Origin of the sequence: Streptomyces sp. WM6372 (genome assembly GCF_001279655.1) — a bacterium.
In the GTDB taxonomy this organism is placed as follows: domain Bacteria; phylum Actinomycetota; class Actinomycetes; order Streptomycetales; family Streptomycetaceae; genus Streptomyces.
The window spans coordinates 1-55,033 of the sequence record NZ_LGDB01000188.1 but is presented as its reverse complement, the minus strand read 5'-3'; the positions used below and the strand labels follow the sequence as shown (position 1 = coordinate 55,033).

The 55,033-nt window shown below is 67.3% G+C and carries 58 protein-coding genes and 5 pseudogenes (1 of these 63 cut by a window edge); 32 read left to right on the top strand and 31 right to left on the bottom strand.

The window, feature by feature from the left end; all coding sequences use genetic code 11:
* From ADK52_RS43815 to ADK52_RS42450, 3 genes are all read left to right on the top strand, one after another.
* Positions 1–246 carry the 3' portion of a hypothetical protein gene (locus ADK52_RS43815; protein WP_234344074.1) on the top strand. It extends 21 nt beyond the left edge of the window, so 246 of the gene's 267 nt are visible here — the last part of the coding sequence; its start codon lies beyond the left edge, outside the window; the stop codon is at positions 244–246.
* Positions 247–383: 137 nt separating this feature from the next.
* Positions 384–515 carry a hypothetical protein gene (locus ADK52_RS44545; protein ID WP_267887281.1) on the top strand — a complete coding sequence of 44 codons (132 nt, stop codon included), beginning with the start codon at positions 384–386 and terminating at the stop codon, positions 513–515.
* A gap of 602 nt (positions 516–1,117) precedes the next feature.
* Positions 1,118–1,384 (top strand): hypothetical protein, encoded by a 267-nt coding sequence (locus ADK52_RS42450; protein WP_159045991.1) that lies wholly within the window; start codon positions 1,118–1,120, stop codon positions 1,382–1,384.
* A gap of 19 nt (positions 1,385–1,403) precedes the next feature.
* On the opposite strand, the gene ADK52_RS20180 is transcribed toward ADK52_RS42450, so the two are convergent.
* The 4 genes from ADK52_RS20180 to ADK52_RS20170 all read right to left on the bottom strand — a co-directional run bounded on the left by ADK52_RS20180 (position 1,404) and on the right by ADK52_RS20170 (position 5,436).
* Positions 1,404–3,068, bottom strand: a complete 1,665-nt coding sequence (locus ADK52_RS20180; RefSeq protein ID WP_159045990.1) for a hypothetical protein — start codon at positions 3,066–3,068, stop codon at positions 1,404–1,406.
* 431 nt (positions 3,069–3,499) lie between these two features.
* Positions 3,500–4,006, bottom strand: coding sequence for an allene oxide cyclase barrel-like domain-containing protein (locus ADK52_RS20175; RefSeq protein WP_234344071.1), 507 nt, complete (start codon positions 4,004–4,006; stop codon positions 3,500–3,502).
* A gap of 225 nt (positions 4,007–4,231) precedes the next feature.
* Positions 4,232–4,624 carry a DUF4240 domain-containing protein gene (locus ADK52_RS45065; RefSeq protein WP_420714921.1) on the bottom strand — a complete coding sequence of 131 codons (393 nt, stop codon included), beginning with the start codon at positions 4,622–4,624 and terminating at the stop codon, positions 4,232–4,234.
* The gene (locus ADK52_RS20170) at positions 4,594–5,436 is read right to left on the bottom strand and encodes a nucleotide sugar dehydrogenase (RefSeq protein WP_234344069.1); all 843 of its coding nucleotides are present in this window, start codon (positions 5,434–5,436) and stop codon (positions 4,594–4,596) included. The genes ADK52_RS45065 and ADK52_RS20170 overlap by 31 nt, the downstream gene beginning before the upstream one ends.
* Positions 5,437–5,572: 136 nt before the next feature.
* Here ADK52_RS20170 and ADK52_RS20165 point away from each other — a divergent pair, with 136 nt between their 5' ends.
* From ADK52_RS20165 to ADK52_RS20145, 7 genes and pseudogenes are all read left to right on the top strand, one after another.
* Entirely contained in the window at positions 5,573–6,505 is a 933-nt protein-coding gene (locus tag ADK52_RS20165; RefSeq protein ID WP_053691229.1) for a tyrosine-type recombinase/integrase, read from the top strand.
* A 153-nt stretch (positions 6,506–6,658) separates the two neighbouring features.
* A complete protein-coding gene (locus ADK52_RS41650; RefSeq protein WP_234344067.1) occupies positions 6,659–6,814 on the top strand; it encodes a hypothetical protein in 156 nt (51 codons plus the stop codon).
* Between the two features lie 71 nt (positions 6,815–6,885).
* Positions 6,886–7,200: pseudogene (locus tag ADK52_RS40295) on the top strand (transposase); the annotation flags it as partial.
* A gap of 293 nt (positions 7,201–7,493) precedes the next feature.
* A complete protein-coding gene (locus ADK52_RS20160) occupies positions 7,494–8,486 on the top strand; it encodes an AraC family transcriptional regulator (RefSeq protein WP_053691251.1) in 993 nt (330 codons plus the stop codon).
* 878 nt (positions 8,487–9,364) lie between these two features.
* Positions 9,365–10,435 (top strand): RHS repeat-associated core domain-containing protein, encoded by a 1,071-nt coding sequence (locus ADK52_RS44820; protein ID WP_324615929.1) that lies wholly within the window; start codon positions 9,365–9,367, stop codon positions 10,433–10,435.
* Positions 10,429–11,124: a CPCC family cysteine-rich protein gene (locus ADK52_RS39305; RefSeq protein WP_063783895.1), complete on the top strand. Its 696-nt coding sequence runs from the start codon at positions 10,429–10,431 to the stop codon at positions 11,122–11,124. Before ADK52_RS44820 ends, ADK52_RS39305 begins: the two co-directional genes overlap by 7 nt.
* A gap of 314 nt (positions 11,125–11,438) precedes the next feature.
* Positions 11,439–11,921 (top strand): hypothetical protein, encoded by a 483-nt coding sequence (locus ADK52_RS20145; protein WP_053691227.1) that lies wholly within the window; start codon positions 11,439–11,441, stop codon positions 11,919–11,921.
* A 401-nt stretch (positions 11,922–12,322) separates the two neighbouring features.
* Here the strand turns inward: ADK52_RS20145 and ADK52_RS20140 are convergent.
* The 3 genes and pseudogenes from ADK52_RS20140 to ADK52_RS20130 form a co-directional block, all read right to left on the bottom strand.
* Positions 12,323–13,100, bottom strand: a pseudogene (locus ADK52_RS20140) (transposase); the annotation flags it as partial.
* 22 nt (positions 13,101–13,122) lie between these two features.
* Positions 13,123–14,109, bottom strand: coding sequence for an IS481 family transposase (locus ADK52_RS20135; RefSeq protein WP_053691226.1), 987 nt, complete (start codon positions 14,107–14,109; stop codon positions 13,123–13,125).
* Between the two features lie 425 nt (positions 14,110–14,534).
* Positions 14,535–15,407 carry a hypothetical protein gene (locus ADK52_RS20130; protein WP_053691225.1) on the bottom strand — a complete coding sequence of 291 codons (873 nt, stop codon included), beginning with the start codon at positions 15,405–15,407 and terminating at the stop codon, positions 14,535–14,537.
* A 101-nt stretch (positions 15,408–15,508) separates the two neighbouring features.
* Between ADK52_RS20130 and ADK52_RS20125 the strand changes: the two genes are divergently transcribed.
* Positions 15,509–15,826 carry a hypothetical protein gene (locus tag ADK52_RS20125; protein WP_053691224.1) on the top strand — a complete coding sequence of 106 codons (318 nt, stop codon included), beginning with the start codon at positions 15,509–15,511 and terminating at the stop codon, positions 15,824–15,826.
* Between the two features lie 148 nt (positions 15,827–15,974).
* On the opposite strand, the gene ADK52_RS20120 is transcribed toward ADK52_RS20125, so the two are convergent.
* Both ADK52_RS20120 and ADK52_RS20115 read right to left on the bottom strand, forming a co-directional pair.
* The gene (locus ADK52_RS20120; RefSeq protein ID WP_053691223.1) at positions 15,975–16,616 is read right to left on the bottom strand and encodes a nucleotidyltransferase domain-containing protein; all 642 of its coding nucleotides are present in this window, start codon (positions 16,614–16,616) and stop codon (positions 15,975–15,977) included.
* 423 nt (positions 16,617–17,039) lie between these two features.
* Positions 17,040–17,333, bottom strand: coding sequence for a hypothetical protein (locus ADK52_RS20115; RefSeq protein ID WP_053691222.1), 294 nt, complete (start codon positions 17,331–17,333; stop codon positions 17,040–17,042).
* An 80-nt stretch (positions 17,334–17,413) separates the two neighbouring features.
* On the opposite strand from ADK52_RS20115, the gene ADK52_RS20110 reads away from it, so the two are divergent.
* The 4 genes and pseudogenes from ADK52_RS20110 to ADK52_RS43805 form a co-directional block, all read left to right on the top strand.
* Complete coding sequence (locus ADK52_RS20110) at positions 17,414–17,947, top strand: hypothetical protein (RefSeq protein ID WP_159045989.1); 534 nt, start codon at positions 17,414–17,416, stop codon at positions 17,945–17,947.
* 838 nt (positions 17,948–18,785) lie between these two features.
* Positions 18,786–19,169: a hypothetical protein gene (locus ADK52_RS42445; protein WP_159045988.1), complete on the top strand. Its 384-nt coding sequence runs from the start codon at positions 18,786–18,788 to the stop codon at positions 19,167–19,169.
* A gap of 15 nt (positions 19,170–19,184) precedes the next feature.
* A complete protein-coding gene (locus ADK52_RS42440; protein ID WP_159045987.1) occupies positions 19,185–20,885 on the top strand; it encodes a hypothetical protein in 1,701 nt (566 codons plus the stop codon).
* A 46-nt stretch (positions 20,886–20,931) separates the two neighbouring features.
* A pseudogene (locus ADK52_RS43805) lies at positions 20,932–21,123 on the top strand (SAM-dependent methyltransferase); the annotation flags it as partial.
* A 111-nt stretch (positions 21,124–21,234) separates the two neighbouring features.
* Here ADK52_RS43805 and ADK52_RS42435 read toward each other — a convergent pair.
* The 4 genes from ADK52_RS42435 to ADK52_RS43795 form a co-directional block, all read right to left on the bottom strand.
* Complete coding sequence (locus ADK52_RS42435; RefSeq protein WP_234344064.1) at positions 21,235–21,606, bottom strand: hypothetical protein; 372 nt, start codon at positions 21,604–21,606, stop codon at positions 21,235–21,237.
* A 337-nt stretch (positions 21,607–21,943) separates the two neighbouring features.
* Positions 21,944–23,710: a site-specific integrase gene (locus ADK52_RS42430; protein WP_159045986.1), complete on the bottom strand. Its 1,767-nt coding sequence runs from the start codon at positions 23,708–23,710 to the stop codon at positions 21,944–21,946.
* Positions 23,707–24,015 carry a tyrosine-type recombinase/integrase gene (locus tag ADK52_RS43800; protein ID WP_234344061.1) on the bottom strand — a complete coding sequence of 103 codons (309 nt, stop codon included), beginning with the start codon at positions 24,013–24,015 and terminating at the stop codon, positions 23,707–23,709. The genes ADK52_RS42430 and ADK52_RS43800 overlap by 4 nt, the downstream gene beginning before the upstream one ends.
* A 474-nt stretch (positions 24,016–24,489) precedes the next feature.
* Positions 24,490–25,095 carry a helix-turn-helix transcriptional regulator gene (locus ADK52_RS43795; RefSeq protein WP_234344059.1) on the bottom strand — a complete coding sequence of 202 codons (606 nt, stop codon included), beginning with the start codon at positions 25,093–25,095 and terminating at the stop codon, positions 24,490–24,492.
* Between the two features lie 261 nt (positions 25,096–25,356).
* On the opposite strand from ADK52_RS43795, the gene ADK52_RS20080 reads away from it, so the two are divergent.
* On the top strand, positions 25,357–25,833 hold the full coding sequence (locus tag ADK52_RS20080) for a hypothetical protein (protein ID WP_053691219.1): 477 nt from the start codon (positions 25,357–25,359) through the stop codon (positions 25,831–25,833).
* A gap of 19 nt (positions 25,834–25,852) precedes the next feature.
* On the opposite strand, the gene ADK52_RS20075 is transcribed toward ADK52_RS20080, so the two are convergent.
* Together ADK52_RS20075 and ADK52_RS20070 are read right to left on the bottom strand one after the other, a co-directional pair.
* Positions 25,853–27,526: a serine/threonine-protein kinase gene (locus tag ADK52_RS20075; RefSeq protein ID WP_234344056.1), complete on the bottom strand. Its 1,674-nt coding sequence runs from the start codon at positions 27,524–27,526 to the stop codon at positions 25,853–25,855.
* A 302-nt stretch (positions 27,527–27,828) separates the two neighbouring features.
* Positions 27,829–28,284: an RpiB/LacA/LacB family sugar-phosphate isomerase gene (locus tag ADK52_RS20070; protein WP_053691218.1), complete on the bottom strand. Its 456-nt coding sequence runs from the start codon at positions 28,282–28,284 to the stop codon at positions 27,829–27,831.
* A 125-nt stretch (positions 28,285–28,409) separates the two neighbouring features.
* Here ADK52_RS20070 and ADK52_RS20065 point away from each other — a divergent pair, with 125 nt between their 5' ends.
* Together ADK52_RS20065 and ADK52_RS20055 are read left to right on the top strand one after the other, a co-directional pair.
* Complete coding sequence (locus tag ADK52_RS20065) at positions 28,410–28,784, top strand: LysE family translocator (protein ID WP_234344052.1); 375 nt, start codon at positions 28,410–28,412, stop codon at positions 28,782–28,784.
* Positions 28,785–29,635: 851 nt separating this feature from the next.
* Positions 29,636–30,064 carry a DUF3052 domain-containing protein gene (locus tag ADK52_RS20055; protein WP_053691216.1) on the top strand — a complete coding sequence of 143 codons (429 nt, stop codon included), beginning with the start codon at positions 29,636–29,638 and terminating at the stop codon, positions 30,062–30,064.
* Positions 30,065–30,183: 119 nt separating this feature from the next.
* Here the strand turns inward: ADK52_RS20055 and ADK52_RS41630 are convergent, their stop codons facing one another.
* The gene (locus ADK52_RS41630; protein ID WP_324615928.1) at positions 30,184–30,306 is read right to left on the bottom strand and encodes a hypothetical protein; all 123 of its coding nucleotides are present in this window, start codon (positions 30,304–30,306) and stop codon (positions 30,184–30,186) included.
* A gap of 420 nt (positions 30,307–30,726) precedes the next feature.
* Between ADK52_RS41630 and ADK52_RS20050 the strand changes: the two genes are divergently transcribed.
* Together ADK52_RS20050 and ADK52_RS20040 are read left to right on the top strand one after the other, a co-directional pair.
* Positions 30,727–31,476 carry a pentapeptide repeat-containing protein gene (locus tag ADK52_RS20050; protein ID WP_078988467.1) on the top strand — a complete coding sequence of 250 codons (750 nt, stop codon included), beginning with the start codon at positions 30,727–30,729 and terminating at the stop codon, positions 31,474–31,476.
* Between the two features lie 698 nt (positions 31,477–32,174).
* Positions 32,175–32,531, top strand: coding sequence for a hypothetical protein (locus ADK52_RS20040; RefSeq protein WP_053691247.1), 357 nt, complete (start codon positions 32,175–32,177; stop codon positions 32,529–32,531).
* On the opposite strand, the gene ADK52_RS40270 is transcribed toward ADK52_RS20040, so the two are convergent.
* Positions 32,521–33,341 (bottom strand): IS5 family transposase gene (locus ADK52_RS40270; protein WP_420714920.1). Its coding sequence is split into 2 segments (ribosomal slippage): positions 32,521–32,999 and positions 32,999–33,341, totalling 822 coding nucleotides; the frame shifts between segments, so codons are not numbered across the junction. The genes ADK52_RS20040 and ADK52_RS40270 overlap by 11 nt on opposite strands.
* Positions 33,342–33,433: 92 nt before the next feature.
* Between ADK52_RS40270 and ADK52_RS40265 the strand changes: the two genes are divergently transcribed.
* Positions 33,434–34,251, top strand: a protein-coding gene (locus tag ADK52_RS40265) for an IS5 family transposase (RefSeq protein ID WP_234344050.1) whose coding sequence is annotated in 2 segments (ribosomal slippage) — positions 33,434–33,794 and positions 33,794–34,251 — 819 coding nt in all. Because the reading frame shifts where the segments join, the coding sequence is not laid out codon by codon here.
* Here the strand turns inward: ADK52_RS40265 and ADK52_RS20015 are convergent.
* The gene (locus tag ADK52_RS20015; RefSeq protein ID WP_053691210.1) at positions 34,229–34,558 is read right to left on the bottom strand and encodes a hypothetical protein; all 330 of its coding nucleotides are present in this window, start codon (positions 34,556–34,558) and stop codon (positions 34,229–34,231) included. The two genes, ADK52_RS40265 and ADK52_RS20015, sit on opposite strands and share 23 nt — an antisense overlap.
* A gap of 619 nt (positions 34,559–35,177) precedes the next feature.
* Positions 35,178–37,181: a tetratricopeptide repeat protein gene (locus ADK52_RS20010; RefSeq protein ID WP_159045985.1), complete on the bottom strand. Its 2,004-nt coding sequence runs from the start codon at positions 37,179–37,181 to the stop codon at positions 35,178–35,180.
* Between the two features lie 295 nt (positions 37,182–37,476).
* Between ADK52_RS20010 and ADK52_RS42425 the strand changes: the two genes are divergently transcribed.
* From ADK52_RS42425 to ADK52_RS19990, 7 genes and pseudogenes are all read left to right on the top strand, one after another.
* Complete coding sequence (locus ADK52_RS42425) at positions 37,477–37,614, top strand: hypothetical protein (RefSeq protein ID WP_159045984.1); 138 nt, start codon at positions 37,477–37,479, stop codon at positions 37,612–37,614.
* A 489-nt stretch (positions 37,615–38,103) separates the two neighbouring features.
* Positions 38,104–38,571, top strand: a complete 468-nt coding sequence (locus ADK52_RS20005; RefSeq protein ID WP_053691208.1) for a hypothetical protein — start codon at positions 38,104–38,106, stop codon at positions 38,569–38,571.
* Positions 38,572–38,789: 218 nt separating this feature from the next.
* Positions 38,790–38,993, top strand: coding sequence for a GNAT family N-acetyltransferase (locus ADK52_RS44540; RefSeq protein WP_107090119.1), 204 nt, complete (start codon positions 38,790–38,792; stop codon positions 38,991–38,993).
* A gap of 799 nt (positions 38,994–39,792) precedes the next feature.
* Positions 39,793–39,951 (top strand): annotated as a pseudogene (locus tag ADK52_RS44535) (transposase); the annotation flags it as partial.
* On the top strand, positions 39,934–40,233 hold the full coding sequence (locus tag ADK52_RS43785) for an ATP-binding protein (RefSeq protein WP_324615930.1): 300 nt from the start codon (positions 39,934–39,936) through the stop codon (positions 40,231–40,233). The pseudogene ADK52_RS44535 and the gene ADK52_RS43785, both read left to right, overlap by 18 nt.
* Before the next feature lie 35 nt (positions 40,234–40,268).
* Positions 40,269–40,793: a DUF1877 family protein gene (locus ADK52_RS19995; protein ID WP_053691207.1), complete on the top strand. Its 525-nt coding sequence runs from the start codon at positions 40,269–40,271 to the stop codon at positions 40,791–40,793.
* A gap of 468 nt (positions 40,794–41,261) precedes the next feature.
* A complete protein-coding gene (locus ADK52_RS19990; protein WP_199828526.1) occupies positions 41,262–42,212 on the top strand; it encodes a hypothetical protein in 951 nt (316 codons plus the stop codon).
* A gap of 279 nt (positions 42,213–42,491) precedes the next feature.
* Here ADK52_RS19990 and ADK52_RS19985 read toward each other — a convergent pair whose 3' ends face one another.
* From ADK52_RS19985 to ADK52_RS19970, 4 genes are all read right to left on the bottom strand, one after another.
* Positions 42,492–43,364 (bottom strand): DUF3800 domain-containing protein, encoded by an 873-nt coding sequence (locus tag ADK52_RS19985; RefSeq protein WP_159045983.1) that lies wholly within the window; start codon positions 43,362–43,364, stop codon positions 42,492–42,494.
* A 75-nt stretch (positions 43,365–43,439) separates the two neighbouring features.
* Positions 43,440–44,705, bottom strand: a complete 1,266-nt coding sequence (locus ADK52_RS19980) for a multidrug effflux MFS transporter (RefSeq protein ID WP_063783894.1) — start codon at positions 44,703–44,705, stop codon at positions 43,440–43,442.
* Between the two features lie 3 nt (positions 44,706–44,708).
* Entirely contained in the window at positions 44,709–45,353 is a 645-nt protein-coding gene (locus ADK52_RS19975) for an NAD(P)-dependent oxidoreductase (protein WP_053691204.1), read from the bottom strand.
* 23 nt (positions 45,354–45,376) lie between these two features.
* On the bottom strand, positions 45,377–46,129 hold the full coding sequence (locus ADK52_RS19970; RefSeq protein WP_053691203.1) for an MBL fold metallo-hydrolase: 753 nt from the start codon (positions 46,127–46,129) through the stop codon (positions 45,377–45,379).
* A gap of 81 nt (positions 46,130–46,210) precedes the next feature.
* Between ADK52_RS19970 and ADK52_RS19965 the strand changes: the two genes are divergently transcribed.
* Positions 46,211–46,840 (top strand): winged helix-turn-helix transcriptional regulator, encoded by a 630-nt coding sequence (locus ADK52_RS19965; RefSeq protein ID WP_053691202.1) that lies wholly within the window; start codon positions 46,211–46,213, stop codon positions 46,838–46,840.
* 736 nt (positions 46,841–47,576) lie between these two features.
* Here ADK52_RS19965 and ADK52_RS43780 read toward each other — a convergent pair.
* Together ADK52_RS43780 and ADK52_RS44815 are read right to left on the bottom strand one after the other, a co-directional pair.
* Positions 47,577–47,772 (bottom strand): annotated as a pseudogene (locus ADK52_RS43780) (hypothetical protein); the annotation flags it as partial.
* A 23-nt stretch (positions 47,773–47,795) separates the two neighbouring features.
* The gene (locus tag ADK52_RS44815; RefSeq protein WP_053691200.1) at positions 47,796–48,128 is read right to left on the bottom strand and encodes a DUF6233 domain-containing protein; all 333 of its coding nucleotides are present in this window, start codon (positions 48,126–48,128) and stop codon (positions 47,796–47,798) included.
* Between the two features lie 401 nt (positions 48,129–48,529).
* Here ADK52_RS44815 and ADK52_RS19950 point away from each other — a divergent pair, with 401 nt between their 5' ends.
* A complete protein-coding gene (locus ADK52_RS19950) occupies positions 48,530–48,946 on the top strand; it encodes a hypothetical protein (protein ID WP_234344045.1) in 417 nt (138 codons plus the stop codon).
* A 494-nt stretch (positions 48,947–49,440) separates the two neighbouring features.
* Here the strand turns inward: ADK52_RS19950 and ADK52_RS19945 are convergent, their stop codons facing one another.
* Complete coding sequence (locus ADK52_RS19945; protein WP_234344043.1) at positions 49,441–50,178, bottom strand: S1 RNA-binding domain-containing protein; 738 nt, start codon at positions 50,176–50,178, stop codon at positions 49,441–49,443.
* Positions 50,179–50,237: 59 nt separating this feature from the next.
* Between ADK52_RS19945 and istB the strand changes: the two genes are divergently transcribed.
* Positions 50,238–50,864: an IS21-like element helper ATPase IstB gene (gene istB, locus ADK52_RS19940; protein WP_053691198.1), complete on the top strand. Its 627-nt coding sequence runs from the start codon at positions 50,238–50,240 to the stop codon at positions 50,862–50,864.
* A 34-nt stretch (positions 50,865–50,898) separates the two neighbouring features.
* A complete protein-coding gene (locus ADK52_RS19935) occupies positions 50,899–51,435 on the top strand; it encodes a GNAT family N-acetyltransferase (RefSeq protein WP_030239647.1) in 537 nt (178 codons plus the stop codon).
* 378 nt (positions 51,436–51,813) lie between these two features.
* On the opposite strand, the gene ADK52_RS19930 is transcribed toward ADK52_RS19935, so the two are convergent.
* The 5 genes from ADK52_RS19930 to ADK52_RS19920 form a co-directional block, all read right to left on the bottom strand.
* Complete coding sequence (locus tag ADK52_RS19930) at positions 51,814–52,641, bottom strand: enoyl-CoA hydratase/isomerase family protein (RefSeq protein WP_053691197.1); 828 nt, start codon at positions 52,639–52,641, stop codon at positions 51,814–51,816.
* A 355-nt stretch (positions 52,642–52,996) separates the two neighbouring features.
* Entirely contained in the window at positions 52,997–53,149 is a 153-nt protein-coding gene (locus tag ADK52_RS43035; RefSeq protein WP_199828525.1) for a hypothetical protein, read from the bottom strand.
* Positions 53,150–53,311: 162 nt separating this feature from the next.
* Positions 53,312–53,692, bottom strand: coding sequence for a nuclear transport factor 2 family protein (locus ADK52_RS19925; RefSeq protein ID WP_053691196.1), 381 nt, complete (start codon positions 53,690–53,692; stop codon positions 53,312–53,314).
* Positions 53,693–53,761: 69 nt separating this feature from the next.
* The gene (locus ADK52_RS40240; protein ID WP_199828524.1) at positions 53,762–53,935 is read right to left on the bottom strand and encodes a hypothetical protein; all 174 of its coding nucleotides are present in this window, start codon (positions 53,933–53,935) and stop codon (positions 53,762–53,764) included.
* Between the two features lie 270 nt (positions 53,936–54,205).
* Positions 54,206–54,424: a hypothetical protein gene (locus ADK52_RS19920; RefSeq protein ID WP_053691195.1), complete on the bottom strand. Its 219-nt coding sequence runs from the start codon at positions 54,422–54,424 to the stop codon at positions 54,206–54,208.
* Positions 54,425–55,033 lie beyond the last annotated feature (609 nt).

Below are 55,033 nucleotides of genomic sequence, written 5' to 3'. Positions count from 1 at the left end.
CCCCCGGGACCGGAAGCCGGCGGTCACCACCAGGTCCTCTTCGTCCTCGCGGAGTGCGTGCCCTGCGCGATCGCCCTGCTGGTGCTCCTGATCGAGCTCACGCCCGCGCACGTCGTCTATGCGGGGCCCCTGCTGGTCGCGACACCCGCCCTGGCTGCGGTGACGACGGGACCCAGGGGCACGCTCGTGGCGGCGGGCCCGGCCGTCGTGGTCAGCGCGATCACCGCCACCCACAATCACGCCTGACGCGGCCAACAGGTCTACGCCAACCTCTCGCCCTGTCCCTGGTCACGGCGGCGAGCTTCACGACGAGCCGCGCCGCCCGCACGCGCCGGGAGAGCCAGCTCAACCAGGTCCGCCGGATCGCTGCGGCCTCCCAGGAAGTGCTGCTGTGGCCGGTCCCGGACCGGCTGGGCCCCGTACGGGCGGTCGGCATCTACCTGGCGGCCGAGACGGGCGCGCAGATCGGCGGCTACCTGTACGACGCCGTCCAGACCCGGTATGGGTCCGGATGATCGTCGGGGACGTCCGGGACAAGGAACTGCCCGCCGTACGGGCGGCGGCGGTCGTCCTCGGAGCCTTCCGGGAGTCGGTGCACTACGAGGACGAGTTCGTCGGCGAGGGTGAGTAGCCGTGTGGACCGCAGGATGCGCGGCAGGAGGCCGACCGGGGCGAGGTTGTCACGGATGTGAGCCGCCCCGCCGGGCCGGTGGCAACTCTGATGAGCCGGTGACCAGTAGGTACGGATTCTGCGTGTGCAGGGCTCTTCGTTGGACGAGACAGCCACTTCCAGAGCCTGCCACCTGGCGCTGTCGGGGGCGAGGTCGACTGTGCGCCCAGGGAAGCGGACGGCAGCGCTTTTGCTCACGGCTGTCATGCAGTAACCAGCGGCTGCCAAACGCAATACCTGGAAGATCGGTGTGGTTGCACGGGCGTAACACCGGATGTCAAGCGGGCCTCGGTCCCCGTGGGCGGCACCCCAGACGGGGCCGCTTCCGCCGGATCCCGGAGGACAGTCGCCGCCCCTCCACGTGGCCCGGCCGGCCGGCCGTCCCGGCGTAGCGTGGAAGGGGATCGATCGCCACGTCTCATGCCCAGTACAAGGAGAGCCGCGCGTATGTCCAAACTTGCGTTGTTCGGTCGACGGCGTGACCTGGTCGCCCAGCAGAATCCGTTGCTGGAGCCGGACGAGCTGCTGCTCGACCCTTCCGGCGAACTGTTGGTGTTCCGCAGCGAGAACCAAGGCCGTGCCCGGTGGGGTGTGGCCTTGGCCGACCTTTCCCGTGAGGACCCGCCGGTCGCCCTGTTTGCTGATCGCTCACCGGCTCCAGCCGACTCCACTTCCTCGACCGCCTGTCGCTGGCTTGTGTGGAAACCGTCCTGAGCGAAGCCGCCATGGCCAGTCACGACAAGCTGAGCGGGCTCTGGTACATGGTGGTCTTCTGCTGGGCGGTGAGGAGGGGCGTGCCGGATCGGCTGTCGTCGGGGTACATGAGGTTGGTCTTGTCGTTGACGTGTTCTAGGCCGAGCACATGGGCTACCTCGTGTGCCCAGTCGAGCGGTCCCGCGTCGAGTGAGACGATGGCGGCCGGCTGGCCGGGGACGTAGTTGCCGCAGCCCACGGTGTGTGCCGGGGCGAGGAAGTCCACGACGTAGAGCACGATGTCAGTGGTCGGGACATTGGGCCTGTCCTGCAGGAGGTCCTTCTGGTCGGTGGTGAGGGGCCCGTTGTCGGTGGCCTCGTCGCGGTCGCAGGCGCCCACGTTGTACGTGGTCTTGGTATCGGAATGCGTCATGTGCTCGACGGTGACCCTGTCGACCCGCAGTTCGGCCTGGCGGAAGACCTGCGCCATGCGCTCGCCGTCGTAGGTGGCTTCGACGAGGTCCGCATGGGGCAGGTCCACTAGGCGGATGTGGACGTTGACGTGCTCCGGGCTCCACCAGTCGGTGCCCACGGTGTGGTTGGGCCGTACCCAGAACGCGTCGAGCCGATCGGGCCTGCGGGAGATCAGGTTCACCGCGCCGGGCAGCGCGCTTCCCGCGGCGGAGGCGGCTCGCCCGGACCATCCGCCCGGAATGCCCTCGTCGAACGACAGGGTCTGAAGCCGGTTCTGTGGCGATATCCAGGCCACCTCCAGCCGGGCTCCCGTGCGGGCCGTCGCTGACAGTGCTCCCGGGAGCGCCGCACCGGGCGGTGTGATGGGCCAGGGCGAGGGCCAGTTGAGCCGCGGATTCCATGTGGTGGTGCCGATACCTCCGTCGGGGCCGATCCAGAACACGTCGAGCTGGTCGGGACGGCGGGACACTGCGGTCAGGGCCGCTCGCCGGGGTGTGGTCCGGTCCCCGATCAGAACGTGCCCGGCCGGTGCGATCGAGCGGGAGGGCCAGTTGGCTTGGGCGTTCCACCACGCGGTCGAGACGCCGCCGTCGGGGCGGACCCAGAACAGGTCCAGCTGGTCACGCGTCCGGGACAGGACCGACAGCGCCCCTGCCGGATAGCGGGCAGCCGCGGGAGCGGTGAGCGGCCAAGGGCGAAGCCAGCCGTGCTGCGGGTTCCACGCGGTGGTGCCGATGGCACGGTCCGGGCCGATCCAGAACACGTCGAGCTGGTCGGGGTTGCGGGCCACGGCCGCCAGCGTCCCCGGCAGGGCGTCCCTGGCCGGGGCGATGGTGAACGGCGCCGCCCACCGCCGGGTGGCGGCGTCCCACCAACTGCTCGCGACGGCTCCGTCGGGACGGATCCAGAACACGTCGAGATGGCTGGGGTTGCGGGCCACGACGGCGAGCCCGCCGCTCAACGACCCCGTGGCGGCCGAGCCGGCAGGGGCCGCGAGTTGTGGGTCCCACACCCTGCGGCCGTCGCTCCAGTGGGCGGTGGCGACGGCTCCGTCGGCTCGGATCCAGACGACGTCCAATTGGTCGGCGGAGCGAGCCACGGACACGATCCCGCTGGATTCCACGGCCGTGGACGGCAGACCTATGCCGTCCCGGTCCCATGCGTGCGTCGGTGACGCGGGGAGTAACCACACCAGGAAGGTGAACAGCAGGACAGCGATGCGACGGCGCACGGGGCGTCTCCGTTCCAATCGAGGGCTCCTCGCCGCACCGTGCCGTGGGGCGAGCGATGAGTCTGTTCTGCACCGGCGAGCCCGACCTAACCCTGGGTCACCGACATCGATCGGAATCGGTCGAACATGACTGTTCGTGCACGCAGTGGGTGGAGCCCCTAGGAACCGGCGACGGGTGTGGGCCCCGGTAGCGGCCGGGGCCCTCACCGCGTCTGCGGGCGGTCTAGTTGCAGCTGTCGCATCCGGGCGGGCAGTTGCCGCACGCATCGGCCTTGGGGCCGGCGGAGGGGACCTCGGCGTTGGGCGGCGCGCAGCAGCCCTTGTCCTGCCAGGCGTCGCGGCCTTCCTTGAGTAGGCTCCATCGCCCGCCGGTCACTGCTGCAGGCCCGCCGGGAACGTCCGCTCGCGCTGCTGGGCGGGGGCGGGGGCGGTCAGTGCTTGAGGTGGATGGTGAAGAGTCTCTTGCCGTCCTTGATCGGGCTGGCGTGGACCCAGCCACGAGCCTGGTCGAATTCCCCTGTGCCGCCCGTGATCCCGTTGTCGAACTCTCCGGGCGGGCCGGGGACGATGTTGAAGAGCATCCCCTGGACGGAGAGCTGGCCGCCCGGGAGGTTGTAGGTCACGATGCACTCCTCGGCTCCGCCGTCGGTGACCCGCGTGGTGGTGCAGGTTCCACCGGTCTCGCCGACTTCGTTGTCGTCCTCGTCGAGGAGGACCGAGCGGAAGACGGTCCGGTCGCCCTGGGCGGCGGGGCCGTTGGGGTTGACGGGGAAGAACGACTGCTGCGCGAGCCGGCCAGTGAGCGTGATGACCCGCTCCTTGCCCTTGTCGTGGCCGGAATGGCTGTCCGTCCCGGCGGCCGCCGCAGCGGGGGTGCAGGCGAGAAGGGCGATCAGCGCAGTGGCCGTGCCGAGAAAGGCTTCTCTGATGGGGCGCATCGTGTGGCTCCTGAGGGTCATGCCGATGGATGATCGGGTGATGTATTCATAACCTCGGCTTCAGTGCCGCCCGGAGCGTCCCCTCGCGAACCACCGGTAGATCCGCCTCATCGGACCAACCCCGGACGAGCGACGGCCCGCCGGAGCGGACGAGCCGGGCCCTGCCATGACCCGAAAGACATGGCCTAGTCCAGCGTCCGGGCTTCCGCCCCGTGGCTGCGTAGGTCAGAAGCAGGTTCTGGCACACATTCCGTGAGGACGATCACCGACCCTGGAGTTCGTCACCGCCTGCAGGCCATGGTGTTCGATCACCCCAGCCCTCAGTGTTGGAGCAGGATTCGTAGGAGTAGCGGGTATCGCGGCCCCATTCCTCCCCTGTAATGCGCTTGTATGCCCGGTCCGGTGTGTAGAGGAGGGGCTCGGCCCAGATGAGGTCGATGGTGTAAGGAGTGAAGGCCGGTAGAGAGCCCATGACAGTTGTTCGGCAAAGCCGATGACCAGTGACAACGGTGACCGGGCAAGCCGCTCGGTGAGTGTGGCTGCAAGGAGTTCGGCGTCCGGGTCAGGTTCCGTGGGCCTGCAGTCCTCTATGAGCTGCCAGAAGGCGTCTTCGTCCATGCTGGCGAGCATGCCGCAGCGGTCTGAAAGTCCTGGCTCCGGGTCACCAGTTTGCTGCGGCTGTGAGAAGGACGCGTTTGCGGAGCAGGGGGAGCTCGGCTCGTCCGAACATCTGGCGTTCGACCATCTTGATGTGATTGACGGTTGATGTAACTGATCTTCAGGCCGAGGAAGGTGTTCGCGGCGCCCTTGGCGAGTTCGGCGGTCTGCGGGTCGGTGACGAAGATCGGGACACCCGCGTCCAGGATCGGCGCATACACGGCACAGATCGCTTCTTCTCCCTCGGCGGTGGTGACGCCGGCGATGAGACGGTCGGGGCGCAGGGTGTCCTGCACCACGTGGCCCTCGCGCAGGAACTCCGGGTTCCACACGACGTCGACGTCCTGGCCGGCCGGGGCCAGGCGCTGGGCGAGAGCCGTGACCTGAGCGGTGGTGCCGACGGTGACGGTGCTCTTGCCGACGATCGTGCACGGCCGCGTCAGGGGAGGGGCGAGCTGGCGGACAGCTCCGTAGACCTGTGCGGTGTCGTAGGAGCGGCCGTCGGCGTCGATGGGGGGGCCTACGCCGATGAAGTGCAGGTCGGCAAAGTCGGCGGCCTCACGGATGTCGGTGGTGAAACGCAGGCGTCCGCTCGCGGTGTGGACGGCGAGGAGCTCGGGGAGCCCGGTTTCATAGATGGGGCACTGACCGGCGTTGAGCCGGTCGACCTTGGCCTGGTCGACGTCCACGCCGATGACCTCGTGGCCGAGCTCGGCCATGGCCGCAGCGTGCGGGATGCCGAGGTGACCACAGCCGATCACGGAAACGCGCATTGCAGATCCTTGTCTCGTCGGGGGGGCACGCCGGGCACGGTGTGCCCCCCCGACGCTATCGGTGCCGAACTCTGCCTGAGAAAAGCCGAGTTCGCTCAGACGTTCGTGTTGATGTTGAGCAGACGCTCCAGGCGGCGTGACCGATCTTCGCCAGGCGGTTGATGACTACCTGCGGCTTCGCCGTTCGCTGGGGCACCAGATGGCAGAAGCGGCTTATCTGCTGCCGGACTTCGTGAGCTTCATGGACAACCTCGGCGAACAGACCGTGACCGTTGCCGCCGCGCTGGACTGGGTCAAGACCCGCGAGCCCGAGGTGGTCACGACGGTCAGCCCTCGACGGATCACCGCTGTCCGCGGGTTCGCCCGCTATCTGAGCGGGACCGACCCGGCGACCGAGGTGCCGCCGCTGAGGCTGGTGCCCTACAACCGGCGCCGGGGTCAGATCTTCCTCTACTCCGACGCCGACATCGCGGCGATCATGGCCGCGGCCAAGGAGATGATCCCTCAGCCGTTGCGGGCGGCGACCTATCACACGCTGATCAAGCTGCTGGCCGCGTCCGGCCTGCGCATCGGCGAGGCCATCAAGCTGGACCGCGACGACATCGACTGGACCGAGGGCGTGCTGCACATCCGCGAGTCCAAGTTCGGCAAGTCCCGGCTGGTCCCGTTGCAGGTCAGCGCCACGAACGCGCTGCGCGAGTACGACACCCTGCGCGAAAGGTTGATGCCCAGGCCCAAGGACCCCGCGCTCTTCATCTCCCTCACCGCCAAGCGGCTGATCTACGCCTGCATCCATCCGGTGTTCCGGGCTCTGGTCGACACCGCCGGCGTCGGCCTCGATGCCCCGCACAGACCGCGACTGCACGAACTGCGACATACCTTCGCTGTTCGCACCCTGCTGCACTGGTATCGCACAGAGGACAACATTCAGGCGAGGATCCCGTCGCTCTCGACTTACATGGGACACCGCGAACCGGCCTGCACCTACTGGTATCGGTCGGCGGCCCCGGAACTGCTCGCGCTGGCCGCCGCCCGCCGCGACGGCGTCCGGAAGGCGGCCCGCCCGTGACTCTGATCGCACCTACCCTGCAGGCGTTCTTCACCGACCGGCTCGCCCGCCAGCGCCAGGCCAGCCCCCGCACCATCGCCGCCTACCGCGACGCGCTCCGCCTCCTGCTCGTCTTCGTCCAGCAGCGGACCGGCACCAACCCAGCCCGCGGTCGTGCAGGGCATCACCACCCCATTCAACTCCGGCGTCAACGAAGGCCGCATCACCGACCTGAAGCTCCAGAAACGGATCATGGCCGGCCGCGCCAGAGTCCCACTGCTCCGCCACCGCGTCATCCACATGGCGATACTCCGACGCCGCTACCTGTGACAGAGCGCCACCGGCGCACGGTGGCACACCCCAGCCTCACGGAAATTTCGCCAGGGCCACTTTCAGAAGTACGCCGACACCCGGACGTGGTCTTGGCGCACAAGGCCTACTCGTCCCGAGCGATCCGCTGCCACCTTCGACGCCGCGGGATTCGGGCGGTGATTCCTCAGCCCGCCGACCAAGCCGCCCACCGCAAACGGCTCGGCCGACTCGGAGGCAGACCTCCGGCCTTCGACCGCGAGGCCTACAAACAGCGGAACACCGTCGAACGCTGCATCAACTAGCTCAAGCAATGGCGCGGCCTGGCCGCCAGATACGACAAGACCGCCACCATCTACCTCGCCGGACTCCACCTCGCTGCCATCTTCATCTGGTCAGCGAGGTGATCCGAAGGAAACCGCCTAGACGGCCTGGTCACGGCACTGAGCTGACGCCGCCCGAAACCCCCGTCCTCGGGCGGCGTCAGCTCAGTGCCGGGACCGCGAGGCCCCGGTCGTCGGCGGGGGCTCTGGTTTCCCGTCCCCTCACCGACCTTCCGGCGCCCACTCTGCCAAGCCCCGGAGTACCGCGCATTGGCCTGGCGTGCACAGTGTCTTGACGGAGAGTCGCCCCGCCGTCCGCGCCCCGGGGCCCCGGCTCTTGTTGCGCGGGCCGCCACGGCCGGTGTAAACCCGTGATCATGCTGCCCGAGATAGCGTTCCGCAGCGCGGAACTAGCGCCCGCCGACCGTTTCGAGAGCTGGCGGGCCCTGATGTCGGAGACGCATGCGCCCATGGAGATGCGCAGTGAGTACGCCGCCGACTTCTGGGTGAACCAGCGCGTCATCTCGCTCGGCGGGATCGCGGTCTATCCGATGGAATGCCGTCCCCTGACCTTCCAGCGCACACCGAAGCTGATAGCGAGGTCGGACCCCGAGGCGTTCCACCTCTCGCTGATCAAACGCGGGGCGGGAGCGGTGACGCTGGGCAAGGACACCGTGGTGCACGGTGTGTTCGACATCCACACCAGTGACACGTCACGGCCGTTCGAGATCAGTTCCGGCCCGCATTCCGTCGAGATCATCGGGGTCGAGGTACCCAAGGCGCTGCTGCCGCTGCCCCCGCAAACCGCTGGCCGGGTCATCGGCAAGCGCATCTCGGCCCGGGAGGGAATGGGGGCCCTGCTGGCCACCTTCCTCGACCAGGTGACCAAGGACAGCCGGTCCTACCGGCCGGCCGAGGGCCCGCGCCTGAGCGGCGTACTGGCCGATCTCGTCGCCTCGCTCTTCGCCGGCGTCCTCGAAGCGGACCGGTCCTTGACCCCGGAGACGCACCGGCGCGCCCTGGCACTCCGCGTGATGGCCTTCATCCGGGACAACGCCGACGATCCGCTGCTGGACGTCCCCGCGATCGCCGCCGCCCACCACATCTCCGTCAGCTATCTCCACCGGGTGTTCCAGCAGGAGGGGGACGGGGCGACGGTCGCGGCCTTCCTTCAAGGCCAGCGGCTCGCGCGGGCACGCCAGGACCTGGCGGACCCGCTGCACCAGGAGGTGCCCGTGCACGTCATCGGCGCCCGGCGGGGCTTCCGGCACGCGTCCGCGTTCAGCCGGGCGTTCCGCGAGGCCTACGGCCTGCCGCCCGGGGCCTTCCGCGGGCAGGCCCGGGAGGAAGACCCGGAAGAGACGGCCTAGCGGGCCCGACCCCCGCTCCGACAGGCCTTCGTCCGACAACTCACCCGTGCGGGCGGCCGGATCCACCACAGAAACGAGTCTGCACTCTCCGTCTCCTCAGGGTCGAGATAGCCGCCCTCACCCGCACCCCTGCTGACGTCCGCGTGGACGAGAGCCTTTACTTCGTCCTCTCCGGGCGTACGCCGCAGCCGACAGGGCCCGATGGACAGGAGCAGGGTGGAGAGCCGGTGCGCCGCTTCGAGCGCAGCTTTCTCGTGGCCCCGAATCTCGATGCTAATCATGCTCGCTTCAGCTCCCGACGGATCTGAGACCCTCAGGCTGCGGGACCGGCACGGGCGGCTGCTGTCGGAGACCGCGGACGGCCGGACCCTCACATACGCGTACGACGACCTCGGCAGACGCGCAGGACGAACGACCCCTTCGGGTGCGGAGAGCCGTCGGGCATTCGCTGCGGACGGCCGCCGCAGCAAGCTCACCACGGGCGGGCGGACCATCACCTTCGGGCGCGACGCGGCAGGACACGAGGTACACCGTGCGGTCGGTTCGGCCGTCACGTTGGACCAGGAGTTCGACGCGCTCGGTCGGCTCACCGGCCAACAAGTACGCAACTCGAATGGCGTGGCGCTCCAGCGACGTGGCTACGGCTACCGGACTGACGGCCTCCTGACAGGCATCGAGGACGTCCTGAACGGCGGCCGGCCGTACTCCCTCGATGCAGCCGGCCGGGTGACGGCGGTAGGGGCCAACAACTGGTCGGAGCGGTACGCCTACGACGAGATGGGCAACCAGCCTGGGCCTCGTGGCCGGACGACCACCCGGGGGCGGAGGCACGTGGGGAGCGCGCCTACACGGGCCCCGGGATCATGCGTGCGGGCGCTGTGCGCGACGAGCACGACGAACGGGGCCGCGTCATCCTGCGGCAGGAGACGCGGCTCTCGCGCAAGCCCGACACCTGGCGGTACGAGTGGGACGCAGAAGACCGGCTGGCGCTGGTCGTGACCCCGGACGGTACGTGCTGGCGCTGCCAGTACGACGCCCTGGGACGGCGTACCGCCAAGCAGCGCCTGGCGGCGGACGGCGGACCGGAGGCCGTGGAGGAGACGGTCTTCACCTGGGACGGCACGATGCTCTGCGAGCAGAGCACGGCGGGAGGCCCGGACACCCCGGTGGCGGTGACCCTCACCTGGGACCACGACGGCCACCAACCGCTGACTCAGACGGAGCGCATGAAGGGTGCTTCGCAGGCGGTGGTGGACGAGCGATTCTTCGCGATCGTCACCGATCTGATCGGCACGCCGCGAGAACGGGTGGGCGAGGACGGGCAGGTCGCGTGGCGTACCTGCCGCACCCTCTGGGGCACGACCACGTGGAACCCCGACGCGAGGGCATACACGCCTCTGCGCCTTCCCGGCCAGTACTTCGATGCGGAATCCGGCCTCCACCACAACTACTTCCGCACCTGCGATCCCGAAACCGCGCGCTACTTCTCCCCGGATCCCCTGGGGCTGCGGCCGGCTCCCAATCCCGTCGCGTACGTCCACAACCCGCTCACCAGGTTCGACCTGCTCGGATTGGCGCCGGACCCGGACTGCGACGACATCGACGCCCAGACACAACAGGCGAAGGCCACCTGGACCAGCCCGGCCAGTTTGAACGACCACTACGGCCGCCACGGCCGCGACATGAACATCTACGACGAGGAAGACTATGCTCTGGCGGCGCATGACTTCCTGGCCGGTCCGAAGACCCCAGGTGCCAGGGTGAAAGAGTCCATGATTGAGGGCCAAGTTTATCGCTGGAATCCCACGACCAACGAATTTGGAACCACGGATCTGAAGACCGGAAAAACCATTACGTATTTCGACAGTAGGATTCGCCGAGACGGAACCAAATCTGCTGCAAATGCGCAGCGTTATTGGGACGAACAGCCAGGAACGGAGGGATGGTGACGGTGCGCACCTCGCCTTGCATTGTCTGCGGGTACATGACGGTTCGAGTCAAGGGGTACCACGAAATCTGCCCTGTCTGTGGATGGCAGGACGATGGTGGGGACTATCGGGATCCGGACCGGTATGTTGGCGGCCCCAACCACGTAACACTCCGCGAGGCGCGGCAGAACTACGCAAAGTTCGGTGCCAGTGAGCTGCGCCTGATCGAGCGGGTCCGGGGGCCTCGTCCTGAGGAGATTCCATCTCCTCAGGACGAGGCCCCCGGAAGGCAGAGCTGGGTAGAATTCGTCGATAACCCCGAAATCCTCCTGGAGATCTATGGAGAGCAAGCTGTCCCGGAACTCGACGGGATTTTCGTGCACGAGGTCCGCTGGCACTGGGACGGGCCCTCATTCCTCATCCGATTCGATTTGCCAACCTACCCGGCCGACCCGCCCGACGAATGGCGCAAGAGTGGCTTCAACACCGTCCAGGTGGAACTCGCCCTCCTCGGTGCCGAGTCGGCTCTGGAGGCTCAACGCAACAGCAATCCAGCAGGCAGCATCACACTTTGCGTCGGACCCGCAACGCCGGTGCACCTCTCGTTGGAGGCTGGACGGTTCCGCGCCAGAGTAAACGCAGACCGCGCCGTCATCCACGAGCTGACCGCCTGCACGCGAAGCAGCCCGGACGAGATCCTGGCACCCTGATAACAGGGCCTGTACAGAGCAGTTGCGGGGCCTCCGGTTGGAGGCCCCGCATCCAGTGTGCGACGGTACGCGGTCGACCATGGCCGCCGGAGCAAAGCGGCCCACGAAACGTCGTCGGCCGAGCCCGGCGTGTCCTTGGATGAACTCGTCTCCGGCATGCTGGTCTTGTCGGGATGTTGTTGCGATAGCTGCAACGAGCCCGAGCACGGTGCATTGTCGCGCCCTTCTGGTGGTCTGTTGCTTGGTGCCGTCTTGGCGCCGGCGGGGATCGGTTAGCATCCGGCATGGCCACGCACTGGAGGAACAGTCCTCAGATGTTCGCGCTGATCCTTCGGCGTCATGGACTCGACCCGGATGCGGTCGGAGACGTTGCGCGGGCCTGGTCTGCGTTCCAGGAGTTCGTCCAGGGGGAGATCTATGGGATTGAGCCTGCAGAGGATGACGGCGACGGGTTCATCGTGCAGTGGGGTCGGTGGAGCTGGAATGATGACCGCCCTGCACTGGTCTTCACCAGGCAGTTTCGGGTGAGTGACGAGGGTGACCAGGATGACGAGTTCTGGCAGCCGCAGCACTGGAGCGTAGAGCTTGAGCTGTTCTTCGCTGATGCTCCGGCCTGGGTCGACCTGGGCGATATGGCCTGGACTAACAGCATGGGCTTTGACTTTGATCCCATCGGTCCTGAACGGGCCGCAGCGCTGGCCCAGATCGCCACGTTCATCGAGTCGCTTCCGCAGGTCAGCGCGATGTGGCGAGCGATCCCGGTGGGTAGCGCCCTTGGGCTGGAACGCGCGGACTGATCTGTCAGCAGGACCCCTGCTCCTGAGGTCTGGTCGTTCGCGACCGCGGCGGTCGAGTTCACGGCGGAGCTCGAGGTTGTCGCCGTGGGCTTGTTCGAGCGCGTCTCGCAGGGCCTGTACTTCCTCTCAGTGCTGCTTCTTCAGGCGGGTGATCTGGCTGGTCAGCGCGAGGACGAGGGTGCTCTGCTCGTCGGCCGGAGGCGTCGGTGCAGGAACGGGCCGGGCTTGAGCCCGGAGTCGTTCGATGTGTCCTCGCAGGTCAGGGTGGTTGTAGAGGAACGCGTGGGAGGGGTGAGCCTCGCGCTGGACGCCCGTACATGGAGCGGCGCGCGCTCCTGGAGCAGCTGTTCACCAACCACGCCCTGCCGCCGCCCTGGGCGCTGTGCTTCCCAATCTGGAAGTCAAGCGGCCTGAGGGACTGGGGGAGTGATGGTGTAGCACCGTCGGTCACGAATTAGCGCCCAGAAGACATTGACGCGACGGCGGGCGAGGGCGAGCACGGCCTGGATGTGACGCTTGCCTTCGGCTCGCTTTCTGTCGTAGAAGCGGCGCGAATTGGGGTCGGTGCGGATGCTGATCAGCGCGGAGGTGTAGAAGACACGTTGCACGCGCCGGTGGTACCCCTGTGGGCGGTGCAGGTTGCCGCTGACCTGGCCGGAATCGCGCGGCACAGGGGCTACCCCGGCGAAGGACGCGAGCCGGTCGGCGGTGGGGAAGGCGTCCATGCTGCCGCCGATGCCGGCCAGGAACTCGGCGCCCAGGGTCGGTCCGATGCCTGGGATGGACAGGATCACCTCGGCGAGTTCGTGCTCTCGAAAGCGGCCCTCGATTAGCTTGTCGGTCGCGTTGATCTTTTCGTTGAGGGCACTCACCTCTTGCGCGAGGGTGTGCACCATCCTGGTGATGGCCCGCTCGCCTGAGACTGCGGTGTGCTGGCGGTCGGCGGCCTCGACGGCTTTCGCCGCGAGGGCCTCCGGGTTGCGGACCTTCCGATTGGCGAGCCAAGTCGTCAGACGTCGGGTTCCTGCCCGACGGATTGCGGCGGGTGTCTGGTAGCCGCTCAACAAGGTCAGGGGGCCGGTGTTGCCCGCCGAGGTCGATAGCCCGTTCGAGGGCCGGGAGCATGCTGGTCAATAGGGACCTGAGCCGGTTGATAGTGCGGGTGCGGTCAGCGGCTAGGTGTGTGACTGCCGGAGCTTGATTACACCGGGGCCTCGGTTTTCTGCTTGAGGCGTTCGTAGGGTGTCTGGCCGCCGAGGGCGCCGTGGGGGCGGTGGTAGTTGTAGTAGTCCTCCCACTCTCGCAGCCTGTCGTTGAAGACGCCTGTGTCGTCGATGACGATGCCGTCGAGCATGCGGTAGAACTCTTCTGCGTCGATGCGGTGGGAGCGTTCGACTTTGCCGTTGAGGTGCGGTGATGCGGGTTTGATGTAGGTGTGGGCGATGCCCTTGTCGAGGACGTGCCAGTGGAAGGCGGACTGGAACTCCGCGCCGTTGTCGGTCTGAATGACTTCGATGCGGAACGGCAGGCGCTCGAGGACGTAGTCGAGGAACTGGACGGCGGTCTTTTGGTCGCACCGCGGGTAGATCCGCAGGACCCGCAGCCGGGTGCAGTCATCGATGGCGGTGAACTGGTAGTACTTCGCCCGGCGTCGCCGTTTGGGAAGTGGCCCGGTCACCGGCACTGTCGCGGGAGCCTGCTCGGGGAGACCGATTGGTTCGATGAACTTGACGTCGATCTGGACGCGGTTGCCGGGCAGCTGCTTCTCGTAGCGGGTGTAGCGCTTGTCGTGCCGCTGGTAGCGCTGGGAGGCCGGCAGCCGGTTCAGCCCGAGCTTCGTGAGGATGCGGTAGACGGCTGAACAGGCGATGTCGATGTCGTGGTACCGCTTGAGGTACATCTTGATCTTCATCGGACCGAAGTGGTAGCGCTGCCGGAGGTAGACGATCTTGTTCACCACGTCGTCCTCGGTGGCGTGAGGACAGTGATGCGGCTTGCTTGACCGGTCGCGCAGGCCGTCGAGGCCTTCGTCCTCGTATCGGCGCTGCCACTTGTAAAAGCAAGTCCGGCTGATGCCGTAGTACCGGCAGGTCAGCGCAACGTTCCCCGTGACTTCTTCGGCGTGTCGCAGGACCGCCAGGCGGTGCTGGGCCTGACGGTCTTGCCGCTGTTGCGGCGAAGGGGGCATGGCGGACCTCCGTCTACTCGGAGACCCATGTGTAACCAACGTCCGGCAGTTTTATAGGTAGGGCTGGCCTTCGGGCTGGAGGCGTTCAAGAACGGCGATGGCTCGGGCGACCGGGGCGGTGACGATCCAGGTGGCCGGTGCGCCGTGGGCGTCTTCGCCCTTGAAGGCGAGGCTGTGCAGGCGGTGGCGGTGGCGGTAGAACGGTGCCGTCGAGGGTGCGCTGGAGGGTAAGGCAGCCGCGCTGGAGGTGCTTGATCACTGGCGGGAGGGGGCTATTCCGACCGTGCACTATTCCCTGGATTGGTCTCGGGCTTGGTGCGGCAAGAACTCGGTGACTCTCCGGCTGCTACGAGCTAGGGTGCCCACGTTCCCTCTCTGTTGCTGAGCGCGTCGCCTTCGCCAGCAACTGAACGCTCTGACGGGTCTCAGGCCCGCGGGGGCGCCAACCACCGTTCTGCGCGGTCCTGCTTGTCGGAGTCTCCAGAGTGGCGGGCGTGCGCCAGCAATCGGGCGCGTAGCGGTTCGGGCAGGCCGGCAACGTCCCGCTTCTGGCGCGGGCGAGTCTTCCAGCCCACCAGATGCCGCACGGCCCCGGCGTCGTGCCGCTCCTCGGCCCGCGGGTCAGCCAGCCCGGCAAGCAGGTCGGCGATCGGCACCCTGCCGAGCAGTTCGCCAGGCACGCCCTCGTGGACGGGGTAGCCTGAGCAGCGCCCGTTGCCGGAGCCGTACCAGTCGAGCAGGGCCAGCACTCGCTCCACCGGGTCGGGGAACGTCAGTTGCAGTCGGTCCGTGAGTATCGCGAGCAATTCGGGGGAGGGACTGCCGCCGGTGCGGGAGAGGTCGAGGATCCGGTTGGCGAACCCCTCCAGTCCGGCGGGCATCGCGGCCAGCCAGTTGCGCTCCTCTTCGGCCCCTTCCGCTCGTTGCCGGTCGGCCTCGAACTGTTGCATGGGGCCGGGCATGCCGTGCCTGTCCAGCCAGGCCAGGAGCAGGCGGCCGTCGGCGAGGACGGCGTCGCCCTCCCACTGTCCCCACCTCAGTGTCGCCCCGTGGTGCAGGACGAGGACTGCAAGCCGCCCACCGTCCCGGTCGAACACCTCGAAGCGGACGTCCCCGAGGCACATGCAGTGGAACCCGGGCAGCGATTCCACCGTCATGGCCATCCTGAGCTGGGCTGACTCCGCCGGATCGGAGAGATCCACCCGGATCTCTCCGTCGCTCCCGAACCCGCTCACCGAGCTCACCTGGACCACGTGCGTCTGCTGCAGCACGCTGTCGAGCGCTGTCGTCGCGTCCATGAACCGATCCCTCTCCGTCTGGGCCGCAGCTGCACAGCCCGCCCGATTCCACCGCGGCTCGCGACCGCCTCGCAACCCAGTTCCCCCGTGTGCCCGGCCGGTTGCACACGGTCTATCTCGACACGCTGACCCACCGCCTCCTGGACGAGTGGCTCCAGGAACGGCATGACAGTGGCCCGCATCCCCCACCCGCACCTGCTGGTGACGACGTACTCGGCGCACCCCCCGCTCTCCCGCCCGTCAGCCACTGCGCACTGCGCCGCGCGTTCGACCACACCGGAATCACCCCGCGCCAGATGCGGAGCGACCGCGTGCTGGACGAGGCCCGACAAACCGCCGACCCGGTACACCTGGTGCACCTGTTCGGCATCCATCCCGGCACCGCCGTCCGCTACGTCCACACCGCGCACCCCGACTAGGCGCTGCCCCGGATCCGCTGAGCCGGGAGGCGCTGTTCAGCCCGTCCGCAGCCCACGCCCTGACCGGCTTTCACATGGCCGGGTGGGTGGGCGCAGACTGACTTCCTCGGGGAGCCATCGACTGTTGAGCGAGCGCACCAGTAGCCAGCTACAGATCCGCAATCCAGGGATGCCCCGGGTGTACGCGCTCGAGTAGCTCGGCCAGGGTCTCGCGCTGAGCCGGGGACATGTGTGGGACGGTCGTGTCGAAGTCTGCTTGATCTTTTCTGCGGGCGTGCTTGGCCTTGAACAGCAGTACCAGTTCGGGCGCCAGATACGGGATGCCGTCTTGGGTGTGGTGGATGATGTCGCGGTAGGGAAGCCGGATCCTCTCATCGCGTCGGCAGATCCAGGTGTCGCCGTCGTGCGGTTCGCGGAACACGTCGAGCAGGTAGTTGCCGGTGGCCGGATCGCGGAGCCATGTCTGATGTACGGCGGCCAGCACCTCCGGTGTGGCGTACTCCCAGATCCGGCCGCTGCCTGCCGCGTCGAAGACATATCCGGGGAAGCGGTGGCGGACCTCGGGAAAGCTCGCGGCCGGAATCGCGATCTCGATGTCTCCATGCGCGCGCGTCTGCCTGCCACGGAACAGGTCCAGCGCCCAGCCCGCGGCCACGTACCAGGGCGTGCCGATCCCGGCCAACTGCTGCGCGACCTCACTCGGGGTCCAGCAGGAAGACCACCTGGTGTGGAGGGATTCGCTCTCGTCGGGTGACAGTTCGATGCCGCCGCTGGGCAGTTGCTCGCTCATCGCAGGAATCTATCAGCGGTCTCGAAGGGAGCTCCAAGCCACGATCGATGAAGCAAGCCGACGGTACCTGGAGCCGTAGCCGGTGCATGCCCCTAACCCGTGCGCGATGCCGCCGAGAAATCCGACCAACACGCGAGTTCCCCTTTCCGCGGGACCGAGATTCTGCGAACCTGCGCGCTTCCGCCTTCGACGTCTTGCAGCTGGACGGCAAGGAGCTGCTGACACACCCGTATAGGGAGCGGCGCGCTCCTGGAGCAGCTGTTCACCGACCACGCCCTGACGGCCCCCTGGACGCCGTGTCCGATGACCACCGACCTGGCCAAGGCCCGGGAAGGGCTCCAGACCTGGACCGACGTCTCCGGTGTCGAGGGGATCGTGGTCAAGCCCCTGACCAGCCGCTACCTCCCGGCGTACAGGGGGTGGTCAGTTGACTGCACTAACTCGGGCCCCCGCCGGGGGCTGCGGGATGAACAGCCGCACCAGGGCGAGACGCGCGGCGAGGACCAGGTGGTACCGGCCGACGTGGGCCAGGCAGGCGGCCCCTCCCCGCGGCGGGCTCGCCCCAGCGGCCACGTCCTCGACCGTCGGCGCCCCCTTGTTTGCCGCCTGGTGGTCACTCTGGCCGAAGACGTGTTCCGCCATGTTGTGGCCGACCGCCAGCACGGCCCAGGTCGAGCCGAACGTCGCCAGCGTCGCGAGCTGCTCGACCGTCATCATCGGGCACCGCCAGCCATGGCAGCGGTGTGCGAGATCACGGGCCGCTTACTCGGCAATGAGTTCAGCCGTTGACTGCGATCATGAGCCACATGCTGTCGCTGACGATGAACGATGCTGCGGCCGAGATTCTCGTGTTTGCAGGTGGGGTCAACCTGACGCCACCCGGTGGCCTTGCCCTCGGCCTGCGTGGCCTGCTTACAGAAGGGATCACCCGCCGAGGAGATGTACTCACCTGGGCCAACTCGACAGGCGACGCCAACGGCGCTCCCTCGTTCTTCGGAGACCTCACGGGTTGGGAGTGCGCTGACAGCTCCTTCCACCTGGAGGACCACGTCCCCGTCGATGTTCAGATCAACGATGACACCCCGCAGATCTTGGAGGATGATCAGCGAATCCTTCTCCTTCACGGGATCGCATTCGCCATGGAGTTCTGCCGGCTCATCACCAAACTGGACCACCCAGGCCCGGTGCGCTGCATCGTCGGAGCGAACGAAACCAACGCGACGTTCAGGTTCCACCAGATCCGTGCAGGTGAGTCGTGGCACAACCCAGACCTGGACAGTTACCGGATGGACAAGATGGTCGTGCTCGACCTCAAGCCAGCTGCTGGCTGATCCCCCCAACATCGACACGCATGTCCACTTGGTGCAGAGAAGGACCAAGATCCGAAGACGGGACACCACCGCAGCGGTCATCGGCGCCATCCCCGGAACCCTGAACCGCCCGCAGCTCCTGATCCTCGGCCGCCACGACCAGACGGGCCGACTGCGCGCGGTCGGCCGCACCGTACCGCTTTGCCCGGAGGCCTCCCGGCAGGTCGGCGAGCACCTGGCCGCCGCCGGCCCCGGACAACCGTGGACCGGCGTACGGTTCGCGGCGTCCTGGGGATCCAAAGAGGCCCTGACGGTCTCTCACGGCCCCGCCAGCACCCGCCCGCACGCTCCTCCCGCTCCCGCCCTTCACCCCTCCCAGGCAGAGGCAGAAAGTCGGGCTAGTCACCGGCTGGAATTCGGGGGCTGAACAGGGGAGATGTGGGTGGAGCTGCGGAACCGGTTCCCTCCTTGTTTCCCCCCATAGTTCCACCCTGGTGTCCACGGGTGCCGCTGGGTGTCCTGACACCTTCTCCGAACTATCGATGGCGTCCCGTGATCGGGTGACGGGACGATCAGTCTCGAGGAGAGGGCCGGCTGAGGCCGGAGAACGGCTGCGAGCGGCGCGGGTGTTCCCTGTCAAGTCGGCGTGTTGACTCCTGGGTGAGTCTCCTGGTGTTTGGTCGTGCCGGTCCACGTGGATAGTGGCATATGCCAGGTCAAGCCTTCCGCTGGGCAGACACGCACGCGTAGGCGACCACGACCAAAGTTTCGAAGTGCTGCAGTCTTGCAAGTCGGTGACATGGGTCGGAGACTTAGCGAGGCCGGAATTGCCAGGTGCCGCAAGGTGTGGGGGGCTCGCATGGGTGAAGCAGGCGACCAGGTTCGACTGATTGGCCTTACCAGGCTTGAAGTGTATGAGCTTTCTGAGGCTTTCCCTTCGAAGGACATCGAGGCGGCACAAGAAGAGAGCTTGTCCGGTGGCCAGCATGGTGACTTGGGTACCTGGCAGGCGATCTTGACTCTCTATGCGGCTACTCTTCCAGTCCTAACTGCATGGATAGTAAAGAGGCGCCGCCATGCCGTTATGGAAATCGACGTTGAATCTGCTGATGGTAGCGGCTGGCATCGACAAGTGCTGAAGATTGATTTGCGCGACAGTGAGAATCCTCAGTCCGAGGCGGCGCAAATAATCTCCAGCCTGCTACAAAGCAATACCTCTGTGGAAGATAGCTCCTCCGAATGATTCAGGGAGAGCATCATGCGTAACGTTACTGACGCATTCTCCAATCACACGGTACTTTCTCCCGCTGAGACAGAGCGTTGGCTTCTTGAATTCGCAGGATCGACGGGCGCTCCACCCTATGAATTTCTGCCGGTGTTCCTGCACGAAGCCACGCACCATTGGTGCTTCACCTCTCCAGTTGGGACAGCCGTAGCTGTACTGCAAATGCGGGGCTGCGTGCAGGCACTGCGAGCAATCGAGGCGCCCTCCGCTGAGGAGCGGAGAGAACGCGAATTACTCGCGGTTGAAAGTATGGCTAGGGCGCAAGTAGCCTTAGAATTGATGCGCCCTTTGGCGGAGGGTATGGCGCTGTTTGCCGAGTTCGACCTGTACCCCACTTCGACCGCCAGGATGATGACAGCACCTCTCAGGTGGGGTGTGAAGTTCGCCAACCAAGGAAAGACCGAGGGCAGCCGGAACGACGATACCCGGCTTGCATGGGTCCACCTCGGGCATACGCGCCTGTCGGATAAAATGCGTCGGCGCAAAGAGGACTTGTTGGCTCAACCCTTGTCCTGTGATTCGAGTGAAGGATATCTGGCCGGCTACTTGACAGTGAAATCGCTGTGGCGTCGCTTCTTGCAGGAGGATGGCGAATTTTGGACTTCGGACCGATTCCTTCTGCAGGTATATCACTGGTTCTATGAAGATCCGGAATTTGTGACGATGCTGTTGGATTCGACGCCTGTGGCCCCCGGTTCGCTGACTGAAATGTCGCGCTATTTCCAAGCCCGCTTGGAATACATTTTCTCGGCTAGTGCAGCCTCTCAGCTTCGCGATGGCTATCTGGAAGCGGCATCCGCAGTTCCCTCAAATGGGCCATGGGCAGGGGCGGCAGTCCGTGTTTCGGAAAATCCGCGAGATGCCTTTCAGCAGATCTGGCAGGATGCCTTCAAAGGAATTTTGGTGGATACGGACTCTGAGGTTGTGTTCCGTACAAAGTCACAGCTCCTCACTGTTTTGTATCACTCGATGCAGCAGGGGAGAGACCTCATGTCGATTGGCAGCCTCCCGTGCAGTGTCGTGGCCGATGATGGGCTGACGGTTATGATAAACGGGCGTAAACTGTTGTCCTTCCCTACTTTCGGTAAAGCAGCACAAGCCCACGGAGCAACCGACGCTACGCTGTGCGTTTTTCTATCGCTTCGGGGTGGCAGGCAGGTAAATGCCGTTGAAGGTAACTCGGACCTTCTGGCTTGGTCGACTGTCCCACCATTGGAGAATCACGAAAACGCTAACCTGAAGCATGCCTTGATAGGAAGACGTGTCGGCAGTAATATTAATTCGATAATTCACGAAAACGCTGAAAAGATCAACGGCCTGCGTGCACTGAGTCACTTGTGGGGATACCTGGGGCAAACTCGTGACCGGCTCAACGCGATCTACCAACCCTACGCTCTACTCTATGTCCCGTCGGATCAATTGGAGACTCTATGGGGCTCGATGGAGCTGATGGGGTTCTACGGACTACTTGGCCGAAACCCGGATGCGGTAAGTGCGTTAGCGATTTTTGGGTTGGCCAGCTCAAGCCGCGTCCTTGGCCCCTCAGTAGAGAGGTCATTTCGGGATGCTGGTATATGTCGACCTGAAGCACTCGAATATCTGATGTCGATGGCGGATCGGTATAAGGTTATGCGGATCACGTCCCATTACTTCGGTACTCGTTGTAGCGTGTAATAAGAATTCGGCGATTTAGGGCGGCCTCAGAGCCGGGCCTTGGTACTCGCGCTATGGGACCGAGGGGCCGGAGCCGGTCCGCTTCGATCACAAGGTGGCGCCTGGCTATAGCTGGCCGGCGGAGCAGGTTGCCGAGTTGCTGACCGGGGCCGGGCTCGTCACGGTGGCTCGGTTGCTCCACGACCCGGCCTCTGAGCGGGGCTTCCTCGACACACACTTGCTGGCCCGCCGCCCGTAGAGCGTGGCCTGGGGTGGTGTAGGTCATCCGCGTGCTGAAGCGTCGTGTTGGCCGATCGGTTTCGATCGGTGCAGACCTTCCGAGCATCGCCGGAGACGGCAACCGTCCAGGTCACGAAGACTCCGGTGGTGCGGCCACCGCAGTGGTGCGAGCAACGATCTCCCGGAAGGAAGGAATGCCCAGGTCAACGGACTGCTGCTGCCGGGAGATCTGGGCATCGAGCTGGGCGAGCTTCTCCTCGGCGTGACCCAGGCTGCTCTGCAAGCCTTCGATCTCGCCAAGCCAACCCTCGCGTTCGGCTTCCAGGATGCGTGAGAGGAGGTTGTCGCGGATCTCGATGAGCCGCGGACGTTCTGTCGCGTGAATGATGAGTACGGGACAACGGACACAGGCGTGCTCATGAGCACAATCGGTTCCGTATGCGCGGCGCAGTCGCCCAGGGCGATCTTGCGGCGCTCGAAATGCCCAAGGAACTCGTCCCATTCCTCCGGGGTGACGGTGCGGTATTCCTCGACAGGCTGCAGGGTCCGGCGCCGGGCGATGAACGCTCGATGGGCCTCGATGGCGTCCGTCGGGTAGATAGCGGCGTATCCCATTGTGGTCCCGATGTGGTCGTGCCCAGCGATGACCTGCGCGATGTGGGGCGGTAGGCCAGCGAGGATGGAGTCTGTGATGAAGATTCGACGGAAGTCGTGGGGCTGGAAGATGAGGGGGTCGCCTGCGCTGTCCACCAAACCCGAAGCCAGCAGAGTCGCGTCGAGTCCCCTGCGGATCGTCGTCGCAGACAGCAGACGCGGCGATCCAGACACCCGATCTTGGATCAGCAACGGCATCGGCGGATTCCAGACCCGTTCGTAGTGGTCGTAGCTGCGAACCAGGGAACGCGACCGTTGGCGGCACGGAGTCGGGAGACGACTGTGCTCAGGACGTCGGCCAGTTCCGGTGTGACCAGGACGAGCCGCTCCTGGTCTGTCTTCGACGGGGCAATCTGTAAGAGCGGGACGACCTGGCCGGTGGTGGGCAGCTTGTAACTGATGATGCTGTGATGCCCCAACTCAAGGAGTTCCTCGATGCGGATGCCGGTGTGCCGCAAGACCTCGATAGCTGCCCATGCCCAGAATGCCCTCCGCTCCTCGCCCGCGAACGATCGCCGGCGGCCGCGGGCGTCCCAGGCATGGACTGGGCGCCCGTCCGCGCGCTTACTCGAACGAGGGACGGTGAACGTCTCGCCCAAGACGGTGAATGTCGAGTTGAGCGGCGCGGCATTGAGCGCATCAATCCGAGCTGTGGCCTCCCTCAGAAGACGGCCAGCTGTCTGCACCAGCGTGGGCAGTGCGGGAAGGCGCTCACGAGTGCGTTGGTCCATTCGGGCCTTGAGCTGGCGGTCAGCCTTTGCTGTCGAGCACTCGGCTTCACTGATCGGGCAGGGAGCGACCCAAGCAGCCCACTGGCCGGGATCTTCCACTGCCCACTCCGCCAGGTCCAAGTACAGGGCCCTGACCTGGGTCTTGATGGCAGTTGCGTTCCTGCGCGGTTCGGTGAACTCGCGGAAGGAGCCATCGGGCAGACGCTTGCGGGCGGTCTTCGTGGCCAGTCGGATCTTCCAGGCAGTGATCACCTCGGCGGGCAGCCGCAGAGAGTCGACGCCCGGATGATGCTGCTCCAGGTCGTCCCAGAACCGAAGCGCCAGCGAGTTCGTGAGCCCCATCAAAGACGTGAAGTCAAGACCTACGGACCGATGGGAAAGATAGGCGACCAACAGATCGCGGACCGGCCGGCACTGCAGTTGGTAACGGTCCACGAGATCTGCAGCAGTGAGTTGCCCAGTGCGGTGCGAGATCCGGAACAGCGTGTGCGGTGCGTCCGCGGGAAGGATGCCCAAATTGAGCAGCCAGGTGTAGGCGAGCTCGATCCGCCGATTGCTGTTGGTCCGGTTCGTGCGGTGCCATAGCAACAGGTCACCGACGACGATGTCCTCGATGGTCCCGCCCTGGCAAGCCGTGATCTCCGTGATGGTCTTCAGCCCGGACGAACCATCACCCGACGACAGCTCCGCCGGCAGTGACGCTCTCAGCCGTGCGAAGCCTTCAGGGTCACGCGCCTCCTCCATAGCCGGTCGGAGATGCCGCGACCTGGACCCGATGAGGAAGCCCGGGTCGGGTCTGACAGCATCTGCGCAGAGGAGTGCCAGGACCCCGACCAGGAGCGTCTCGCGCCGGGACACGCGTGATTCCGAGCGAGCCCACTTCGCGTAGGCATCCCTCCACCCCGGGGAGGCAATCTGCTGGCCGTGGGCAGGACTCGCCTGCCATCGCTCCTGCCAGGTCTCCCCGGGAAAGGTTGCCAGCCAGTCCAGCACGACGCGTGCGCCGAACATGCGATTTGCCTGAGCGCTGCTGTCCGCGACTCGCAGCGGCGGACGAGCCATCCGTTTCAGGACTTCTGCGCGCGAGGAGGCCGTCGCCGGCCACGTGCTCGGCCTTTGACGAGGTGGAAACCGGTTCATCAAGGCGAGCGCTTCGGCGCCCACCAGGCTCCTCTTCTTCGGCACAAAACTCGAGATGATGTGCGTCGCAGCGCTGGTCATGACACGTCCCGCCCGAAGAGAATCGACAAGGAGTCGGGGTTGTAGGACGGCTCGTCAACGGAGGCGGGCGGCTGCTTGCGGCGCTGCTCCTGACGGGCATGGTGGGCAAGCCCGGCGGCGATGACGTCGTCTCTAGTAGGACGGTTGTAGGTGTCCAAGGTCGACAGGCACTTGTGGCCGAGGATCTTCTGCACGTAGACCGGCGGCATGTTGGGGTCGTCGAGCATCAGGAACGTCGCCGTGTGCCGCAGGTCGTGAAGGGTCCAGTTGGCGCCCAGGAGCTCATTGGCACGGTTGAACATCATGCGGGGCCGCGTTGTACTCCAGCGGTCGCCAAGGGCGCCGTAGTGTCCACCACAGCGGGTGGTGGCGGCCGCGAGGGACGCCCTTCCTCCAGGCATCCTCCTGGTAGAGCCGCAGCCATACGAACGCATCAGGGTTGGCGGGCAGCTCCGGGTATTCGCGGCTGCCCTTGCGCGAGGGCTTGGTCCTGCGCGTCGGTCGCGGCGTGTTCTTCGCCGAGCCGGGCGAGGAGGAGGGAGCGGAGGACGTTGAGTCGCCACCAGGGGACGGCGTAGTCGGAGGTCTGTTCGTGGGAGCCGGCGGTGTCGAAGATGCGCCGGCCCTGGGCGTCCAGGTCGAGCGCGGTCGCCCGGTCGCCTCGCAGAGCGGCTACGTGGGCTTTGCCGTAGATCGCGTTCAGCAGGCCCAGGGACGGGCGGTCGGAGAGGGCCAGGGCCTGGTCCGCGAGGACGTCCGCGACGCCGAGCGAGGCCCCTTCATACCCCAGGGCGATCGCTGCCCTTCCCCCGTACCCACACTCGTGCGTCGGGGTCTTCCGATTGGTCGGCGGCGGTGGCTGCCATGCGGTACCAGCGGACGGCCGCGTTCCCGTCGGATCCGGGGAACGTCTTGGCGTACAGGGTCATGAAACGGGCGGCCGCTGACCACAGGCGGGGCTGGTCGAGCTGCTGCTGGATGACGACGAGTTCGCCTGCGACGCGGCGCTGGATGTCGGCGGCGCCCATGGACATGTAGTCGCTCCCGTACGAGGCCAGCTTCGCCTCCCACGCTTGCGCCGAGGGCCCGCCCGCGAGGCGGGCGGCGAACTCGCGCGCCAACAGGTCGGAGGCGATGACGGGAGCTATGGCCGTGCCGGCCATGTCGGTCAGGAACTCGCGGCGCATCATGGGGTCCTCCAGGACGGCTAACGGCACATCGAGCGCGCTCGACAGGGCGGCGTGGTAGAAGCCGCGCGGGGTGACCTTCCCGCGCTCCCACCGGGCGGTGTACCCCCTCGTGAGCGTCGTCCCGTGCACGGTGTTGATCTCGTCGGCCAGGCGGGCCTGGTACCAACCGTGCGCCGCGCGCAGTTTGCGGATCAACTCCCCGACTCCGTGACCCCCATCTTGCCCCCACCTTTGCCCCTGCCCGCCGCCTTTGGCCGGGTCGAAGGTATGGGTACCGGCTAGCACGCGAAGGGGCACCCATGGCAGAAACCACCGACTACAGCCGCGCCCGCCAAGAGGCCCTCAAGCTGTTCCGTCCGGTGGCGGTGTCGCGGCGGTCCGCGTAGGCCCGGCAGCGGGCGCAGGCCGGCGGGGGCTTCAGGAGGGCAGGGGGCGCTGCGCACGGGCCGACCACCCGTGAGAGCCCGCCGGTACGCGGTCGGCCGGTTGGTGTTCGACCGCGACCGCCAGGCCCGCGGCCACGTCGTCGGCCTCTACCCGTCACCGCTCGTGGCGCGCTTGGCGGATACGGCCGGATTCCAGTGGATCGCCCGCACCGTCGTCTGTGAGCCGGCCGCACCGCCACCAGCCGCACCGGCTGTCGGCGAGGCCCGGGACGGGGTGCGGGTCCCGGCGGGGCGGATGCCGGTGGATGTGCCGCCCACCGAACTGCGCGTCGGGGACCAGGTCCTGACCGGCGGCCGCCTGATCGCCATCACCGATCTCCGCTACCCCCATGGCGGCACCCGCACCATGATCCTGGCCAACGGGCGCCTGGCCGTCGCGGAGCGCACGGTGCGCGTCTACCGCCCCCGCGCAGGGCGACCCTGGCCCTGCGCGCGGTGGTGGAGTCGCCGGTCACGGAGGAAATCCGTACCCCCGACGGGGATCTGACTGGGCTGCGGCGGGCGGGTCAGCCGGCCGACGAGGGCGCGACCGCCCGGCGCCAGACGGTGGCGTCGAGGGTGACGTGGAAGGCGGGGTCGGTGTTGGCCGTCTGCCCCCGGAAGGTGATCAGGCCGATGTGACCCGCCTTGGTGAGGACGCAGAACTGGGCACCCGGGGACAGCTTGTCCAGGGGGATGTAGTCGGCGAAGCGCGTCTCGTCGCGGCAGGTCTCCAGGGATCCTGCCTGCCCCGGGTCGAGCAGCACGAGGTGGTTGCCCGCCTGGGTGCGCACGCGGTACGGGAGCGAGTGCCCGCCGAACTCCAGGTCGCCGGCGGAGCCGCCCGACTCCTGCGGCCGCAGCTCACCGTCGCCGAACCTCAGGGTGTAGTTTTCCGGCAGGTTGATGCCCGCGCGGGTGACCGGCTCCGCCGCCTTGGTCGCGCCGGCCGGCGACTGCGAGGCCTTCGGGGTGGACGAGGCCCCCTTCCCCTTCCCGGCGGCCTGTTCTTCCGTGCCGGAGTTGCGGCTCACGAGGTACAGGCCGCCGCCGGCGAGCAGCGCCAGGGCGAGCCCGACCGCCACGGCCACGCCCGGCCGCCGGGTCGGGCGGCCCGGCGCGGACGGCTGGGGCGGGTAGCCCGGTGGTATCGACGGCTGGGCATAGGGGTCCGGAGGGGGCGGCGTCGGCGGTCCGTACGCGCCTTGGACGGCGGGCGACGCGGCGGGCGCGGCGGTCACCGTCGGCGCGTGGCCGGGCGGCGCCGGTGCCGGGGCCGCCGGAACCCGGGTCACCTCGGGCGGTGCGGGCGCCGCCGCGCGCAGCGTGATGCTGGCGGCGACCGCGCCGGGCAGCCAGGCCTCGGGGCGGCGCAGTGGCGCGTCGCTGTTGGCGGCCCGGCACAGCGCGAGGACCTCGTCGACCGAGGGCCTGGCCGCCGGGTCCTTGGCGAGGCAGCGGGCCACCAACTCCTGTAGCTGGGACGGGAGTCGGGTGAGGTCGGGCTGCTCGTGGACGATGCGGTAGAGCACCCCGTGCGAAGTGCCCTCGCCGAACGCGGGCAGGCCGGTCGCCGCGTACGCTGCGACCTGGCCGAGCGTGAAGATGTCGGTGGCCGGGGTGACCGCACCGCCCGCAGCCTGTTCGGGTGCCATGAAGGTCGGGGTGCCGATGGTGACGCCGCTGCCGGTGAGGGCGGTAGCGTCGGCGGCCCGCGCGATGCCGAAGTCGATGACGCGGGGCCCGTCGCCCGCGAGCAGGACGTTGGACGGCTTGAGGTCGCGGTGGACGATGCCGGCCCCGTGGATGACCTGCAGGGCCTCGGCGACGCCCGCGACCAAGAGCAGCACGGTGGGCACGGGCAGCCCGCCGTGCCGCTGCACGGCGTCGGCCAGGGAGGGCCCGGGGACGTAGGCCGTGGCAAGCCAGGGGTGGCGGCCCTCGGTGTCGGAGTCGATCACCGGCGCGGTGTACAGCCCCTGCACGCGTTCGGCGGCCCGCACCTCCTGCTGGAAGCGGCGGCGGAACTCGGCATCTTCGCCGAACTCCGGCCGGATCACCTTGATCGCGACGGGCCGTCCGCCCGGAGTGTACGAGAGGTACACCCTGCCCATGCCGCCTGCGCCGAGCCTGGCCACGATGCGGTATCCGGCCACGGACCGCGGGTCGTCGCCCTCCAGCGGATGAAAGACGGTGTCCAACTCGATTCCCCTACAGTCGTTTTCGGCCCGCGCCGCGGCACCTGCCCGACGCACGCGGAATTTTACCGAACGCAAGATCCTCTGCCGGTCAGAGCCTGTGTCTGAATCCCGTTCAATCAGCGTGCGTGCCAGACGTCGTACGCCCGGGCGGGGTTCAGACACAGGCTCTCAAGACGTCTGGCTGGCGCGGGCTTTGCCGGATGGCTAGGCTCGCCGGCGGCGCTCCCGCGGCGGGCGGCGTGGGCGAATCGGATCGCGGCGCCGGAAGCGAACCGCCCACCCGCTGGCGTGACTGCCCTCATTCAGGGTGTGGTTCTGGTGTTGTCGAGCCGTTCGATTCGCGCCACGTTTTCCCGGTCCTCGGGGTCCGTGCTCACCTCGGCGGTGAACCAGGCGTCGAGGATTTCCTTGAGGAGCGGTTCGGAGGTCAGGCGCAGGCTCAGGGCGAGTACGTTGGCGTCGTTCCAGCGGCGCGCACCGTCCGCGGTGTAGGCGTCGGTGCACAGGGCCGCGCGTACGCCGGGCACTTTGTTCGCGGCGATCGAGGCGCCCGTACCGGTCCAGCAGCACACGACGGCCTGGTCGGCGTTCCCGGCGGCGACCTCGCGGGCCGCCGCCTGAGAGCAGGCGGCCCACTGCGGATCGTCGCCGGGGCTCAGCGCCCCGTACGTCACCACGTGGTGTCCGCGGTCGCGCAGTTGCCCGAGGAGGGCGCGCGCCACGGGTTCGTCCATGTCCGAGGAAACGCAGATCCGCATGCCCCGAGACTAACCGGCCGTGGAACGGACGGTCGCCGCGAGTCGCGTAATGAGTGCCTCGGCGTTGCCACGGTTGACCGCGTGCAGCTGGCCGGGACTCCAGCCCGAGGCGGGAGGATACCGCCGTGGGATTCGTGTGCTATCTGCTGGCCGCGGCTGCGGGCCTGTCGGCGTTGTTCGCTGCCGTGCCGGTGGCGTTCATGGCGGTCAGGCTTGCTGGAGCCGCCTGCCTGGCCTACCTCGCTTGGGGCAAGCTCAAGCCCGGTGGCCGCTCACCCTTCGCCCCGGCCCAGGACCTGACTCCGGTCTCTGACGCCCGCCTGTTCTCGATGGGGCTGCTGACGAACCTGCTCAACCCCAAGATCGCTCTGATGTACGCCGCCCTACTGCCCCAGTTCTTGGACCCTCAGGCAGGTTCGGCCTGGGGGCAACTGCTCCAGCTCGGTTGCTCCAGCTCGGTGGGGTGCAGATCATCGTGGGGATCTCGGCGAACGCTCTGATCATGTTGGGTGCAGCGCGGGTGTCGGAGTTTCTGACAGCCCGTCCTCGTGCCATGACTGCCCAGCGGTTCACGGCGGGTGGCCTGCTCGGTGCCTTCGCGCTGCGCACCGCGCTGTCCCGTACTCCCGTCTCGACCTGACCCCAGACGGAGAAGCCGTCTTCAGACGGATTCGCCGGGAGCCAGATACCGGCAGCCGTTATCAGCCCCGCCGAAGTCCTCCACTACACCGACCACGCCCTGCGCCACCACAGCGGCGCTTACCACCTCGTACGCAACCGACCGCGCGCACTACTTCGATGAAGTCTTCGCCAGCGCCGCTGCGAATGCTGCCTGACGGCTGGTACCGCTGCCCGGGGCTGGGCAACAGCGGCGGGGCCCACTACTTCCGGCAACCCGGCTGCGGTCCGGCCCGCCAGGCCGTCAGCTGGGCTAGTTCAGATAAGGCCGGCTCGGTGCGCTCGGCCTGTCCTCAACGCCATGGTGCTCTGGACGACGAAGTACATCGGCGCTGCCGTCATCCAGCTCCAGGCCGAGGGCCACGAGATCCCGGAGGAGGACATCGCACTGGCACGCTCAGTCACGTCAGAGGCGAGAGGCGGCCCGCCGCGCGCGGTCTGGGCCAGGTCGAGGAACCGGGCACTGTATCTGGCCCGGGTGAGGGTGGGTGGGTCTCGCATGGGTGATCTTGTGTCGGGCGGTGTCCGGGGACGTGTCTTGACCGGCCGTACGTAGTTGATCTTGCGTATGCCGGTTTCGGGGCGGCTGGCCTGGTGTGATGCCGGGCGGTGCGTTCCGCTTGGATACTTAGAGCGATCAACGGGGTCGTGGAGAGAAAGGGAGAGCGGTCACATGACGACGGCGGACCATGCGGAGACCAATCTGGCGGTCAGGCTCGGGTTCCAGCCTGGCCAGGTGGTCCAGGAGGTCGGGTATGACGACGACGTCGATCAGGAACTCCGCGGGGCGATCGAGCAGGCGACCGGTACCGAGCTGGTCGATGAGGAGTACGACGATGTAGCCGATGCGGTGGTGCTGTGGTTCCGCGCGGACGATGGCGATCTCACCGACGCTCTCGTCGACGCCATCGCCTACGTGGAGGAAGGCGGCTCCATCCTGCTGCTCACCCCGAAGAGCGGAAGGGACGGCCACGTCGAACCCGGCGAAATCGGCGAAGGGGTCACCACCGCCGGCCTTTCCCAGACCAAGTCCATCAACGCCGGCAAAGACTGGAACGGCAGCCGCCTCATCGCGCCGAAGGGCGCAGCCAAGAGGCGATAGCGCTCGGCCTGGCGCGTCGTTTCAGGCGTTCCGTTCGCGGAACGGTCACGGTGACCGTTCCGCGAACGTCGGCCCTCGTGTGCCGTCAGCGAGGCGGTGACCGTGACCTGCGGTCGTACTCAGGCCCCGATTTCGCTCAGGAGCATGCGCAGGGTCAGGCTGTGCTTCTCGGGTGGCAGGGCGTCCATCACAGCGGTGGCGAGCGCGACACCGCCCGCCCGGTCGCCGGAGCGGGCGAGCATCAGTCCGGGGTGGAGTTCGAGGTGCGTCGCGAAGCGGGGCGGGCTCGCGGGGAGTTCGGCGAGGGCCTGGTCGTGGGCGTCGGTTGCGGCTTTTTGGGTTCGGACCGGGAGCTCGTGTCGACGACCAGGCCCTCGGTGCCCTCGCCGAGATGGTACTGGCTGTGCAGGCTGCTGTTGTGTGACTGTAGACGGGCTCGCTGAAACGAATTTCTTGAAGCTCCGATTATTGGGCCACCGGTGGATGACGGGCCTACGCGGCCCGGTGCCCTCGGGCGGACCGATTACCTTATCTCCGTTGCCGAGAGCGAGCGGCGGAACGGCACCAGGCCCATTTGCGATCATGACCGGTCGGGCGTAGAGAGGAAGAGAGGCCAGTGTGTTGTAGGCCACCTTTTGTCTGAGTGTGTGGGGAGGATCCCCATGCCCCATGTAGGTCCATTGCAATGGGCTCTGGTCTTGCTGCTGCTTATCCTCGGCTGTCTCCTCGCAGTCCGCGCCTGGCGGATGGCTGTCAAGGAACCGGAGTCCGAGCCGAGGATCGAGGTGCTCTCCGGTATAGGCGGAGGTCTGGTGTGCGGAATCGCCGTGGGTTTGTCCGCCATTTTCATGGCTGAGTCGATTCGGGTTTCCGAGGAGTACGCGACGTGGCGTGCGAGCGTTGAGAGCGCCGCGAGTATTCCAGGCTTCACTGTCGCCGGCCGCGACATCAAAGGCATCAACTTCAGCGGCAAGTCTCTCCATAACGCGGACTTCACCAATGCAGACCTGCGTGGTGCCAAGTTTCAGGACACCGACCTGACCGGGGCTGACTTCACGGGCGCCGATTTGCGGGAAGCGAACCTCATCGGCGCTAATCTTCAGGACGCGAGCCTGATGAATGCCAACTTGGGCAATGCCTCCCTGCACAGCGCGAACCTCACCCACGCCGTCATCGCTGGCCCGCAGACCTCCTTCTTCGGGACGAAGGTGAACGCACGCACGTGCTGGCCCAAGGGGCCGACACCTGAGCAGCTGAATGTCCTGATCATTGGGGTAGTGGTGCAGAAATACACCGACGATGAGAGCGGACTTACCCTGACGCGGGAAGACGACAAGAAGGACCGTGTGATCGGTGGCCAGCAGGCGCCGGGCTGTGCTCTGTGGAAGCACGGCATGCGCGTTCACCCGTAGAGCTCGTCCAGCACGCCAAGTATGGGCCCCTCCTCGGCGCCGAGTTCCTCGCCGCCACGGCCGGCGGCCGCGCACGTCACGGCTGTGCTGGCGCCGATGTTCAGGATCCGCAATCGGGCCGCAGGCCGAGCTGTTCCATCAGGCTGGCTGTCATGGTCATGCCGCTGGACAGGGACGTGATCTCGCCCCCCGTCCGCCACGTCCCCGCCTCGCGGCCCAGGATCGGCTCCCCGTCGTGCTGGCTTCGGACACGTACCTGCAGTACCGGATGTTGAGGAGCTCCTCCCGGTCCGCGGGCCGCGTCCAGTCCAGCAGCGTTCACCGCGGAGGCGTCGGTCACGGTCTCCTCGCTGCGCCGTACGTAGCCCTGCGGCATGAGCACCTCCCGCGGGAGGGCCAGGAACGCTTCCCGGACGGGCCCCGGGCGCAGGGCACCTTCATCTGCGAGGCGGGCGACCGTCGTGGCTCGGTCGGCTGCAGGATCCGGCCCCGCACTCTTGCGGGGTACGGACTACAGAGGTCGACACTTCATGAATCCTCCCGGCGGCGGTACAGCAGCGCGTGACCGGACGTCAATGCCTGGCCGCTCCTATGGACGGAGCAGGAGCGCCAGGCTTTAGACGTCGTTTCCTTTGGTTGAGGCCCGTGCTGTTGACCGGCTCAGATGGGTGTCAGTGCGGTGTGAGAGCCTCCGTGGCATGAGCTACGACCTGGCTGTCTGGGAAGGCGAGAGGCCGGCGGATGACAAGACCGCCGGCCGGTTCTTCAACGACCTGTACGACCGCTACATCGACTCCGAGGTGGAGGAGCCTCCGTCCGAACGCATAGCGGCCTACGTCACCAAGCTTCTTGAGCGGTGGTGCGATATCACCGAGGATGAGGAGGACACCTCGCCCTGGTCGACTGGCCCGTTGATCGGCGAGGCCAGTGGTCCTCTGATCTACTTCCCGATGCGGTGGAGCATGGCCGAGGAGGCGTCGGTCTACGCGGCAGCCGTGGCGGAGTCCATGGGGCTGGTCTGTTTCGACGTGCAGCAGGATCGGATCAGACCTTGAGGAGGGCCGCCAATCGGCGGTGGCAGATGAGGGCTGAGGCTATGCCGGCGAAGGCGAGAAAGTGTTCTGCCTTGCGTTCGTAGCGGCGGTGCAGGCGGCGGCAGCCGGCGAGCCAGGAGACGGTTCTCTCGACGACCCATCGGTGGCGGCCGAGCCGTTGTGAGGACTCGATGCCCTTGCGGGCGATGCGGTGGCGGATGCCGCGTTCGCGGAGCCATCGGCGCAGGTGGTCGTAGTCGTATCCCTTGTCGGCGTGCAGTTTCGCCGGCCGTCGCCTGTGGGGGCCTCGGCGGGAACGGATGGGCGGGATCCCGCGCACGAGCGGCTCAAGGCCGAGGCTGTCGTGCATGTTGGCGCCGGAGATGCCCAGGGACAAAGGCAGTCCGTTCCGGTCGGTGAGCAGGTGGATTTTCGATCCCGGCTTGCCGCGGTCGGTCGGATTCGGTCCCGTCAGCGACCCCCTTTTGCGGCCCTCATGCTGACGGAGTCGATCGCGCACCGCGACCAGTCGAGCTCGCCGCGTGCGCCGAGTTCGTCGAGGATGACGCGGTGGAGCCGTGCCCAGACACGGGCCCGGCTCCACTGGGCGAAGCGCCGGTAGACCGTCTGCCGGCTCGGGCCGGACAGCGGCGGAAGCTGTCTCCATGTGCAGCCCGAGGTCGCCACGAAGACGATCGCGGCCAGGGCTTCTCGGTCACCGGCACGCCGTCGGCCCCCACCCTGCGCACGTATCACCTCTGTTGGCGGCACCACCCGCCGGAACAGCACCCACAACTCGTCCGGCACCAGCCGCTCAACCAAATCCGTCATGCACGGTTCAACGAACGATCACACCATAAGAAACGATGTCTTAGAACTCCTAACGAAATGATCTTCGAGGTGGTTGGATCACTCCGGGACTGATGATCCGGGGGTGCGGGGTGGCTCGGCCGAGGCCAGGGGATGTCGACGACGAGCTGTGGGCGGTGATCGAGCCGCTGCTGCCGAAGGTCGAGCGTCGTGCCCGTCATCCTGGGCGTAAGCGGCATCCTGACCGGCTGGTGTTCCAGGGCATTCTGTTCGTCCTGCATACCGGGATCGCCTGGGAACACCTGCCGCAGGAACTTGGCTTCGGCTCAGGCATGACCTGCTGGCGTCGCCTGGCCGAGTGGACGAAGGCCGGTGTGTGGCCCCGGCTGCACGAGGTCCTCCTGGCGAAGCTCCGCAGCGTGAACGTCCTGGACTTCTCCTGGGCAGCCGTCGACGGCTCTCACGTCCGGGCGTTAAAGGGAGCTCCAAGACCGGACGAAGCCCTGTCGACCGGGGTAGAACGGGCAGCAAGCACCACTTGATCACCGATGTCACCGGTATCCCGCTCGCTGTCACCTTGACTGGGGGCAACCGCAATGACGTGACCCAGCTCGTTCCGCTGCTCGAAGCCGTTCCGTCGGTGCGGGGTAAACGCGGCCGGCCCCGGCGTCGCCCGGACGTCGTGCTCGGTGACCGCGGGTACGACCACGACAAGTCCCGCCGTCTCGTGTGGGAGCTTGGGGTGAAACCGGTGATCGCCCACCGCTGGGTCGTAGAGCGCGCATTCGCCCATCTGCACTGGTTCCGCCGCCTGCGGATTCGGTGGGAGATCCGCGACGACATCCATGAAGCCTTCCTCAAGCTCGCCTGCTGCATCATCTGCTGGCGGCGCCTGACGAAGCCGTGCCTCAGTCGCCGCGGTCCGAGCTGAAGCCGCGGTCCTGAATCACCGGAAACGTCTTCTCCGCAGCGGCAAGCCACGCATCGATCTCATCGTGGCAGGACCGGATGGCGCTGATCAGCTCCATGAGGGCATCCAGCTTCTGCCTGCTGACGTTCAGGCGCAGCTCCTCAAGCGAAACTTCCTGGTACGGCATGCTCAGCTGCCACCAGAAGCGCATCAGGTAGCGACACTCCTGCGGCTGCCGGTCATCCGCGAGGCGACTGTGAACGACTGCTTGGACGCACTGCCGCTGGTCATCATCGCGAAAGCCATCCCGCAGGTCAGTCAAAGTCACGGTCGGACAGTACCAACCGCGCTCACCAACAGGGCCATGAGGTCATTTTGTTAGGAGTTCTAAGAGCGGCTCCCAGCCGACCGGCCGTCAAGGGTCCGCCGCTGCGGGGAGCGACACTCCACAGCACTTGAGCCAGAGCCACAACCCGTGAACAAAGCCAGCCCGTCGACGCGGACCCGACGCCCACCCTCGGCATCCGGGGGATAGACGATCACGTGCAGCGCTAGACCGATTCCTCCCTCCTGCCCCCGCCCGCGTACTCCGGCATGCCGCGAGCGTCAGACGCATGCCTTCCCCGGCTTGTCGCGGGGTGCACTGGTGAGGGGCCCGCAGCGTGTGGGCGTGCCCTATGTCCCTGTCCTCCGGGCAGCGGGCAATCTCTTCGATGGCCTGCGGACCGGGCGGCACGTTGCCATCGCCGCCCAAGCCGCGGGCCTTGGGGTAGGGGAAGTGTGCACGGCCGCTCGCGCCGATACCGCACTTGCACTGCTTCTGCTGGGGACCGATCCTGACGGGGTCGGTGCCGTGGGTATCCCCGAACGCGCCGAGTATCTGCGGCTACTCGCTCTGGGCTGCGTCCCCAGCCCTGCTGCGCAGATCCTGGTTGGGGGCGCGTCGGCTACCAGGGAGTCTCGGCTTCTTTCTGTGTCCAGTAGCGGAGAACGCGACGCGTGGTGAGGGTGTCGGGGTGGTCGGGGCCCAGTACGCGGGTGCGGTCGGTGACCAGGGCGGTGTAGAGGGCGCGAGCGGTGCCTGCTTCTCCTGCCTCACCGGTCCAGTGGGCGTGGTTGTGGAGGCTGGTGAGGGTGTCGGGGTGGTCGGGGCCCTGTAAGCGGGTTCGGTCAGCCGCGAGGGCGCTGGAGAGATGGCGTGCGCGCACGGGGTTTCCTGCCCAGCCTGTCCAATTGGCCCGTTGTAGGCGGGTGGTGAGGGTGTGGGGGTGGTCGGGACCCAGCATGCTTATGTGGTCGAAGACGAGGAGGGTGTAGAGGTCGCGTGCGGCGGCGGCGTCTCCGGCGTGGCCGGTCCAGTGGGCGTGACTGCGGCGGCTGGCCAGGGTGCTGCAGTGGTCGGGTCCCAGTGTGCGGGTGCGGTCGGCGACGAGGGTGTCGTAGAGGTCGCGTGCGGTGGTGGCGTCTCCGGCGTGGCCGGTCCAGCGGGCGTGGCCTGTGCGGGCTGCGAGGGTGTCTGGGTGGTCGGGTCCCTGTACGCGTGTGCGGTCGGCGACAAGCGTGCTGTAGAGGTCGCGTGCGGTGGTGGCGTCTCCGGCCTGGCCGGTCCAGCGGGCGTGCTCGTCGCGTGTGGCGAGAGTATCGAGGTCGTCGGGTCCCTCTATGCGTGTGCGGTCGGCGACAAGCGTGCTGTAGAGGTCGCGTGCGGTGGTGGCGTCTCCGGCCTGGCCGGTCCAGCGGGCGTGCTCGTCACGTGTGGCGAGAGTATCGAGGTGATCGGGTCGCTGTATGCGTGTGCGGTCGGCGACAAGCGTGCTGTAGAGGTCGCGTGCGGTGGTGGCGTCTCCGGCCTGGCCGGTCCAGCGGGCGTGCTCGTCGCGTGTAGCGAGAGTGTCGCGGTGATCGGGTCCCAGTACATGTACGTGGTCGGCGACGAGCGTGCTGTAGAGGTCGCGTGCGGCTCCTGTGTCTCCGGCCTGGCCGGTCCAGTGGGCGTGGGCTGCGCGCGCGATGAGGGTTCTTGGATGAGCCGGGCCGTACTCCCGAACGGAGAACTCGGCGCGTTGGGCGTAATGGCTGACTTCCCGGCTTGCGTACTCATCGTGGCCGTTCTGGGCATCGACGACGCGCTGCACCAGCCGGCCCTTGTCCTGTGCGTCCGCGCTGGTGGACGGGTTGTCCGGGACGCTGCCAGGGAGGTTGCCGAGTTCGGTGGTGATGCGGTCCACGATGTCGCTGTCGCTGTCGTTGACCGCTTCGACACGGGCCAGCGCACGGTCGATGTCGTCGCCCGCGATGTCCTCGGATTCCGGGGCAGGTTTGCGGGTCTGGCCGACGTCGGGTAGCTGGTCGTGAGGGGAACGCTCGTTGCCGCGGAGCCGGTCGAGCTCATCCGTCAGCTCTTCGATTCTTGTCGCCAATCGACTGGCGAGGTTCTCGGCCTGGTGCTGCTTCTCCTGCGCCCGCTTCAGCTCCTGCGTGGCCTTCTCCTTCTGCGAAACGGCGCGGGCGAGTTTACGCTGGGTATTTCCCAGCGCAGCACCTGCATCGTTCCGGGCAAGGCGGTCGCGCTCTTCGGTCAGGCCGGCGACACGGCCCTGGAGCTGGTTGATCATGCCGAGAAGCACCATGATCAGTTTTGCGGAGTTGTCGGCGGCCTGCCGCAGTTCCGCCTGCTGCTCCAGGGACCGCGTGAGACGTTCATACGTGTCAATCTGGAGGGCCTGCACCTGTGCCAGTTCCACCAGGTTCACTCCTGGTGTCCGCGCGGGCGCGGGTCCTGTGACGGGCTTGGGAGGGTGCAGAGCCTCGTGCAGCAGCCTGTTCGCTTCGCTGAGGCGGCGCTCACGTAACGTGGTCGGCACGGTTGCGTCGACCAGGGCCGTCACGAACCGCTGGGAGGGGACTTTCCCGCCGAGGTAGACGCTGATCTGGGAAGTGGAGAGGGACATGTCCGTGGCTAGACGTGCGAGAGTCTTGCCCGACTCGTCCACCCGCCGGCGAAGGAACTCCGCGAGTTGATGGGCGTGCGGATTCGCCGCCCGGATCGGCCCCCACGGCCGGCCACCCTTTGCTGCCCCCATCGGTGCCCCCACCCGTACCCGTGTCCGGTGTGTCCCGGACAGCCTTCCCCACATCCGGAACCTACCTGCGTTGTCCCGCCTGCAGGGTACGGAAAACCCAAATTCCCTTCACCGTACGACCGAGGCCGCAGGCTGCGGACCCAGCAGAGTGAAGGACATACCCATGAACGACGTTCTCTCCCTTGCCGCAGACCTCCTTACCATTGCGGGCAGTCTCCTCTCCGTCGTGCTGGAGGTCCGTCGCGAGCGCGAGCACAATCAGGAGAACGAGGACCGGGGCGGAGAGGAAACCAGCTCCTGACCAGTGGCAGATCACAGGCCCGGCACAGAGAAGTACAAGCCGGAGCGGCGCAGCACGGTTGGGCCGATGTTTGGGACTTCGGATTCGCAGCGGGCTGTGCGGCGGATCTCGGCGGGGTGGCCCTGGGCGGCCGTCCCGCGGACTTGTGTTGGGACGCCGGCCGGGCGTGTCGGCTCGCGCCGGATACCTCGCGGGGGGACGGCGCACGGCGGCAGAGGCCGAAGCACGGTCGTCCTTTGGCAGGGAAGGCGGTTCGGGTGGCCTGATGTCCTGCCGTGCGGGCTGCGGGGCTCTGCAAGCAGTTGGGCCTTCTGGACCGATGCGGGCGCGATGGTTTCTTTCGTGGACCCCGGATACCGGCGCGGAGCGAGCGCAGCCTTGGGCAATCTCGCAGAACCGAAGTGCTCGACTCTGGGCCGTGCCTTGCAGTGGACGGCGCCGTCGCCTTCCTTCGCGGGTGTGAGGCGCTGCGAACGGCACAATGGTCCCATGGGTGCTCCGATCAACATCTTCAGGCTCTTTAGCTACCAGCCTTGCGGGCACGAGCTGCTGGTGCGTGCTGTCCGGCCCGCTGCCTCGAACGCCGATCAAAGGGCGTTGAATGCCGCCGACGACATCGCCGACTCGGCGACGAAACATCTTTGCACCTGGTGGGAGCAGCGGTGCTTGCAGCCCGAATGTCCACACCAGCACACGTCGAGCCTGGTCGGCGAGATGCAGGAGGGACCGGTCGGGGAGGACCTGTTCAGCTCGGGTCGCCGTCGGCTCGGGGTATGGGCAGCAAGGACGAAGTACGGCGCGCCGTGGATGGTCCTCGGGACCGCATCAACTGAAGCGGAGTTCTGGCAACAGGTCCAAGAGGACTCCGACCTTCTCGATCTCGGCCCGCTGGCGCCCGCCGAACTGCGCCACGTCTACTTCCTCACCGACGAGGACCACCTATCAAGTCAGCCCTGACGGAAAGCCAGTCCTGTGGCCGGTACCCTGCGCGAAACCGGTCGAACCACGGCCGGGCGGTGCCGTAGAAGGGGTTTACCGGCACGGGGTGGAGCAGCTCACGGCGGGCCGACATCATCGCGGCCTGGCATCGAAAGCGTCCCAGGCTTCGCATAGAGGTCCTGCACAAAGGCGTTGAACGTGTCGATGGGTGATGAGGCAGGTGGCGGGGTCGGCAGCTGCTCGCGCATGGGTTCGACGAGCTAGGGCTTCATCGGATCTATGCCACATGTGGCCCGAGGAATTTCGGCTCCTCCCGAGTGCTGTCCAAGATCGGTATGACGCATAAGGGACGTCTACGCCACACGGCGCTGCTCTGCGACGGCTGGCGAGACTCCATGATCTTCAGCAGCCTCGAAGGGGAATGGTGCTCCCCTGCGTAAGCCCGCCAGCGGGGTTCTGTCGTTTCTCGGTTCTGGCACAGATCTTGGGGAGCGGTCGCGGAGCATCGCTTCAATGCATTCGAGCACTTGCTAAGCATGTTGCGGCCAGCTGACTGCCCCCCACGCAAATCGGCCACCCCGAACTCTGGGCTGACTCAGAAATCTCTCCAGGAGGTCCGCTTGTTTTGCTTCCGCCGCCGGCCCGTGACGGCGGACGCCGATGCGCTCGTGCACCCTCAGCGTGGTTCAGGAGGTTGCGGCAGCCTTCTGGATACGGGGGACGAAGAGCTGGGCCAAGGAGTGGACGGTGGCCAGGTCCAGGGAGCTCTCTCCCCCATCCTCCAGCCTTACTTGGGCGATGACCGTGCCCAGGCACATGGTGAGGTCGAGGCCGTTTTACCGCGTCCTGGTGCGGTTTTCTTGGACTTGCGGCGGTCCATCACCGCCGCGCACCCCCACCCACCCAATGAGCACTCCCGAGAAGGGACTCTCCGTGGATCGGTACTTGCAGCTCCCCACCACAGAACGCCGCGCGCTCTACTTCACCGACCGCGCGAAGGCCTTCGCCCAATGGGGCCGAAGAGACGAATGCATCCACGCTCTCCTTCAGGCCGAATACTGGGCTCCTCAGGAAACCCACGCCCGCCCAGCCGTGAAATCCCTCGTCTCCGGTCTGCTGCTCTCCGGGCGCACCACACCTGAACTCCGAGGCATCGCAGCCCGTACCGGAGTCCCACACAGCTAGGAGCTGTCCGGCCGATCATGTGGCTGTCGCCTCACTTGTTCGTTGTTGTTGGGTATGGGGCGGGAGCACGACGGTCTGTCGGATGCGGGTTGGGAGCGGTTGCGGCTGTTCTTGCCGGTGAGTAGCGGGCGGTGCGGGCGGTGGCGTGATTGCCGGCAGGTGATCGACGGGATTCTGTATCGGGTGCGGACCGGGGTGCAGCGGCGTGATCTACTCGTACGGCCCGACGTGCTCATCCTCGACGACTTCGCCATGCGCCAGCTCGGAGCGTCCCAGGCCGATGACCTCTACGAGCTGGTCAGCGAACGGCAGGGCAGGTCCCTGATCATCACCAGCAACCGGGCACCCAGCGACTGGTATCCCCTCTTCCCCAACCCCGTCGTCGCGGAGTCGCTCCTGGACCGGCTGATCAACACCAGCCACCAGGTCATCATGAACGGCCCCAGCTACCGCCCCAACAAGCGCCCGAAGAACCCCACCGACAAAACCAAGTAGGGAAAACCGGTGGACACCGTCCGGATACTGCAGTCATGGCCGTCACTCAACAACTTGCCCGCATCCCAGCGGAGTATCTCGCCTCCTGCCGCCAGTCAGCGGTCGAATCACCGGATGGAGATCCTCACTGGGATCCGCCTGCGGCGAGCATCCTGGACCTGGACTGGGCGCCGGCTCTGCTCAGACGAGTTTGCGAGCTTGGAGGTCTCGACGACGGCCACCTCCACGCTCTGCGGCAGTCCACCGAGGGCGATACCGGAATCGACCTCGGCTTCCTCAACATGCACCCGCATGCCATCGGCCCGTTCGGGCCCGCTCCCACGGCCCTCTCCGCGACTCAAGTGGCTCGCGTCTCGGAACTGCTCTGGCAGATCGACTTTCCCGCCCTCCTGGCCACCCTGCCGGCCGACGAGACAGAGGCCGCTTCCTTGATAGGCGACGGGGCGGAAAGGATCGTCGGCGGCCCGAGGAAGTACCTGCTCGGACACTTCAATGCCCTGCGCGAGTTCTACCGTGAAGCATCCCAACGGCACCTTCTTCTCGTGCTCTGGTGGGACTGAGATAGGGGCGTCCTCCAGTTCAGCTCACGGCAGCACCTGAGGAATTACGTGAACTTCCGCCTGGGAATTACGTGATCGTCCACAACGCCTCCACCCCGGCCGCCGGCGCCCTGCGCCCGCTGCGCGACCCGGACGCGGCCGGGCTCGGGCTGGATGAGGACGACGAGGAGTAGACGGGACCTCGGCCGCTCCCCGGGAGCCGGACTGTGCCCGGGGATAGGTGCCGGTCAGGGGAGGACCTTGCCGGAGTTGGAACCGGGAGCCTCGGGACCGCTGGAAAGGGTGCCTTTCACGCCCTCGATGGCGCCGCGGCCGCACTCCGGCGGTGATCACCGGCCCCTGGGCCGACTGCCTCCGCACAGTCGCTCTTACGCCTGCCCGTGACATCGGAGAGATGGCTCTGACCTGGTGTTTTTCTGGGATTCGCCTAGCCTGGGGGTTCTGCTGGACACCATCGGAGGGGACATCGTGAGCGAGGAAGCCACCAGTTACGACGCCAGCAACATCCAGGTACTGGAGGGGTGGGAAGCCGTTCGAAAGCGGCCCGGAATGTACATCGGCTCGACAAGTGAACGCGGCCTGCGCCAGATGGTGTTCGAGGTCGCGGACCGGGCGGTGAACGAGGTTCTGGACGGCCGTGCTGCCTCCGTTGACGTCACTCTCACGCCCGACGGTGGCGTGTGTGTCGCCGACGACGGGCCGGGCATTTCCACCCCGCTCACCGAGGCGGGGGCGGCGACCGGAAGCGGGACCACCATTGCTTTCTGGCCGGACGCCGACATCTTCGGAGCCGCGGAGTTCTCGTTCGACGGGCTGGTGGAGCGCTTCAGGGAACTGGCCTTCCTGAACCAGGGCCTGGAGATCTCCCTGACCGACCTGCGCCGCCCGGATGACTCCTGTTCGGTGCGGCTCCGGTTCCCGGGCGGTGCGCGGGACTTCGTAGCCTTCCTCGACGGCCACTCGGCGGCGTCCGCCCCCATGGACACCATCGCCTTCGAGCACGAGGACCCTCGGATGGCGGGGGTGATGAAGGTGGCCTTCCGCTGGTGCAGCTGTCCTGAGAAGCGGGTTCGGAGCTTTGCCAACAGCCGGCCCACCGTCGACGGCACGCACGCGGTGGGCTTCCGCGACGGGATGAGGGCCGCGGTCATCGCGTACGCGCGGGAGCAGGGGCTGCTGACAGCTACGGACCCCGACTTTGACGCCGATCGGATCAGCGAGGGCCTGACGGCGGTCGTGTCGGTGAAGCTGGACCGTCCCGAGTTCGAGGGCTCCACGCGCGGCGTGCTGGGCAACGCCGAAGTACGCGACTGCGTCGGACAGGCCGTCCAGGACCACCTCGGCAGGTGGTTGAAGGACGACCCGGAACGGGCCGCAGCCGTCATCGACCGGATCGTCCAGTGTGCCCGCAGGGACTGACCGACAACAAACCGCCCTGCCGGTCCAGAAGACCGGGACTGGCAGGGCGTCGGAAGTGCAGACGCGCGATCGGAGTCCAGAAGCGGTGCCATCCACCCGTGCGTGCGAACTTGGGACCACTCTCACAAATGGCCGGTTGGGAGACCGGGCCGTTCGACCGCCGCATGGTCTCGTTCGCGCTGTTCGCCCATCTCGGAACTCCGCTCAGAACCGCCAGGTTCTGCAACAGGGTTCCGAGAGACCCTGGGGTCTGGCACACTGCGCGCCCTGCGGCCGGGATCAGCTCTCCGGGCCGGACGGCCAGATCGCTTCGACTACCCAGGGCCGCACCACCCTTTCCAAGTCCTGCGCGAACCGGTCGCCGCCGCCCACAGCCATGTGGGCCGCCCACTGCCGTACCGCGCCGGCAGCCCAGTCCGCCAGCTGAAGTTGCGGGTGGGCCTTGCTGTCCGCGAAGTCGATCTGAGTGGCAGCAGGCCGGATAGGGCGCCCAGGACGCGCCGGGTCAGGGAGCAGGTACGCCTCACGCAGCGTCACCGCATGGCGGTCGATCACCTTGGACGCGTCGTGGACGAGGCGGAACGGCCCCAGGGACTCCCTGAAGCTGACACACAGACAGTAAATCGAGGTCACGGCCGGATCGAGTAGATCGCGCTGCCCGCCAGCCGCGAGGTCGGCTGCGGTCTCATCGGCCACGCCCCTGCAGTACTCCAGCAGCTCTATCTGCTCCGCGAAGTCGCTGTGCTGCACCGGGATCGACGTCTTGTACGCGGCAATGGTCGCGAACAGGTCGTCGGTCGAGACACGCTGACGCACCCAGTCCACGAAAGCCTGCTGCAGCTGGCGGTAGGCAGCGGCATCCCCGAGGACCGGCCTGCACAAGTACAACAGCTCCGCCAGAGCCAATGCCTGCCTGTTCTCGTACAGGTTGAATCCATCCGCGTGCGCCAGCGGCTCGACGAGAACATCAACCAGCTTGGTCATCACCATGAAGGGCTTGTGCACCAGAGAGCTGCAGACGCTCCCTTCAGGCACTTGTTCGAAGGCCCGCATCAGGGCCTTCCGCTCCCGCGACGACCGGGCGAGGGAGCCGTACTTGGGCTCCCCCTGGGTCGGTGGGAGCTGGGCACGCACCTCGTCCACGATGGACACGGCCAGCTCGTCGGGAAGGTGGACCCCAGCCACTGTGAAGGGTTCGCGACGGTTGGGCCACCGACCCTTCAGCTGTTAGTGGACCTTGCCGCGTCCGCGATCGATGTGCCGGCGCGGTCGCCGGTGCCCGGCAGGTCCTTGGCGAGCCGGCCTGCGAGTGCGCTCACCGGGCATCGACCGGGTGAGGACGCCGAGTGTGAGCAGAGCGAGCGCCGGCAGCACGGCGACGATGATTCCCATCGGCAAGGCGTCGGTGGCGCCACCCGCGCCGGCCAGCGGAGCAAGTGCCCCGCCGAACATGAACTGGCTGAAGCCGAGCAGAGCGGCGGCCGACCCGGCGTGTCCGCCGTGGTCGGCCAGGGCCTGGGCCGCGGCGTTCGGCATGACGAGGCCCACGCTGGAGACCAGGACGAACAGGCCGATCAGGAGCGCGGGCAGGGGTGCCTGTGTCAGCACCGCGCCCAGGACCGTGGTGCCACCGGCTGTCGCGCCCAGCAGACCGGCGAGCAGCAGCACGCGGGCGCCGGCCCGGGCCACCAGCCGGCCGCTGATCTGGGCGGCCGCAATGAGTCCGGCGGCGTTGACGGCGAACACGGCGCTGTACTGCTGCGGTGACAGGCCGTGGATTTCCTGCAGGACGAACGGCGAGCCGGAGATGTAGGCGAACATCGCCGCGAAGACCAGGCCGTTGGCCAGGACGTACCCGGTGAAGACCCGGTCGCTGAGCAGCTGCCCGACGACAGCCAGCAGCGGCTGGCGTGACGCGGAGGACCGGGTCTCCGGCAGTCCTGCGGCGGAGGCCGCCAGCATCACGGCGCCGAGTACGGCCAGGGCCACGAATATTCCAGGCCAGGCCGTGACGCGTAGTAGCTGGCCGCCGAGGACCGGCGCGAACACCGGCGCCAGGCCGGTGATCAAGGTCAGTGCGGAGAAGAGACGTGCGGTGCGGGTTCCGGAGGTGCGGTCGCGGACCATGGCGTTGGCGATGACGATGCCGAACGCCCCGCCGATGCCCTGGACCAGGCGTAGGCCGACGAAGGTCCGGACGTCGGGCGCCACCGCGCAGAGCGCGCTGGCGATCGTGTAGAGGGTGAGGCCCGCCAGCAACGGACGCCGCCGGCCGTAGGTGTCGCTCAGCGGCCCGGCGATCAGCTGCCCGATGGCCAGCCCGGCCAGGCAGGCGGTGATGGTGAGCTGGGTGGCCGCGGCGCTGGCGCGCAGGTCGCCGGCGAGGTCCGGCAGTCCGGGCAGGTAGCCGTCGATGGACAGTGGTCCCAGGGCCACGAGCGCTGCGAGCAGGACGATGAATCGGGTTTGCCGGCCGGCGGCGTCGGTGCTCATGGCTCAGTACGCCACGGTGATGCGGCGGCGGATCGCGGTGCCGCTCTCGATCGTGTCGGCCAAGGCGATCGCGTAGTCGGCGTACGAGATGCGGCTGTTGCCGTCGTCGTCGGTGAGCAGGGTGTCCCCGGCGCTGCGGTAGGCCCCGGTCCGCTCGCCCGCTCCGATGACTGCGGCGGGCGACACGTACGTCCAGTCGAGGTCGTGCACGCCGCGGTAGAGGTCGAGCGCTTCGGACTGGGCCTCGGCATTGGCCTTCCACAGCGCGGGGAAGTCCGGGTCGTCCATGACCCGGGCGCCGGTCGGCGTGCGTAGGCTACCGGCACCGCCGATGGTGACCAGGCGGGTGACGCCGGCTCGGCGGAGTCCGTCGATCAGCGCACGGGCGGCACCGACGATCGTGGCGCGGTCGTTCTCCTGGCCGATCCGGGGGCCGACGGCCGACAGTACGGCGTCGTGGGATGCGGCGAGGCCGGCGACCGCGGCGGCGTCGGTGACGTCACCGGTGGTCACGGTCAGGGCCTTGTGCTCGAGTCCGTCGATGTGGCCGGCTCGGGTGACCGCGGTGACGGTGTGGCCGCGACGCAGTAGTTCCTCGGTGGTGGGCCGGCCGATGTTGCCGCTGGCACCGAACAGGACGATCTTCATGTGTTGCTCCTTGTTTCTGCTGGTCAGAGGACGGGCTGGCCGTCGGCGATGATGGCCGCGGTGATGCCGCGCTCGTCGGCGGCGTGCTGGAAGCGCTGCTCGATGTCGGGTTGTTCGGTGTAGAACGGCGGGTTGTGGAACAGGCCGTAGTGCATGGCGCAGACGGTGCCGGCGCCGAGTGCGACGGCGGCCTCGACGCCCTGCTCGGGGGTCATGGTCGCCGGGACGTTGGCCGCGTAGCCCTCGAAGTGGGCGATGACGCCGTTGACCGGGACGAACGCGACGTCGAACGGGCCGTGGTCGCGGGCGATCTGCCACCAGCTGCCGTGCCACTGGGTGTCGCCGCAGTGGATGACTCTCCGGCCGGCGCCTTCGACGACCCAGGCGACCTGGTCACAGTCGTTGCCGCGCCAGTCCAGCGAGGTCACCGGGGTGACGGTCAGTTCTCCGATGCGGCGTGACTGGCCCAGGTCCTGGGCGACGGGGGTGATGCCCACCTCGTGCAGCGCCGCCGCGCTCGGGGTGTGGCAGCCGATCGTGCCGGTGGCCGCGATCCGGGCGATCAGGTCGTGGTCGTAGTGGTCGGGGTGCAGGTGGGTGATGAGGGCGTGGGTGCCGGGCGGGGTATCGACCAGGTCGACCGGCCGGTGCGGCGGCCCCATCACCGGCGACAGCGGAGCGACGTTCTCGAGCGGGTCGATCAGCAGGCGGGTGTCGCCGAGACGGATCTCGACGCCGGCCCAGGCCAGCCGACGCACGGAAAGGGTGGGGGTCATGGGCAGCGACGCTAGACCGACGTTGTTGAAAAAGTCAACAAGAGAGTTTTGAATCTCAACACCACGATGTAGGGTGGTGGCATGCGCACCTACGGGCAGTACTGCGGCATCGCGAAAGCACTGGACATCATTGGCGACCGATGGACCCTGCTGATCGTCCGTGAACTGCTCGCCCTGGGCCCTTGCCGGCACACCGACCTGCGCAACGGGCTGCCCGGGATCGCCAGCAACCTGCTGGTCGACCGGCTCCGCGAACTCGAGGAAGCCGGCCTGATCCACCGCGAGGCCGCCCCGCCGCCGGTGGCCACCACCTTGTTCTCCCTCACCGAGCGTGGCCGCGAGCTCGAGCCGGCGCTGCAGGAGTTGAGCCGGTGGGGCGTGCCGCTGTTGCGTGAGCCGGGCGGCAACGACACCTTCCGCACCCACTGGCTGGACATGCCCGCCCGGGCACTGACCGACCACCGCCCCGACCAGCCGGCAATCGCCCTGCAACTGCACGCCGACGGCAACGAAGACCTGGTCATCGAAGTCAAGGACGGCTCGGTGCACACACACACCGGCCGGGTCGACCACCCCACCGCGTCACTGACCGGACCGCCGCACCTGCTGGCTGCGACTCTGCTCGGCGACCTCGATCTGAGCGCCGCAGTACAGCAAGGCCTGCGGCTCAGCGGCGAACGCGAGGCAGTAATGCGCATCCTGCCCCGCTGATCGACGGCCGCTCGCGGGCCTGCGATCTCAAGCTCTACCGAGTCTGCGCCGTCTCAAAAACGGTCCATTCTGAGAAGGAGTCCGGCTCGCGGCCCGAAGCCGCTTCAGCTCCAGGCCTACGCTGACGTCGTCCGCGACTGCGTTGCCCACGAGCAACGCGCGGCCCGTCTTGTCGTGGTCGGCGATTTTGAATGCTCGGGCGGGGACATCGAATGGGCTGGGTAGAGCGCACGGCTGCTGGAGCTCGGTCACCCGGGTGCTGCTCACCCAGGAGCAGGTCCGCGTGTACGGGCTCCCGGCGACCGCGGACACCCTGGACACAGCTCGGCTTCCGGGGATTTTGGTCTCAGCTCGTGCCAGATATCAGCAGCATGCCGAGTCATTCGCCGCGCGGTGGGAGGCTTGGGCTCTGCACACCTAGGGTCCGCAGTCTGCGGAGGCCATCCACTGGCTGGAGGTCAGGGCCGACCTCGCCCACCTCGCCGGCGATCCGGTGGGCAGCTGCCGGTTGTGGATGGAGGCAGCCGGCGCCCGCCTCGCCCGCCACCAAGCCTCCGACGCCGAACCGGTCCAAACCGCCGTGGACCGCGCCCGTCATCGATGGCAGCAAATCCAGAACCCTCAGCACGCCAGGGAACTCGGCCCGGGCCTCGTCGCCCTGCGCCGCCGCGTACCCGGACGAACGCCGGGAGCCATTGGCGCGGTACAGCGTCGACTTGAATTGCTCCACATCTCCCGGACCGCCGCCGCGCCATTCGATGAGCAGCGGGTCGTCCAGGCGGACGTCATCGGGGTCGAGGCCGGCGCGGCGCAGGAATTCGAGGAGGCCGCCGGGGCCGAGGGCACGGCCGAGGATCTCCCCGTCGACGCGGACGCGGCGCCCGCCCTCGGCATCCGGGGGGGTAGACGACGACGCGCAGGGCAGGGGACATTACTCCACCGTGCCGCCGGCCGTTCACTCCGGCATCCCGAGGGCGGTGTCGGGGCGGCAGTGTGGGCAGGCGGTATCCCTTCGGCCAGCGCCCGGCGCGCCTGGTCGGTGTCGATGGGGGTGCAGCGTTTTTCGGCTGTCCCAGCAGCCCCCAGCGTGGACGCGGACTGGCAGCCGGCCCGCCCCGATGCCGCGCTCGATCAGCCACGCGGGCGGCTCGGCCGGCGGGCGGCGCCGCGCGGCGAGGGCCTCGCGCTCCTCCGCCGTGTTCAGCGCCCGCTCGGCGCGGCCGAGCTCGCCGCGCAGGTAAGTGACGACGGTGCGCAGGCGCGGCAGGTCAGGCGGGAGTTCGGACACCGCTCAGCCTCCGTACTGCGCCTGCCGTGCGGCCCTGCATGCCGCGCAGAGCGGCGATGCTCCAACCCCGTAACGGCACGTTGGAGCGTGGCTTCTCTGCACCAACCCCGGGTCGGGCCAGATCAACGAATCGATGGATGACATGTGGAACGGTGTCAAGCGGCCGGGGTCGATTGGCCGCGCGTGTCCCACCCTCGGTCATAGTGACCGGCGCAGGCCGTCGACCCCGAAACACATCCGTCCGGAGCTCCAGGCACTTCCGTGCCTTCGATTTCATCCTCTCGGACGTGGCCCGAGCACCGGTCATGGGCGGAGGGAACCGCTCCGGAGGTGGGGGCATCTGGTGGGGCATGGGTGTTGTGATCTTGTTCTTCGGGCTGTTTTTCATGGTTGGCTGGGCCGTGGCTCTTGCCGGTCTCGGGTACGCCTGCTCGGTGCTGTGGCGAAGCCGCGGGCAGGAGTGGGCGCGGATCCACGGGCATCCGCTCGTCCGGCTGTTGCTCCCAGCCCCCGCGTACCTCCGCTTCGACAGGACACTCGCCGCGACAGCACTGCTGGCCGACGTGTGGCTGGTGTCGGGGGTCCTGGTGCTCGGCGCGGATGGAATCTTCACCGAGGAGTGGATGGGATACCCCGGAATGATGGATCCCGGCGGGCAGGGCTATCAGGTCGGGGTTGTGGATCTGCTGCGTACGACGGCCTGGTGGAGCGCCTCCGCCGCGATCCTCGGGAGGTGCTGGACCACCACGGTCGTCCAGCTGACCGTCCTGCCGTTGTCGGCGCTCTGGATCGCCTCGTTCGACACCTACTACACGTGACCCCGCACAGGAACAGCCGAAAACGGCGAACGCGCCCGCCGTACCGTCGAACGGACCGCCTCGGATTCGCCAGAGCGGGTCACGACTGGACGACCTGTGGTTCTGCAGCACGGTCGGAGGTGCTGGATCTGACCCGATGACCGAATCGGTGCAGTCAACTGACCATTTCGAGCAGGGTCCGGTCTGGCTCGGGGCCCAGGTGACGGGCTGGGGTCTGGCGGGGGTTTCGGGGGTGGTCATTGTGACTGAGCGCGATACCTGGCCTGGATGGTCAACTCCGATGCTCAACATTGCGGCAGGTGCATGGCGGGCAACGGCTGGCGCGGCCCCGTGCCGCGTGGGGGTGAAGGCTTCTGTACCACCCCTCGAACGGCCCCGCCGAGCGGGAGCAAGAGCTACGCGGCGTTCGACGCCTGGTGGCGGGAGTCCGGGAAGCAGCCGACACGGCCTCGTACTCCCGCGGTTGCCGCGAAGCAACAAGGAGCTATACGTCATCAGGCGCAACTCGGCCTGCACCGGATTCTTCTCGTCGTCAGTCCCACGCCTGACCCTCGGTAGTAGAGGTAAGGGCCTGGACGTGTGACAGGGCGATACGACGGCGCGAGATCGACGTCGATGATCTTGACAGTGAGGGCGTCGCCGACCTCGACGACGTCTCTGGACGATTCATCCAGCTCGCTGGTGTGCACGAGCCCCTGGAAGCCGTCCTCTCGGTCCTCGATGCGGACGAAGACGCCGAACGGCACGATCTTGGTAACTGGCCCGATGGCCACCTCGCCGATCCTCTGCGCTACGTGCGGCCAGGGGTCTTCCTGCACTGCTCGGAGCGACAGCGGTACCCGCTCCCAGACCATGTCGACGTCGAGAACCTCGGCTGTGACCTCCTGGCCGACGCTGACGACGTCGGACGGGTGGTCGAAGGGACGCCAGGACAACTCCGGGATGTTGATCATCGCGGTGAAGCCGCCGATGTCCACGAAGGTGACGCCGAAGCTGGCGATGGTCGCAACTGTGCCAGTGGCGACCTGGCCGCGCCGCAAGGTCTTCAGGAAGGCCCAGTCCCGGTCGCTGGGCGTCGGCTCGGTCTGCCAGCGAGCGCGTAGAACGCCGTCGCTGTCGGGCAGCACAGCTGTGAACAGCGGGAGATCTTCACCGGCATACATGGACACGACGCCGGCAGCACGCGCGGTGGCGAGCTGGGAGGTCACTGCCTCGAACTGGGTCTCGTCCACGACCGTGCTCGTGATCTGCCCGCCCTCGTCCTCCCAGACGATTCAGTTTCCTGCTGGACATGCTGCAGGCCGAGCTCGCCGACCGGGACCTGCGCCGCCAGCAGCGACTCCTGCGGCTGGCCCGCTTCCCCCGCCCCAAGCGGCTGGAGGACTTCGACTTCGAGAAGAACCCGAACGTCACCCCCGAGGTCGTCGCCGACCTCAAAGCCCCGACCTGGGTCCGCGAGGGACGGCCTCTCGTGCTGATCGGCGACTCCGGCACCGGCAAGTCCCACCTGCTCATCGGGATCGGCACCGCGATCGCCGAGACCGGACTGTCCGTCCGCTACACCACCACATCCGCACTGGTCAACGAGCTCGCCGAGGCCGCCGCCAACCGCCGCCTGTCCTCCGTGATCGCCCGGTACAGCAAGATCGACCTTTTGTGCCTGGACGAGTTCGGCTACCTCAACCTGGACCGTAAGGGCGCCAAGCTCCTGTTCCAGATCTTCACCGCACGTGAGGAACGCAAGGCCACCGCGGTCGCCACGAACTCACCGTTCACCGAGTGGGACAAGACCTTCGGCGACGCCCGCCTCTGCGCGGCCATCGCCGACCGGATCACCTTCCGCTGCACCCTCATCCAGACGGGCACCGAGTCCTACCGCTTCCAGGCCACCCAGGAATCCCTCTTCCCGGGACAATGAACCCGGAAGAACACCCGCCGGGAGAGGCACGGCAATGCATAGCGAACCGGAGAATTGCGTCATCGAAGGCGATCTGACCTGCCTCATCCCGGCCACTGAAGCACATCTGCCACTGCTCGCCGACTGGTTCACCGACCCCGAATTCGTGCGGAACTGGGGCGGACAGCCTCTCACCCGTGAGGAAGTCGCCGCGAAGTACACGGGAAGACGCCGCCCCGACGTGGAGTCCTTCCTGATCCTCGCCCAGACCATCCCGGTCGGCTATGTCCAGTACGCACCCGCCGGCCCCGGCCAGGGCGGCATCGACATGGTCCTCCTGCCTCAGGCGCAGGGCAAAGGCCTCGGCCCCGACGCCGCCCGCGCACTCGTCCGGCATCTTCATACGGTGCTGGGCTGGACGCAGGTGACCGTCGATCCCGAAGCATCCAACACCCATGCCATCCGGGCCTGGGCAAAAGCGGGCTTCCGCCCGGTTGGCCGACAGGGGAGCCACCTCCTGATGGAGTGCCTCCCCGCCCACAGCGTCTCGCCGACGGAGATCCACGACGAGAGCTTCCCGCCCAGGGCCTGAACAAAGGCGGGCCCCGGCCACATCTTGTCAGGGAGGCAGCCCAGGGCCCACCCCCACAAGCTATCGACACCCCCCACAGCTGCATCCCCGGACACACCGCACGGCTGGGAAGGTCACCCGATCAGTGGCTCCCGAACTCGCCGGGGACCGTCCACCGCACGGCGAGTACATCACCACCACGAACAGCCCAACCCTGGCTCCCACTCACACCGGAGTCGTGGCTCTCAAATGACCCGGTGAAATCATCCATACGGCTGCGCGGGTCCTCTTGCTCATGGGCATGTGCAGTTTGCCCCTCTGCGGTGTGTGCCGGTGGCCTCCCCGGGCCGCCGGCACACCCGAAGCTAGGGGCGCCGCCATGGCCTGTGTCCCGCGCGTTCACAGCTCGTCGAGCACCGAACCGTACTCGAGCTCGGTGCGGGAACGCTCCTGCAGCCCACGCTGCATCAGGGCGGCCATCCGGCCGGCGCTCTCCGGGTCACGCGCCAGTATCTGGAACTGTGCCGAGTCGACCTGGACGTCCTCCTTGGGCGGGAGACTGGCCGCGTTGATCCGGCGTTTGGCCAGCCGCACGGCCGCCTCCGGGAACCTGGCGATACGTTCGGCGAGGTGCTCGACGTAGGGGATCAATTCTTCGTCCGACAGAGCCTTGTTGACCAGGCCGATGCGTTCGGCCTCTCGCGCGTCGAGGTCCTCGGACCCCAGGATCACCTGCATCGCCTGACCGCGGCCGGCGAGCCGCACGAGCTGCTGCACCGCACCCGCGCCGGGAAAGACGCCCGTTCCCACCTCCGGCTGGCCGATCACCGCACGCTCGGCAGACGCGAACCGCATGTCGCACGCGTACAGCAATTCCGCGCCGGCGCCGCGCGCCCGGCCTTCGAGGACCGCGATCGTCACGGGGCGCGCCTCACTGAGTCTGCGAAACAGTGTGCCGAGGCTGCTGTCGTCGGGCCCGCCGGACGTCGCCGCCACCGCCGTGTACTCGGCGATTCGCTTGAGGTCGACGTGCGGGACGAAGAAGTCGGGGTCCCCGCTGCGGAAGACGACGACCCGCACGCTGCCGGGTGTGTCGGTGTCGTCGAGCAATGAGATCAGGTCGGCTACGAACTGTTCGTCGATCAGGTTGATGGGGGGATTGTCGATCGTGGCCCAGAGGACCCCGTTACGCGGTTCCGCTCGGATGGTCGAGTAGTTCGAGGGCATGGTCCACGGGCTCCTCTGTCCACGGCTCCCCAACACCGTCAGCCGGGCGTAAACCGCCTTGCCGTCTCATCGCCACAAGGTGGATCCGATCGATGGAACAGGCTGCAGAGCCTCCGTTCCCCTCCCCATCGTCTCTCTCACGCCAAGGCCCGCCACGCGGGCAGGCGGGCTGCGAGGGCGGCGGGGGAGCGGCTGCGGTCCGCGGCCCGGCGTTGCAACCCTCGAAGCTCAGTTGTCCCGCCTCCGGATCCCACACCAGGAGTTCGCCGTCCAGGACCAACCCGGGGGGCAGCTGCTCCACGGCGGCCGCGACGACGTCGGGAAACCGGTCCTGGACGAGAGAGCCGCGCCGGGTCTAGAGCAGCACACACCCGCCCGGCTCGGCCTGTGTGAAGGGGATCGGTCGGCGGCCGTCAAATTTCTGCCCGTACGCGGGATCGCGCAGCACGCCCGGTCCCTGTACGGCCTTGGCGGCCTTCATCGGTTCCACAGGGGGCAGCAGCACCATGCCCGGCTCCTCCTTCGTGCTCGACGGCCTGGCGCCAGCCTGAACCGGGCAAGGAGCCATGACGGGTCGCCGCGCCAGGCAGCGGACCGGGTGGACTCGACTGGCGGGGCGGGGTTCGTCGCTCAGCGTGAACGACCCCTGTCGGATTGTCAGAGGTGCCCTCTACCGTGAAGGCGGCTGGCGGATCTCCGTGACGATCGTGTAGAGCTCGATGATGACGCCCCCGTTGGTGCGGGCGATGTCCATGCCGCTGACCAACGGCGGTTGATCGTCGGGCGGGCCCCACTGGAAACCGAGATGGCCGATGTCGTCGAGCTCCGACGGGGTGCCTGTGGGTCGGAAGACCCAGTCCGGGTGCTCGGCGCGCAACTCCGTGGCCCGGCGCGCGAGGTCCGTGCGCCCGCGGTTGATGCGGTCCGGTTCGTGCCACACCACGTCTTCGGCGTAGTTCCCGGCGATGACCGCGGCCCGGCGATCAGGGTCGGGTTCGTTGAACACCTCGAGAAGGTTGACCCGCATCAGGTCGGCGACGGATCTGGTCATGGTGAGTCCGTTCGTGGGGCTGGTCGGCCGGTGCGGCGGAGGGACGACCGGTCCGCGCGGCCGAGTGGGTCAGTTCGCGACGGCTGGGGCTGTCCGTAGCGGGGCGAGAGCCGAGGTCCAGGCGATGGCCTGGTCGAGCATGGTGTCGAGGGTGCGCAGATTGTGGTCGCGGGGCTTGAAGACGGTGAAGTTCTCGAACTCGGTGATGAGGGAGAGCGTGACCTGTTGGCGTACGTCGGCCATCTGGAGTGCGTCGAGGTGGTCCCGGGTGTGGCCGGACAGGCTGCTGCCCTGGAGGCTGCCTGATTCGTGACCAGCGTACGGGCCCCAATTCCTCGCCTCATGGCAGGTCCAGCCCAAAGCCGCTCCCGCCGATCTCATCGGGCCCGTGTGCGGTCGTCATGTCTCCCAGGTACGTTGAGCCGTCAGCCGAGGGGGAACGCTCGCGAGGGAGTCGCCCCGCAACGCGTGGCTGCGGGGCGACGATGCACTTGCGCAACGGGCTGGTGGGGTTTAGTCGACTGTCTGCCCGTCGTACATGCCGCCCCTGCAGGTCGGGAGCACGGGCGTCGACCGGTCGATCGTTCCGCCGTTGTCCGTGCACTCACCCGGGGTGACGCTGGCGGGGGTGACGCTGGCGGTGGCGGCGGTGGCGGTGGCGGCGCTTGTGAGGCCGAGTCCGGCGAGGGCTGCCGTGGCGAAGACTGCGGCGAGGATTCGTCGAATGCGCATTTGGTTCGCCTTTCACATATTGCCTCGGTTGGGGCACTAGCCAGCTTGATCTTCACCCATGTGGGTGGCGCGTCATGTTGGGCCATTCGGGTGACAGTGTTGTCGGGTGCGGGGTCGGTGACGCGACCCGTCAGAGCGGATGGAAGCCCGTGCCACATCCGTGCCAGAAAGAGCGGATCTCAGCGGTCAAGAGCAGTCAAGCGCGACGCCTCGCGATTATCACCAGAGGCCGTTTGCACTGGTCAGCGCACCCCCCCGTGACGGCCCGGTGATTCCCAAGCTCAGAGCGCGGGCTTGATTCCCGTCACCCGCTCCACGGCGAAGGCCCAGCTCTTAGGCGAATTCCAGGGGTCGTTGCAACACGTGATCACCGACGTGTGGTGGCGAGCAGTTTAGACAGGCGTTCGGCTGGGGTTTACCAGCCGAGCGTCTTGCGCGGGCGGCTGTTGAGTTCGGCAGCGACTGCGTCGAGGTGGTCCCGGGTGTGGCCGAACAGGCTGCTGCCGTTAGAGCTCGTAGGTCTGCTGTGTCAGGGATCGTGGAGGGCAAGCACCGATCACCGATCGGTGACGATGGGCATCAGCCCAACCGGCCTGTCCCACCCCCTCC

Bases quoted from the DNA above. Each gene is read 5' to 3' on its own strand.
- ADK52_RS20145 (WP_053691227.1), top strand. From the start codon at position 11,439: ATGTTCGCGCTGATCCTTCGGCGTCATGGACTCGACCCGGATGCGGTC.
- ADK52_RS42435 (WP_234344064.1), bottom strand. From the start codon at position 21,606: ATGGGACGAGTTCCTTGGGCATTTCGAGCGCCGCAAGATCGCCCTGGG.
- ADK52_RS19930 (WP_053691197.1), bottom strand. From the start codon at position 52,641: ATGCCCTCGAACTACTCGACCATCCGAGCGGAACCGCGTAACGGGGTC.
- ADK52_RS45065 (WP_420714921.1), bottom strand. From the start codon at position 4,624: ATGGACGAAGACGCCTTCTGGCAGCTCATAGAGGACTGCAGGCCCACG.
- ADK52_RS42425 (WP_159045984.1), top strand. From the start codon at position 37,477: ATGAACGACGTTCTCTCCCTTGCCGCAGACCTCCTTACCATTGCGGGC.
- ADK52_RS20110 (WP_159045989.1), top strand. From the start codon at position 17,414: ATGAGCCACATGCTGTCGCTGACGATGAACGATGCTGCGGCCGAGATT.
- ADK52_RS43800 (WP_234344061.1), bottom strand. From the start codon at position 24,015: ATGATGTTCAACCGTGCCAATGAGCTCCTGGGCGCCAACTGGACCCTT.
- ADK52_RS39305 (WP_063783895.1), top strand. From the start codon at position 10,429: ATGGTGACGGTGCGCACCTCGCCTTGCATTGTCTGCGGGTACATGACG.
- ADK52_RS41630 (WP_324615928.1), bottom strand. From the start codon at position 30,306: ATGCTCGCCCGCTCCGGCGACCGGGCGGGCGGTGTCGCGCTCGCCACC.
- ADK52_RS42430 (WP_159045986.1), bottom strand. From the start codon at position 23,710: ATGACCAGCGCTGCGACGCACATCATCTCGAGTTTTGTGCCGAAGAAG.
- ADK52_RS19995 (WP_053691207.1), top strand. From the start codon at position 40,269: ATGGCCGTCACTCAACAACTTGCCCGCATCCCAGCGGAGTATCTCGCC.
- ADK52_RS20050 (WP_078988467.1), top strand. From the start codon at position 30,727: ATGCCCCATGTAGGTCCATTGCAATGGGCTCTGGTCTTGCTGCTGCTT.
- ADK52_RS42450 (WP_159045991.1), top strand. From the start codon at position 1,118: ATGTCCAAACTTGCGTTGTTCGGTCGACGGCGTGACCTGGTCGCCCAG.
- ADK52_RS19970 (WP_053691203.1), bottom strand. From the start codon at position 46,129: ATGACCCCCACCCTTTCCGTGCGTCGGCTGGCCTGGGCCGGCGTCGAG.
- ADK52_RS20160 (WP_053691251.1), top strand. From the start codon at position 7,494: ATGCTGCCCGAGATAGCGTTCCGCAGCGCGGAACTAGCGCCCGCCGAC.
- ADK52_RS19925 (WP_053691196.1), bottom strand. From the start codon at position 53,692: ATGACCAGATCCGTCGCCGACCTGATGCGGGTCAACCTTCTCGAGGTG.
- ADK52_RS20120 (WP_053691223.1), bottom strand. From the start codon at position 16,616: ATGAGCGAGCAACTGCCCAGCGGCGGCATCGAACTGTCACCCGACGAG.
- ADK52_RS42445 (WP_159045988.1), top strand. From the start codon at position 18,786: ATGGGTGAAGCAGGCGACCAGGTTCGACTGATTGGCCTTACCAGGCTT.
- ADK52_RS19975 (WP_053691204.1), bottom strand. From the start codon at position 45,353: ATGAAGATCGTCCTGTTCGGTGCCAGCGGCAACATCGGCCGGCCCACC.
- ADK52_RS19965 (WP_053691202.1), top strand. From the start codon at position 46,211: ATGCGCACCTACGGGCAGTACTGCGGCATCGCGAAAGCACTGGACATC.
- ADK52_RS20170 (WP_234344069.1), bottom strand. From the start codon at position 5,436: ATGCGCGTTTCCGTGATCGGCTGTGGTCACCTCGGCATCCCGCACGCT.
- ADK52_RS19980 (WP_063783894.1), bottom strand. From the start codon at position 44,705: ATGAGCACCGACGCCGCCGGCCGGCAAACCCGATTCATCGTCCTGCTC.
- ADK52_RS20135 (WP_053691226.1), bottom strand. From the start codon at position 14,109: ATGCCCCCTTCGCCGCAACAGCGGCAAGACCGTCAGGCCCAGCACCGC.
- ADK52_RS40240 (WP_199828524.1), bottom strand. From the start codon at position 53,935: ATGGCCGACGTACGCCAACAGGTCACGCTCTCCCTCATCACCGAGTTC.
- ADK52_RS20055 (WP_053691216.1), top strand. From the start codon at position 29,636: ATGACGACGGCGGACCATGCGGAGACCAATCTGGCGGTCAGGCTCGGG.
- ADK52_RS19920 (WP_053691195.1), bottom strand. From the start codon at position 54,424: ATGCGCATTCGACGAATCCTCGCCGCAGTCTTCGCCACGGCAGCCCTC.
- ADK52_RS19935 (WP_030239647.1), top strand. From the start codon at position 50,899: ATGCATAGCGAACCGGAGAATTGCGTCATCGAAGGCGATCTGACCTGC.
- ADK52_RS20175 (WP_234344071.1), bottom strand. From the start codon at position 4,006: ATGCGCCCCATCAGAGAAGCCTTTCTCGGCACGGCCACTGCGCTGATC.
- ADK52_RS20010 (WP_159045985.1), bottom strand. From the start codon at position 37,181: ATGTCCCTCTCCACTTCCCAGATCAGCGTCTACCTCGGCGGGAAAGTC.
- ADK52_RS20005 (WP_053691208.1), top strand. From the start codon at position 38,104: ATGGGTGCTCCGATCAACATCTTCAGGCTCTTTAGCTACCAGCCTTGC.
- ADK52_RS20040 (WP_053691247.1), top strand. From the start codon at position 32,175: ATGAGCTACGACCTGGCTGTCTGGGAAGGCGAGAGGCCGGCGGATGAC.
- ADK52_RS20115 (WP_053691222.1), bottom strand. From the start codon at position 17,333: ATGATGACGGTCGAGCAGCTCGCGACGCTGGCGACGTTCGGCTCGACC.
- ADK52_RS20070 (WP_053691218.1), bottom strand. From the start codon at position 28,284: ATGCGGATCTGCGTTTCCTCGGACATGGACGAACCCGTGGCGCGCGCC.
- ADK52_RS20130 (WP_053691225.1), bottom strand. From the start codon at position 15,407: ATGGACGCGACGACAGCGCTCGACAGCGTGCTGCAGCAGACGCACGTG.
- ADK52_RS42440 (WP_159045987.1), top strand. From the start codon at position 19,185: ATGCGTAACGTTACTGACGCATTCTCCAATCACACGGTACTTTCTCCC.
- istB (WP_053691198.1), top strand. From the start codon at position 50,238: ATGCTGCAGGCCGAGCTCGCCGACCGGGACCTGCGCCGCCAGCAGCGA.
- ADK52_RS43035 (WP_199828525.1), bottom strand. From the start codon at position 53,149: ATGGTGCTGCTGCCCCCTGTGGAACCGATGAAGGCCGCCAAGGCCGTA.